Annotated in this window: 52 protein-coding genes, 1 pseudogene and 1 riboswitch; of the genes and pseudogenes, 42 read left to right on the top strand and 11 right to left on the bottom strand. The window is 35.6% G+C overall.

Annotation, left to right across the window (positions count from 1 at the left end; genetic code table 11):
* Positions 1-381 precede the first annotated feature (381 nt).
* The 12 genes and pseudogenes from ACTNDN_RS15090 to ACTNDN_RS15145 all read left to right on the top strand — a co-directional run bounded on the left by ACTNDN_RS15090 (position 382) and on the right by ACTNDN_RS15145 (position 17383).
* Positions 382-1917, top strand: a pseudogene (locus tag ACTNDN_RS15090) (YifB family Mg chelatase-like AAA ATPase).
* Entirely contained in the window at positions 1917-2462 is a 546-nt protein-coding gene (locus ACTNDN_RS15095) for a transposase (RefSeq protein ID WP_441131382.1), read from the top strand. The pseudogene ACTNDN_RS15090 and the gene ACTNDN_RS15095 overlap by 1 nt, the downstream one beginning before the upstream one ends.
* A gap of 1159 nt (positions 2463-3621) precedes the next feature.
* Positions 3622-9465, top strand: coding sequence for a DNRLRE domain-containing protein (locus ACTNDN_RS15100; RefSeq protein WP_441131383.1), 5844 nt, complete (start codon positions 3622-3624; stop codon positions 9463-9465).
* Between the two features lie 315 nt (positions 9466-9780).
* Positions 9781-10437 (top strand): hypothetical protein, encoded by a 657-nt coding sequence (locus tag ACTNDN_RS15105; protein ID WP_235252627.1) that lies wholly within the window; start codon positions 9781-9783, stop codon positions 10435-10437.
* A 222-nt stretch (positions 10438-10659) separates the two neighbouring features.
* Positions 10660-10872, top strand: a complete 213-nt coding sequence (locus ACTNDN_RS15110; RefSeq protein ID WP_441131384.1) for a DUF2716 domain-containing protein — start codon at positions 10660-10662, stop codon at positions 10870-10872.
* The gene (locus ACTNDN_RS15115) at positions 10839-11078 is read left to right on the top strand and encodes a DUF2716 domain-containing protein (RefSeq protein ID WP_441131385.1); all 240 of its coding nucleotides are present in this window, start codon (positions 10839-10841) and stop codon (positions 11076-11078) included. The genes ACTNDN_RS15110 and ACTNDN_RS15115 overlap by 34 nt, the downstream gene beginning before the upstream one ends.
* 950 nt (positions 11079-12028) lie before the next feature.
* Positions 12029-12763, top strand: a complete 735-nt coding sequence (locus ACTNDN_RS15120; RefSeq protein ID WP_441131386.1) for a GntR family transcriptional regulator — start codon at positions 12029-12031, stop codon at positions 12761-12763.
* Between the two features lie 23 nt (positions 12764-12786).
* On the top strand, positions 12787-13620 hold the full coding sequence (locus ACTNDN_RS15125; RefSeq protein ID WP_441131387.1) for a class II aldolase: 834 nt from the start codon (positions 12787-12789) through the stop codon (positions 13618-13620).
* Between the two features lie 12 nt (positions 13621-13632).
* Complete coding sequence (locus ACTNDN_RS15130; RefSeq protein WP_441131388.1) at positions 13633-14082, top strand: PTS sugar transporter subunit IIA; 450 nt, start codon at positions 13633-13635, stop codon at positions 14080-14082.
* Between the two features lie 120 nt (positions 14083-14202).
* Positions 14203-14490 carry a PTS sugar transporter subunit IIB gene (locus ACTNDN_RS15135; RefSeq protein ID WP_441131389.1) on the top strand — a complete coding sequence of 96 codons (288 nt, stop codon included), beginning with the start codon at positions 14203-14205 and terminating at the stop codon, positions 14488-14490.
* Between the two features lies 1 nt (position 14491).
* Positions 14492-15844, top strand: a complete 1353-nt coding sequence (locus ACTNDN_RS15140; RefSeq protein ID WP_441131390.1) for a PTS galactitol transporter subunit IIC — start codon at positions 14492-14494, stop codon at positions 15842-15844.
* A gap of 51 nt (positions 15845-15895) precedes the next feature.
* Entirely contained in the window at positions 15896-17383 is a 1488-nt protein-coding gene (locus tag ACTNDN_RS15145) for an FGGY-family carbohydrate kinase (RefSeq protein ID WP_441131405.1), read from the top strand.
* A gap of 583 nt (positions 17384-17966) precedes the next feature.
* A riboswitch (cyclic di-GMP riboswitch) is annotated at positions 17967-18049 on the top strand.
* Between the two features lie 1147 nt (positions 18050-19196).
* Here the strand turns inward: ACTNDN_RS15145 and ACTNDN_RS15150 are convergent.
* On the bottom strand, positions 19197-20042 hold the full coding sequence (locus ACTNDN_RS15150; RefSeq protein ID WP_441131391.1) for a YiiX/YebB-like N1pC/P60 family cysteine hydrolase: 846 nt from the start codon (positions 20040-20042) through the stop codon (positions 19197-19199).
* A gap of 86 nt (positions 20043-20128) precedes the next feature.
* Here ACTNDN_RS15150 and ACTNDN_RS15155 point away from each other — a divergent pair, with 86 nt between their 5' ends.
* Positions 20129-20428 carry a DUF3139 domain-containing protein gene (locus ACTNDN_RS15155; RefSeq protein ID WP_268817958.1) on the top strand — a complete coding sequence of 100 codons (300 nt, stop codon included), beginning with the start codon at positions 20129-20131 and terminating at the stop codon, positions 20426-20428.
* 14 nt (positions 20429-20442) lie between these two features.
* The gene (locus ACTNDN_RS15160) at positions 20443-20613 is read left to right on the top strand and encodes a hypothetical protein (RefSeq protein ID WP_441131392.1); all 171 of its coding nucleotides are present in this window, start codon (positions 20443-20445) and stop codon (positions 20611-20613) included.
* A 706-nt stretch (positions 20614-21319) separates the two neighbouring features.
* Here the strand turns inward: ACTNDN_RS15160 and ACTNDN_RS15165 are convergent.
* Entirely contained in the window at positions 21320-21541 is a 222-nt protein-coding gene (locus ACTNDN_RS15165) for a hypothetical protein (RefSeq protein ID WP_016205457.1), read from the bottom strand.
* Positions 21542-21545: 4 nt separating this feature from the next.
* Entirely contained in the window at positions 21546-22658 is a 1113-nt protein-coding gene (locus tag ACTNDN_RS15170; protein WP_109769442.1) for a hypothetical protein, read from the bottom strand.
* 1145 nt (positions 22659-23803) lie between these two features.
* Here ACTNDN_RS15170 and ACTNDN_RS15175 point away from each other — a divergent pair.
* Entirely contained in the window at positions 23804-24070 is a 267-nt protein-coding gene (locus tag ACTNDN_RS15175; protein ID WP_051641024.1) for an AbrB/MazE/SpoVT family DNA-binding domain-containing protein, read from the top strand.
* Positions 24071-24074: 4 nt separating this feature from the next.
* Complete coding sequence (locus ACTNDN_RS15180; protein WP_048717670.1) at positions 24075-24473, top strand: type II toxin-antitoxin system death-on-curing family toxin; 399 nt, start codon at positions 24075-24077, stop codon at positions 24471-24473.
* A gap of 305 nt (positions 24474-24778) precedes the next feature.
* On the opposite strand, the gene hepT is transcribed toward ACTNDN_RS15180, so the two are convergent.
* The 4 genes from hepT to ACTNDN_RS15200 all read right to left on the bottom strand — a co-directional run bounded on the left by hepT (position 24779) and on the right by ACTNDN_RS15200 (position 26430).
* Positions 24779-25192 (bottom strand): type VII toxin-antitoxin system HepT family RNase toxin, encoded by a 414-nt coding sequence (hepT, locus tag ACTNDN_RS15185; RefSeq protein WP_251629089.1) that lies wholly within the window; start codon positions 25190-25192, stop codon positions 24779-24781.
* On the bottom strand, positions 25185-25595 hold the full coding sequence (gene mntA, locus ACTNDN_RS15190) for a type VII toxin-antitoxin system MntA family adenylyltransferase antitoxin (RefSeq protein ID WP_349205339.1): 411 nt from the start codon (positions 25593-25595) through the stop codon (positions 25185-25187). The genes hepT and mntA overlap by 8 nt, the downstream gene beginning before the upstream one ends.
* Before the next feature lie 187 nt (positions 25596-25782).
* Positions 25783-25959, bottom strand: a complete 177-nt coding sequence (locus tag ACTNDN_RS15195; protein WP_441131393.1) for a hypothetical protein — start codon at positions 25957-25959, stop codon at positions 25783-25785.
* Between the two features lie 15 nt (positions 25960-25974).
* On the bottom strand, positions 25975-26430 hold the full coding sequence (locus ACTNDN_RS15200; RefSeq protein WP_441131394.1) for an HNH endonuclease signature motif containing protein: 456 nt from the start codon (positions 26428-26430) through the stop codon (positions 25975-25977).
* Positions 26431-26449: 19 nt separating this feature from the next.
* Here ACTNDN_RS15200 and ACTNDN_RS15205 point away from each other — a divergent pair, with 19 nt between their 5' ends.
* The 4 genes from ACTNDN_RS15205 (at position 26450) to ACTNDN_RS15220 (ending at position 27652) form a co-directional block, all read left to right on the top strand.
* A complete protein-coding gene (locus ACTNDN_RS15205) occupies positions 26450-26596 on the top strand; it encodes a hypothetical protein (RefSeq protein ID WP_441131406.1) in 147 nt (48 codons plus the stop codon).
* Positions 26597-26685: 89 nt separating this feature from the next.
* A complete protein-coding gene (locus tag ACTNDN_RS15210; protein WP_441131395.1) occupies positions 26686-26961 on the top strand; it encodes a hypothetical protein in 276 nt (91 codons plus the stop codon).
* A 128-nt stretch (positions 26962-27089) separates the two neighbouring features.
* Positions 27090-27494, top strand: a complete 405-nt coding sequence (locus ACTNDN_RS15215) for a hypothetical protein (RefSeq protein WP_441131396.1) — start codon at positions 27090-27092, stop codon at positions 27492-27494.
* A gap of 20 nt (positions 27495-27514) precedes the next feature.
* Positions 27515-27652, top strand: a complete 138-nt coding sequence (locus ACTNDN_RS15220) for a hypothetical protein (RefSeq protein WP_441131397.1) — start codon at positions 27515-27517, stop codon at positions 27650-27652.
* 671 nt (positions 27653-28323) lie between these two features.
* On the opposite strand, the gene ACTNDN_RS15225 is transcribed toward ACTNDN_RS15220, so the two are convergent.
* Positions 28324-28905 carry a hypothetical protein gene (locus ACTNDN_RS15225; RefSeq protein WP_441131398.1) on the bottom strand — a complete coding sequence of 194 codons (582 nt, stop codon included), beginning with the start codon at positions 28903-28905 and terminating at the stop codon, positions 28324-28326.
* Between the two features lie 114 nt (positions 28906-29019).
* Here ACTNDN_RS15225 and ACTNDN_RS15230 point away from each other — a divergent pair, with 114 nt between their 5' ends.
* The 7 genes from ACTNDN_RS15230 to ACTNDN_RS15260 all read left to right on the top strand — a co-directional run bounded on the left by ACTNDN_RS15230 (position 29020) and on the right by ACTNDN_RS15260 (position 34470).
* Positions 29020-29370 carry a DUF3139 domain-containing protein gene (locus ACTNDN_RS15230; RefSeq protein WP_441131407.1) on the top strand — a complete coding sequence of 117 codons (351 nt, stop codon included), beginning with the start codon at positions 29020-29022 and terminating at the stop codon, positions 29368-29370.
* A 171-nt stretch (positions 29371-29541) separates the two neighbouring features.
* Entirely contained in the window at positions 29542-29688 is a 147-nt protein-coding gene (locus ACTNDN_RS15235) for a hypothetical protein (protein WP_251629087.1), read from the top strand.
* Between the two features lie 1006 nt (positions 29689-30694).
* Positions 30695-30982 carry a hypothetical protein gene (locus tag ACTNDN_RS15240; RefSeq protein WP_031540315.1) on the top strand — a complete coding sequence of 96 codons (288 nt, stop codon included), beginning with the start codon at positions 30695-30697 and terminating at the stop codon, positions 30980-30982.
* A gap of 231 nt (positions 30983-31213) precedes the next feature.
* Complete coding sequence (locus ACTNDN_RS15245; protein ID WP_441131399.1) at positions 31214-31636, top strand: hypothetical protein; 423 nt, start codon at positions 31214-31216, stop codon at positions 31634-31636.
* A complete protein-coding gene (locus ACTNDN_RS15250; RefSeq protein WP_441131400.1) occupies positions 31623-32006 on the top strand; it encodes a hypothetical protein in 384 nt (127 codons plus the stop codon). The genes ACTNDN_RS15245 and ACTNDN_RS15250 overlap by 14 nt, the downstream gene beginning before the upstream one ends.
* Positions 32007-32725: 719 nt before the next feature.
* Positions 32726-33475 carry a L,D-transpeptidase family protein gene (locus tag ACTNDN_RS15255; protein ID WP_065429048.1) on the top strand — a complete coding sequence of 250 codons (750 nt, stop codon included), beginning with the start codon at positions 32726-32728 and terminating at the stop codon, positions 33473-33475.
* A gap of 338 nt (positions 33476-33813) precedes the next feature.
* On the top strand, positions 33814-34470 hold the full coding sequence (locus ACTNDN_RS15260) for a Type 1 glutamine amidotransferase-like domain-containing protein (RefSeq protein WP_031538583.1): 657 nt from the start codon (positions 33814-33816) through the stop codon (positions 34468-34470).
* A gap of 241 nt (positions 34471-34711) precedes the next feature.
* Here the strand turns inward: ACTNDN_RS15260 and ACTNDN_RS15265 are convergent, their stop codons facing one another.
* Positions 34712-34987 carry a helix-turn-helix domain-containing protein gene (locus tag ACTNDN_RS15265; protein WP_031538585.1) on the bottom strand — a complete coding sequence of 92 codons (276 nt, stop codon included), beginning with the start codon at positions 34985-34987 and terminating at the stop codon, positions 34712-34714.
* 151 nt (positions 34988-35138) lie between these two features.
* The gene (locus tag ACTNDN_RS15270; protein ID WP_031538587.1) at positions 35139-35597 is read right to left on the bottom strand and encodes a competence protein ComK; all 459 of its coding nucleotides are present in this window, start codon (positions 35595-35597) and stop codon (positions 35139-35141) included.
* 389 nt (positions 35598-35986) lie between these two features.
* Here ACTNDN_RS15270 and ACTNDN_RS15275 point away from each other — a divergent pair, with 389 nt between their 5' ends.
* The 15 genes from ACTNDN_RS15275 (at position 35987) to ACTNDN_RS15345 (ending at position 51954) form a co-directional block, all read left to right on the top strand.
* Positions 35987-37126: a hypothetical protein gene (locus ACTNDN_RS15275; protein WP_048716973.1), complete on the top strand. Its 1140-nt coding sequence runs from the start codon at positions 35987-35989 to the stop codon at positions 37124-37126.
* 117 nt (positions 37127-37243) lie between these two features.
* Positions 37244-38404, top strand: a complete 1161-nt coding sequence (locus ACTNDN_RS15280; protein ID WP_048716977.1) for an SEC-C metal-binding domain-containing protein — start codon at positions 37244-37246, stop codon at positions 38402-38404.
* 177 nt (positions 38405-38581) lie between these two features.
* On the top strand, positions 38582-40225 hold the full coding sequence (locus tag ACTNDN_RS15285; protein WP_235251940.1) for a PTS transporter subunit IIBC: 1644 nt from the start codon (positions 38582-38584) through the stop codon (positions 40223-40225).
* Positions 40222-41061 carry an endonuclease/exonuclease/phosphatase family protein gene (locus tag ACTNDN_RS15290; RefSeq protein ID WP_441131401.1) on the top strand — a complete coding sequence of 280 codons (840 nt, stop codon included), beginning with the start codon at positions 40222-40224 and terminating at the stop codon, positions 41059-41061. Before ACTNDN_RS15285 ends, ACTNDN_RS15290 begins: the two co-directional genes overlap by 4 nt.
* 279 nt (positions 41062-41340) lie before the next feature.
* Positions 41341-41901, top strand: coding sequence for a transposase (locus ACTNDN_RS15295; protein WP_441131402.1), 561 nt, complete (start codon positions 41341-41343; stop codon positions 41899-41901).
* A 145-nt stretch (positions 41902-42046) separates the two neighbouring features.
* Positions 42047-43183, top strand: coding sequence for an SEC-C metal-binding domain-containing protein (locus ACTNDN_RS15300; RefSeq protein ID WP_251629072.1), 1137 nt, complete (start codon positions 42047-42049; stop codon positions 43181-43183).
* An 80-nt stretch (positions 43184-43263) separates the two neighbouring features.
* A complete protein-coding gene (locus tag ACTNDN_RS15305) occupies positions 43264-43998 on the top strand; it encodes an RQC-minor-1 family DNA-binding protein (RefSeq protein ID WP_441131403.1) in 735 nt (244 codons plus the stop codon).
* Positions 43999-44594: 596 nt separating this feature from the next.
* On the top strand, positions 44595-45824 hold the full coding sequence (locus ACTNDN_RS15310; RefSeq protein WP_349205247.1) for an MFS transporter: 1230 nt from the start codon (positions 44595-44597) through the stop codon (positions 45822-45824).
* Positions 45825-45959: 135 nt separating this feature from the next.
* On the top strand, positions 45960-46733 hold the full coding sequence (locus ACTNDN_RS15315) for an IclR family transcriptional regulator (RefSeq protein ID WP_235251936.1): 774 nt from the start codon (positions 45960-45962) through the stop codon (positions 46731-46733).
* An 18-nt stretch (positions 46734-46751) separates the two neighbouring features.
* The gene (locus ACTNDN_RS15320) at positions 46752-48011 is read left to right on the top strand and encodes a M20 family metallo-hydrolase (RefSeq protein WP_235251935.1); all 1260 of its coding nucleotides are present in this window, start codon (positions 46752-46754) and stop codon (positions 48009-48011) included.
* A 20-nt stretch (positions 48012-48031) separates the two neighbouring features.
* Positions 48032-48817: a dihydroorotate dehydrogenase electron transfer subunit gene (locus tag ACTNDN_RS15325; RefSeq protein ID WP_284561602.1), complete on the top strand. Its 786-nt coding sequence runs from the start codon at positions 48032-48034 to the stop codon at positions 48815-48817.
* Complete coding sequence (locus tag ACTNDN_RS15330; RefSeq protein WP_349205242.1) at positions 48814-49725, top strand: dihydroorotate dehydrogenase; 912 nt, start codon at positions 48814-48816, stop codon at positions 49723-49725. The genes ACTNDN_RS15325 and ACTNDN_RS15330 overlap by 4 nt, the downstream gene beginning before the upstream one ends.
* A gap of 124 nt (positions 49726-49849) precedes the next feature.
* Entirely contained in the window at positions 49850-51295 is a 1446-nt protein-coding gene (locus ACTNDN_RS15335) for a dihydroorotase (protein ID WP_441131404.1), read from the top strand.
* A gap of 83 nt (positions 51296-51378) precedes the next feature.
* Positions 51379-51564: a hypothetical protein gene (locus ACTNDN_RS15340; protein WP_235251931.1), complete on the top strand. Its 186-nt coding sequence runs from the start codon at positions 51379-51381 to the stop codon at positions 51562-51564.
* 216 nt (positions 51565-51780) lie between these two features.
* Positions 51781-51954 carry a YjfB family protein gene (locus ACTNDN_RS15345; RefSeq protein WP_235251930.1) on the top strand — a complete coding sequence of 58 codons (174 nt, stop codon included), beginning with the start codon at positions 51781-51783 and terminating at the stop codon, positions 51952-51954.
* A 352-nt stretch (positions 51955-52306) separates the two neighbouring features.
* Here the strand turns inward: ACTNDN_RS15345 and ACTNDN_RS15350 are convergent, their stop codons facing one another.
* Entirely contained in the window at positions 52307-52750 is a 444-nt protein-coding gene (locus ACTNDN_RS15350; RefSeq protein ID WP_235251929.1) for a flavoprotein, read from the bottom strand.
* Between the last annotated feature and the right edge of the window lie 286 nt (positions 52751-53036).

Below are 53036 nucleotides of genomic sequence, written 5' to 3' on the forward strand. Positions count from 1 at the left end.
ATATATAAATCTAGGTTGACTCAATGACTATTGTAGAAAAGTTTAGGTCACAGTGAAATCCCGAATAATCTTGTTTCACAGGAAAGTTTTAAAAAATGTTTTGTGGGATTGCCGATGGAATTTGTCAAAGAGAAGTACAGCAGTTATATTGTTGTCTTCTTTCTTTTTATTTTCATTTTTGGCAGGAAATTTGATTATTTTGTAGAATATTGAAGTGGTAGATTATATCTTTCCCTCTGTTAGTTGTTCTTGTTCTAAAAAGAATTCCTTCTATTTTAACCTCGATTGATTTATCTTCCTATTTTATTCTTTCTTGAATTGTTTCTTTCTCAATTATTTTCATTCATCGACTATAAAACGAAATAGTTTGGAGGGTTTTGTATGACCGTAAAGGTTTCAAGTATTGGTTTGAAAGGATTAGAGGGGTACCGTGTTCAGGTGGAGGTGCGGATATCGCAGGACACGGAGTCTATGGTGATTGTTGGGTTGCCTGATGCTTCTGTTAAGGAGTCTCGAGAGAGGGTGTTGGCGTCGATTGCTCATTTTGATTTGGATGTGACGGATAAGAAGGTGGTTGTGAATCTATCTCCGTCCGATCAAAAGAAAAATGGTTCGCTGTATGATCTGGCAATTGCAATTGCAGCTTTGAAGGAACTGGGGGAGGTGAAGCGTAAGATTCCCACAGATACGGCGTTCATTGGGGCATTATCCCTTGATGGTTCGGTTGTAAGTGGAGAAGGGATACTACCTGCAGTTATTGCGGCCAAGGGACTTGGTATCAAAGAAGTGTATTTACCTTATGATCCGGTGCTGCCACTTCATATGCTACAGGATATTGAATGTATAGTTGTGTCTCATATCGAGGAAGTCGTTCAGCATTTGGAAGGGCAAGAAAGCATGTTGTCTCAACCTTCTTTTTCTTCAGAGAATCATCTAACACCAGAGATTGCCACACATCAAAAGGATTTCTGTCATGTGATTGGACAGGAGAAAGCGAAAAGAGCATTAGAAATCGCTGCTGCCGGTGAGCATAATTTGCTGATGAATGGTCCCCCTGGTTGTGGAAAGAGCTTATTAGCTGAATCCTTTCCCTCCATCCTACCTTCATTAACAAATCAAGCACAGCTTGAAGTGATGAGTTTGTATCAGCTTGCTCGTGAAAAACGTATCCATAATCAATTTGTTCCTTTCAGGCATCCACACCATTCTGCTTCTGCTGTCGCCATTATTGGTGGTGGGTCGAACCCGTGACCAGGTGAAATTTCGATGGCTCATCATGGGATTCTTTTTCTCGATGAGATTGCAGAATTCTCCAAAAAAACGCTTGATATGCTCCGTCAACCACTCGAAACAGGTGAAGTAACCATTAGTCGAGCGCATTCTACTGTGACATATCCAGCTTCTTTTATCCTAATAGGTGCTATGAACCCTTGCCCATGTGGATACCTCGGTTCTCTTCAGCATTATTGCACCTGTTCCCAAAAACAAATTCAAGCCTACCGAAATCGGTTGTCAGGTCCTATCTATGACCGAATGGATATCCTTTTATCCTTACAGTCAGTAAATGTTAACGGGTCCCCAACGACGCAAGAATCCTCTAATGATATTCGTAAAAGAGTGGAAAAAGCGCGCGTGCGGCAGTATGAACGGTATCAACAAGAAGTATCCAATGCGAAGGTTCCGTTTGAAATTTTGGTGGAAACGAGTGCCTTGACAACAGAACAGAAAAAGACACTCACCCAAATTTCTTCTAAGCAAAACTGGAGCAATCGTGTTCAGATTAAAATTATCAGACTTGCAAGGACCATTTCTGATTTAGCGGGAGAGGAAAGAATAGCTGACCAGGCCATTTGGGAAGCGATGACCTTAAGACGCTGGGGACAGAATAAACAAATGACGATTGCGAGGGAGAAATAATGCCCTATAAGAAACGAGTGTATACACCAGAGCAATTTTATCATATTGTTTCCAGAGGAAATCGACGTGACCCTTTGTTTCGGAATGCCAGTGATTTTCAAGCATTTCTTCATATCCTAACACAACTCTACGAAAAGTACCCCTTTGAAATCGCCTCCTATTGCCTTATGAATAATCATTTCCATTTACAATTACGTTCTAGGGAAGTACCCATTTCAAAGCTAATGGCACTAATCAATAAACGTTATGCCAATTACTATAACACCAAATACCGTTTAACTGGCCATGTCTTTGAAAAACGGTTTTATGGCAAAATTATTGAGGATAAAGAAGGTATGTTAGAAGTTAGTCGTTATATACACCTTAACCCAGTTGAGGCGAGGATGGTTAAGCTCGCAGAATACTATCCTTGGAGTAGCTATCAATATTATAAGAAGAATTCTACAGTGCCTTGTTTTATGAATGTGAATTTTTTACTAGATTATTATGAAGGGACATTGACACAGAAACGGGAAAAGTATTGTAGTAGCGTAACCTTTAAATGATATAGATTCGTTGTGAATACCACCACCAAAACTCTTGGTCAAACTCTTGGTCACAGTGACACCTCGAAATTTGTCGAAGATTGAGAGGGAGTTAGAATGTGTGAATGTGATAAATTGAAATAGCAACTGAATATTGTAAGTAAGGGTGGTTGTTTGTTGCGTTTGATTACGGAACCCGATTTCACCCTCCCTTCCATGTTTATACTATAAGCTCGAATTATAAAAAAATTGTAGAGAAAGTACCATTTTCTCTACAATTTTTTTATTTAAATACAACTGCTGGTCACAGTGACGCCCCGATGTCGTTATTGTTTGTTGAACTATGAATAATTTTGGATAAGAAGAACAAGGCGTTCATAAATATAAAAATAACTAATGATTGTCTTTTTGTATGATTATTTTTGTTCATGTAGATGCTTTTCATTAAATACTATCTATCCTTCTTCTATTTAGCTAGTAATAGAGGGGGAATACAAGGTACAATAACTTCACTCATGTATAAAATATGGTGCGGTATCCAGGAATCATTACAAAAAGTATTAGTAGGTAGGACCAACGCCTAAACCCATATCATATGTACTGCCAGATTGCTAGGAACCAGTTAGTCTTCTAAATATTACGATTGGTTTATCGTATATTGATTGCTGTACATCATGTTCTGTCAAAGATACAGGATTCATTGAGTGTATTCCTAAAAATTATAACCTCAATTAAGAACAACAGCATCGTTTTTATAAAACTTCTCTTTATTCCATATAAATCCAAATATATCTTTCAGCAAGAAAATAAAAATTATAAATATCTGTAAACATCCTTCTCTAATTGAAGGATTTTTTTATAAAATTATAAGTTTGCAAATAAAATAAATGCTTGTTATAGGTACTTTTTATTGGATATTTTGCCATTATAACCCATATTAACACGAGAATATTCGACTTATTTCGACGATAGTTAATAGAGCTGCGACAATGATTACCCATTAAAAATATCCAAATATATGGAAAGCAAATCTTTACATGACTAATTATATAGTTTTAAAGAATAATCTAGTGGTGAAATTATTGATTTTTTGGTCGTTATATGTCGAAATACTTTTCTATCTGTTTAAATTCTATCAGGCTATAATTAATTGAATTTTAATATATTAGGGGGAATTCTATTGCTTAAGAAGATTATATCTTTAATTCTTTGTATTACTCTATTAATCTCTATAATGCCAGCTTTTGCATCGGCAGAAGTAGGAGATGATGTCGAGAAAAGTCAGGTTGATATAGAGAATACAGAGACCATGACTTTAGATAACTTAGATGAGGTAGAAAGTGAAAGAGATGCCTATTCTAAAACTTATGTGGACGAACAAGGTCAATTTACAAAGGAAATTTATGCAGACCCTATTCATACAGAAGTAGATGGTGAGTGGGAGGAAATTTCCACCGATCTAAGTTTAAATAAACAAGATGGTCAATTAGAAACAGAAACTACAGAATTACAGGCTGCGTACCCTTCAAAAATATCTTCAAATCAAGAAATTACTTATACATTTGGAGATCATAGTTTAGAATTTACTAACATAACAGGATCTAATGGGACAGAGGAATATGAATTTAAAAAGGATGCTACAACTACATACGAAGATAATAAAATTACGTATGAAGGCGTACTACCAGGTATTGATTTACGTCATATATCGTTAAACAGTGAAGTTAAAGAAGATTGGATTATTAATGATTATCAAGGGATTAATCAATTCAATTACGTAATAAATACAGATCTATTTGCGAAGTTAGAAGAAGATGGTTCCGTTAGTTTCTACGAAAAGGAAAATTCGAAAAAGAAAATATTTTCTCTTCCTACTCCAATGATGGAAGATTCCAATTTTAATAGTGGTCTAGGAAATGGTGAAAAGTCTGATGCTTTAGCCTATGAACTCGAGAAAACAAGTGAAGATCAATATTCAATTAAGCTCGTAGTTGAAAAGACATGGTTAGAGTCCGAAGATCGAGTATTTCCTGTTTATGTTGATCCATCTGTTACGATTAACATGTTAGGAGATACATTCATTTCTAGTGCATATCCTACAACTAATTATAATAAAGAATGGGATTCATCACAGGGAGAATACGTCCTAAAAGTAGGGAAATACGATAGTACTACAGGAACAAACTATGCGTTTATTAAATTTGCAATAGTTGGAGATTTAAAAGGGGCAATTATAGATTCTGCGGATTTGAAAGTATATCTTACCCATTCTTACTACGCAACGCAAAAAACAGGATTATGGGTAGATAAAGCTAATGCTTATTGGAATGCAGATCAGTTAACATGGAATAACAAACCAAGCTCTACTAATATTGCTAGTACTACTGTAGCAAGAGATCAATGGGCTAGCTTTAATGTTAAGCAAACCGTTCAGGATTGGGTAGATACAAAGTATGCTAATGAGGGATTCAAGTTTCATACGAATGGGAATGGTCAATCGTATTGGAAAAAGATCACTGCTGGAGAAAGTTCAAACAAAGCCAAAATAGTAATTAGTTATCACTATCCAACGATGAAGAATCCAATTGTTAAAGCTACTCAAACAGCAACAGGTTCAACAACTGGATATGTAAATGTATCATGGCCATCTGTATACGGTGCAACTGAAGGATATGAACTTCAGATGTTTAATGGAAAGAGTTTCGAAACAGTGTATTCTGGTACAGGTACCTCCTGGACTTCAAAAGATAAAAAGATGTTCCCTAAAACCCCATACTCAACGAGCAGCACTTTTAAAACGGATAACAGCGGAGTAGAGTTACCGGTTGATCCAAGTGCATACTATTCTACCAAAAGTGGTACCTCTACAACAAGAAAAGAATACGGATTTAGAGTAATCGCTAAATATAGTAGTGGGAATAGTCCTGCATCTTCTGAAGTGAAAAAAGCAATACCAGCTAATTTAGTGGAAACACCAGATATTCCTGAAGTAAAAGGTTATGCATATGCCGAAACAGATGCGACCAACAAAGGTAGAGGATGGCTTGACATTTCATGGGATCCTGTACCGAATGCAACAAACTATAGAGTTTTAATTCTAAATGGGAAAAACTATGAGGAATTTTCAGTGGGTAATGTAACAAAGTGGTCAACTAAGGGGCAAAAACTATGGCCAACTGACGCCGAAATAGCAGCTGGTAAATTTGCTCTTCATCATGACAAAACAGGGGTAGAATTAGCAGTAAACCCAAATCCTGTTTACCTTAACTCAGGTGGTTATGGAATCTTTAAGCGTTATTCGATACGTATAAAGGCAGAATCAAGTTTAGGAGTAACTCCATATTCCGATTCACAATATGGATATTTACCATTAGAGAAACCTAAAAATGTAAAAGTTTCTAGCACAGAAATAGTAGACGATGTGAATAACTTAGGAGCTTTAAACATTCAATGGGATACTGTGAAAGATGCAGGAGGATATATAGTAAATATCTTTAATGGAGAAGATTTTGATAGTTACGATGTAGGTAATGTAACTCAGTGGAGTACAAAAGGTATTGAGTTATTTGAAAGTATTGGAGAAAATCTGCCAGTAGATCCAACTAATATATATCAAAAATTGGGAACTACCAACACAAATGTATTGAATAAAAAAGCATATTTGGTCAATGTACAGGCTTATTACCATAACGACGCTGGTTCTCCCGACAATGTAGAAAAAGAGAAATTAGTAGGACCGAGGGGTTTAAGTGCAAAGTCTTCAGATGTTTATGCAACCATTTCTACTAATGGTTCCTTAGTTGGTTTAGAAGATTATTTCACTTATGGAACTCATTTAATCGGAACGACAGAAGTGTCTGTTAACGTCACAACTGGTAATTTAACTCTTAGTCAAACAGATCATTCTTTATTTACAAAGGGAGATTTAGGGTTTGATTTTACTAGATATTATAATTCTAAATCAACTCAAGCTTCTGTACTAGGAAAAGGATGGTCCTTTGAGGGGAGCGAATATTTAATCAAATCCCCAACTAATAATAACTTTTACCTATGGGATGAAGATGGAACTAGGCATGAATTTGTTTATAATTCCACTACTAATACCTTTACTTCACCTAAAGGAAAGTATTTAACATTACAGGATACGACTTTAAATAATCGAGCGGCATTCGCTTTAACCGACAAATCAGGATTTATAAAAGTATTTGAAACAGATCCTACTACTGCTAATAAGTATCGATTATATTCATATCGAGATGGAAATAACAATCAAATACTATTTAAGTATGCAGATAATCAATTAAGAGAGATAGCTGAAGTTGATAGTAATAATACTACTATACGTAGATCTATTAGTTTGGTTTATAAAAATGGAATGCTATTTCAAACTAATTACGTAGATAGAACAGTTGAGTATCTGTATAACGAAGAAAATCAACTTAGTGATACGATTATTAAGGCAACTGGTACTACAAAAACAATCACTAATTCATTGGGATATGATGGGGTATCTGGATTGTTGACGGAATACATTGATGCCAAAGATAATGAAAATTCAATAAGCTATTCAACAAATGAAATTAATATTTTAACACCTCAAGCAGATGGAAAAGAGTCTGTTGAAACAACGTACCAATTTAATAATGACAAAAATGAATATACTGTATTAGATACTTCAGGAAAAGAAACAACTTACAAAAGGGATATCTCGAACAAAACTTTTGCTGTAACAGACACCATAAATAGTGATGGTACTTCCAGTAAGAGTACTTATGATAGTAACTATAATGAGTTAACAGTAACAGATGAAAACGGAAAAACAGAAAGTACTGCTTATTATGAAAATGGTAATGTCAAATATGAAATAGAAAAAGACGGAAAGCAAACTCAGTATGTAAAATACGATGATAAGAACCAACTACTTGAAAAAGTCGATCCTGATGGTATAAAAACGGTAAATGTATATAACGGATACAATTTAACAAGTACAACTGTTGGTGAGGAAGTTACGTCCTATGAGTACGATGGCATTGGTAGAGTTACAAAAGTAACAAATCCTAATAACACATACACTCAAACTGTATATGACGAAGCGAATAAACGTATTACTGTTACCGATGCTAAGGGTGTTACAAGTAGTTCCTATTATAATGATTATGGACAAGTAGTGAAGGATGTAGACGGTGAAAATAGAAGTCAGAGTTATACATTTGATGTATTATATCCAGATTTAAAGACATCGGTTACGGATGGTAACGGAAGTAAAACTACTTATGAGTATGATGATAACGGTAATATGACTTCTTTGATAGATGCTTTAGGTCGTAAGAAAACATATACCTATAATGGAAATGATGAATTACTAACATCTAGTTTTCCGAAAAAAGGAACTAGCAAAATAAATATTAGTAGTGAATATGATGAAAATGGAAATGTACAAAAAGTAACGCAACATTCAGGGATTACGGAGAGTTATCAATATGACGAAGTTGATTTACTGAAACAGGTGACTGTAAAAAATAAGAACGGTATCTCAACCTTTGAGTGGAACCAAACTTATGATGATGCGGGACAATTAGAAACATTAACATTTAAAGATATAGCAGGAAACAGATCCATTACAAAAAGTTATGGATATACAGCAGATAACTTAGTGAAAACTTATACTCAAGGAAAATATGTTATAGATTATGTATATGATTCTTTGAATAGAGTAGATAATCAAACATTAAAGTATAATGAAAGTATAGATCCTATCAGTATAAAACAAGATTACGATTATACTGATGAAGGGAAAATGAAGAAAGTTGTTTCTGAAATGGATTCTGAATCCAATAAAATGTCCCTGGATTATACGTATAACTTGAAACAGAATAAAGCAGCTGTGAGTTATCATAACGGATTAATGAATAGTGATTACCAATATGATGGCAGTAACAACTTAACCAAGATAGCGTATCTAAAGAACTCTCAATCTTTCTTGTCGTATTCTTATAGCTATGATAAATCTGGTAATGTTAAATCAGAAACCAATAAAGATGGTACATCAACTTATGCCTATGATGGAAATAACCAACTAGTAAAAGAAGTTTTGGCTAATGGTGCTGTAAACGAATATAGTTATGATAAAGTAGGAAATAGAGTAAGCTTTAAACAAAATGGACAAGAAATAAGTAGTTATACTTATAATGAAGCGAACCAGGTGGAGACTAAGAATAATTCTATAGCTTTTACTTATGACGGGGATGGCAATTTAACAAAAGATGACAGTTATACTTATATGTATAATGATATGAGCGTCTTATCTAGTATTTCCACGGTGTCAGGTAGTTTAGTGGCAAAATATGAATATGACGAAGAAGGGCTAAGAACTAAGAAAGTTGTTGGTTCTAAAACGTACGAATACTATTATGATGGTGAAGAAGATAATCTAACTCTAGAAGTTATTAGTGTGAATAACCAGATACAGCAATATCGTTATTATCAATGGGATACTTTCGGTAAAGCGGTAGGAATGACCATTAAGCAGAAAGCTCAAGACGGAACTTGGAAAACAGCTGTTTATTATTTCTTAACGAATCAACGTGGCGATGTAAGTAGCATAGTAGATACTACGGGAGTAGAAGTAGGATCCTATTCGTATGATGCCTATGGAAATTTGTTAAGTGAAACAGGAACAATTGCGAAAGAAAATAATATCCGTTATGCTAGTTACTATTATGATCAAGAGACAAAACATTATTATTTAAAAGCTAGATATTATGATCCAGTGAATGGAATTTTCCAAGCGTTAGATCCACATCCTGGGGATGAAGATGATCCAGTTTCTCAGAATGGATATACTTATGGGGGCAACAATCCAGTAATAAATGTTGATCCAGACGGTGACTTTTTTTGGATGGCAGTTAATGTAGGATTTGCAGCATATGATGGTTATAAAGCATATAAAGCTGGTGGAAGTGCGGGAAAAATTGCAGGTGCTGCTGCTTTAGGTTTTGTTGGTGGATCAAAATTCAAGGCCTAAAAAAAGGCTAGTCATGCTGTATATACCCTAAATAAAGGGGGGAAGGTTGTTTATGTAGGAAGGACTAAAAATATTAAGGCTAGAGCAAAATCACATAGCAAAGTTCATTCCGATGCTACTTTTAATATAGAAAAAAAAGGCTTAACGTATGCCCAAGCAAGAGGATTAGAACATAGGTTATACTTGAAAAATGGTGGAAAGAAGAATTTGAGAAATAAGATTAGACCTATTAGTCAGAAGAATAAAAAATATAAACAGTATATGTCTGTATCAAGAAGTGTTTATAGATAAGCATTAATGAAAAAGGAGGAAGAGATGGATAAAGAAGCAATTGTTGAATATCTTAAAGACAGGGGTATATCTAATAATACTGAGGATAAACTAACTGACATACAAAATTTGTTACTTGAGATACTAAATTATGATTTTCGATTACTTGAAGGCATAGTATCGGACTTGAAAATAAAGCAACCTAAAAAAACAAAGTATTTTAAAATAATAGAAACCGGGCAAGTTTTTGAAATCTTCCTTGAGAGCATTCAAAAATATAATTATGGGATAGTTATTAGTGGAAATCTAGTTGTCGACAAAAACGACGATATTATCTTAGGATATTTAGATGTTTTCTCCGACAATCCTCTGAAAGTATCTGAAATATATTCATATATTAGTGAACATAAGTTTTTAATGATTGCTAATACTGGATATGCATCAATAATGAACTATGACTGGAAGTTAACAAGTCAATATAACAAAGTTATTTTTACTGAAGAAGAACTAAGAGAGATTGAATATGTTACTTTTACAAGAGGGAAATATTTTAAAAGCATAGGATTAAGTAATAGAGAAATTATGGAATGTGAAGTAATTGAAGAGAAAGAGGCTAGAAAAATACCTAATCCATTGGGGATAGTTGGAGATCTAGCAATCTTAGAAATGTTAACTGATAAATATAAGGATAATTATAGTTAAATGTAGAATAAAGAGCTATTCATGATAGAGATGGATAGCTCTTTTTTAACTTCAATCGATAACATGATTGAACCCCTTATTTATTCCAGTATTCTTTAACTTATTGCTATCGCCTCTAGCAATGCTACCACGTTAATTCAATAAGGAAAAACATTGGTAGCAGAGCTTATTACACTAAAAACCATTATAGAACATTTAAAGAATTAGATTGAAGGTGATGATATGAGGAATTGGCAAATGTTAAGTAGTACCGAAAATGATTTAATATGGGAAGAAATATATAAAACATTTAAATTTAAGCCATATTCAAAAATTCTACCTTCTTATAAGATTCCAGCATCGTATTTTACAGTTGATATATCTATATTATACAGAGATGAATATAAAGTTGAGGAGCGAGAATGGTTAAAGAAAGATTTGAAAAAAATACAATAATAGCTTTTAAAAAATCTATTATTATAGGCGAAAAAGTATATGCATTGGATTGGATGCATAATGGATATTTATTTGATCCAACTTTAAATTTTGAAACGGATGAATTTGGAGACTGGTTGATACCTATTATACCAAACGGAGACCATTTCTTTCTACAAAGGGATTTTAAATGGGGAATAATTGGTCACCTTGGAAAAAAACAGTGATTATTTTTGATGAACAGCTAATTAGTCAATTTAATACACTAAATCCAAAGTTATTATCCATAAACAGTCATAAAAAAAGTAAGGTGAAAAATTTTGGGTGTGACCAATCATAATTTATAAATTATGATTAAGGAAATGAAAAAAAGGTGATTGATTTAAAGTTTTTTGCTTATTTTCCTTTTAAATATGTCCGAATTATAAATATAAGTGCACCTTTTTTGGTATGCACGACGAATGACCAGCTATTTGAATTTTTTTCGGATAGCTGGTATTTTGCGAATGTAATCTGGAGATTTTAGACCAAGGCATGTAGTTATGTGAAATTTCAGGTTGTTGATGCATCGCTAAATTGGGCAGTTCTGTCATCAGCTTCACCATATATTGATAAAAGTCGATGCTGTAGCTATTGCTGTTTTAGCCGTTAATACTTGGTCACAGTGACTTCCCGAGTTTTCTTGTTTCACAGTAATGTTTCACGTCGATTAATCATTTTGATTGGCCTTGACGGATAAGAAGGTGGTTGTGAATCTATCTCCATCCGATCAAAAGAAAAAAGGTGTCAGGCACCTTAAAAAGACAAGGCTATCCAAATATAATCAATCTGACTTTCGAATAACCAATTATAGGTAATTGGTAAGCAGTTTAGCTTATTTCTAAAAATAGCATAAAAATAAGCAGACTAAAACACATCATTTTAGTCTGCTTATGGTTATCGAGAGTAATAGTAGAGATAGTAAAGAAAAAGGAAGCATGGGGATAGTCCCTATGCTTCCTTTATTTTTGCTTTTTACTTATTTTTCACTACCTAAGTAAATGACCAATGAGAAATTTGTCACAACTCTTTCTAACCCTCCCAGGAATATTTCTCCCACCACGCTAATAGTTATAGATATATACAGTTGACTATAGACAACTATAGACAATTGAATGGTGGATAAGGAGAGGAGTGTATGAAAGATATTGATAAGTTGAATTCGACGCCTTTATATAGCCAAGTTGCAGATTGGATTCGAGAGAGAATTTATTCAAAAGAATGGGAGGCAGATCAGCAAATACCTACAGAGCATGTGTTGATGAAACAATTGGATGTAAGCAGGGGGACTCTGAAAAAAGGGATTTCCGTTTTAATCAAGGAAGGCTTATTAATTCAAATACAAGGAAAGGGTACTTTTGTTGCTTCTTCTACCGTCTCTCATTCTTTTAATAAAGGCTTAGTTTCCTTTGCAGAGTCTCTTTATCAACAAGGTTTGGAATTCGAAACTAAAGTGATTGCCCATCGAATAGAACCGGCTGTTAAATCTGTTCGAGAGAAGCTGTCACTGCCGGAAGAAGCTTCTATTCTGTATTTAGAACGTGTCCGGTATGTGGATAAGGAACCAATTATGGTAATAGAGAACAGAATTAATATGGATGCATGTAAAGGGATTGAAACAATTGATTTTGAACGTCACACTTTGTTTTCCAAAATGGAAGAACTTTCCGGGAAGCAAATCAAGTATGCTCAGTCTCGTTTTGCTGCAAGAGTAATCGGAAAAGAGCGAGCAAAGTTTTTTGAAACGAATGAAAATGCTCCTGTTCTGCATTTAGAGCAAATCGTTTACTTGGAGAACGATATAGCGGTCGAATGGGGAAATGTCTGGCTGAAATCAAATCGTTATATGGTTGGCTCTATTCTGCAAAGATGACACAAAAGAGGATGTGAAAAGCAATGCCAATTGTAGGGATGAGGGATTTGCTGAATGTGGTGCAAGCAAGAAAAACTATCGCTCCTGCCTTTAATACAACTAATTTAGAGACAACACTTGCCATTATGGATGGGATTGAACAAAGCAAGTATCCGGGCATTATCCAGATTGCTCCAACCAATGTGAAGTTATCTGGATACAGCTATATTAGTGAAATTGTGAAACGATCGAGCAATATTTATGAAACTCCCATGAGTCTCCATTTAGATCATGGGAAGGGATTTGAGGATATCAAAATGGCAGTAGAAGCAGGCTTCGATTCTGTCATGATTGATGGGGCAGAGTTGGATTTCGAAGATAATATCAAGCTAACGCGTAGATGTGTTGAGTATTGCCGTTTCTTTAACATTCCGGTTGAGGCAGAACTCGGAGCACTTGCTGGTAAAGAAGATGATCAAGTGAATGAAGAGGATATCAAAACAGATCCTACTCTAGTCAAGGAATTTGTGAAAGAAAGCGGCTGTGATTTATTAGCTGTGTCTATTGGAAATGTCCATGGTTTGGGGAGTGAGCCCTCCATTGATTTCGAACTGCTAGAAAAGATCAAAGAAGAAAGCCCTGTTCCTCTTGTTCTGCATGGTGGTTCTGGAATTCCGAACAGTCTGCTTAGAGAAATGCCTAAGTATAATGTCGTCAAAATCAATATTGCGAGTGATCTGAGAAGAACGTTTATTCAAACGATCGGAAGATTCTACGAGAAAAATAACAATGAGCATAATCTGATTAAAGTGCTAATGGCTGCAAAGGAATCAGTTACAAGCTCTGTTGCGGCAAAAACAAGAGAGATCAATGATTAGGAGGTGATCGATTTGAAAATAGGAAGGGATGCTGTTCAGAATAATTTGCAGGTAGATTCTATTAAGGAACTTTTTGAAGCATTGTCTGCTCCGCTATTAGAAAATAATTATGTCCGTCCAGAATTTGCGGAAAATGTGTACCAGCGGGAACTTCAATTTCCAACAGGCATACCAACTAGTTCTATCGGTGTCGCCATGCCGCATACAGATGCTATTCATGTAATTGAAAACGCTATCAGTATAGGGGTGTTAAAACAGCCCGTTTCATTCAAAATGATGGGAAACCCAGAGGAAGAGGTGCAGGTTCAACTTGTGTTCTTGTTGGCCTTGAATCAAGCAGAGAAGCATTTAAGCATTCTCCAAAAACTAATGAGTGTCTTTCGAAACGAGAAGGTATTGCAAAGTATGTTGGCCAGTGATAAAGAGGAACTTTATCATATCGTCAACGAACTGTTTCAATAACAATCTGCCTGGGAAGCGATTGAAAGGCAACACCTTCTCTTTCCTATATTAACCATATTTTATCAAAAGATAAAGAAATAACCTTCACAAAAAAACGAAAATAGTAGGAGGAAAATATAGATGGCAAAAAATGTCTTGTTTGTGTGTGCTACTGGGATTGCTACATCCACTGCAGTAACAGAAAAGGTGGTAGAGCATTGTTCTGAAAATGGGATAACCTTTCACTATCAGCAAATTAATGTAGCTTCCGTGCCTTCTTTTGCAAAAGATGCCGACCTAATTATTTCTACAACCAATGTGCCATATGAGCTTGATGTCCCTGTTATTTATGGATTGCCGTTAATTACAGGGATTGGTGAAGACGAGGTGCTAGAGAAAATCGTGACAATCTTAAAGGGATGTGAATGAGATGGGGGAAAAGCTGCTAGAAGCTGTTCAATATGTATTGGACTTTGGGCCAACTGTTATGCTGCCAATTGTTGCTTTTATTCTTGCCCTGTGTTTTCGCGTCAAATTTACAAAGGCGCTTAGATCTTCTTTAACAATTGGGATAGGTTTTGTCGGGATTTATGCTATTTTTAACATATTAACAGGCAATGTTGGCCCTGCTGCACAAGCAATGGTTGAAAATGCAGGAATTGATTTACCAGTAGTAGATCTTGGGTGGCCGCCGCTTGCAGCAATTACATGGGCATCGCCAATTGCACCATTTGTTATTCCGTTGACTATCTTGATTAATATTGGCTTGCTTGCCATCAATAAGACGAAAACAGTGGATATCGATTTATGGAATTATTGGCATTTTGCACTAGCTGGAACATTAGTATACTATGCAACAGGCAGTTTCTTATTGGGATTAGTTGGTGCAGGTATTGCTTGTATTATAATTTTGAAACTAGCAGACTGGTCTGCTCCAATGGTACAGAAGCATTTGAATCTGCAAGGCATTTCATTGCCCACTCTTTCTTCGGTTATATTTTTTCCAATTGGACTATTAGCAGACAAAATTATCGACAAAGTTCCATTTATAAATAAGATAAATATCAGTCCAGAGAAGATTCAGAAACGATTCGGCGTATTCGGAGAACCAATGATGGTTGGTATTATATTAGGTATTCTTTTGGGGATTATTGCTAGATATGAATTCAAGGACATTCTGACATTGGGGATTAATATCGGAGCTGTTATGTTTATTCTCCCTAGAATGGTACGCATTCTTATGGAAGGGCTGCTTCCTATATCAGATGCTGTAAAGAAATTCTTGAATAATAAATACCCTGGAAGAAAGGACCTTTATATCGGGCTAGATATAGCAGTAGCAGTGGGCAACCCAGCAATCATTTCTTCAGCACTAGTATTAACGCCTATAGCTGTTATTCTGGCGTTTATTCTGCCAGGGAATAAGACATTGCCTCTAGGTGATTTAGCCAATATTGCCGTTATGATTTCCATGGTCGTACTCGCTACGAGAGGAAATGTATTTAGATCTGTATTAATTGGGATTCCCATTATCATTGGTGATTTATTGGTAGCTTCTGCATTGGCACCAAGGATTACTAATCTAGCGAAAGATGTTAACTTCTCATTTCCAGAAGGTGCATCTGGTCTAGTATCAAGTTTCTTGGACGGAGGAAATCCATTCCGCTATTGGCTGATGAAGATTTCAGAGCTTAATCTATTTGCCCTCCTTCTTGTTCCGATTATAGCTGGCATTCTTTACTGGCTATATAAAACAACCAAAGATAAAGTCTATCATTCTTAAAAACAATAAGTACGGCTTTAGAAGGAGGTAAGGAAAATCTATATTATTGGCATAGATCTTGGAACCACTAACTGTAAGGTAGCATTATTTGAATTACCTTCCTTAACACTTACACACCTATATAGAGCACCAACTCCTAAAATAGTATCAGATACGGATGAAACAGATTTTGATACAAAGGCAATTTGGAGCTTGATTCAAACTGGGATAAATAATGTAACAAGTAATTTATGGAATAAAGAGCTAGTTAAGGGAATCTCGATAGCGAGTGTTGGAGAATCCGGAGTGCTTGTTAATAATGAAGGAAAAGTGATTGGACCTTCCATCGCTTGGTTTGATAAAAGGGGAGAAGAATTTCTTCAGCCCCTTTTACTTAAGGACCTTGCATATGAAACGTACAGGATTACAGGAATCCCTCCCCATACTAATTATAGTCTCGCGAAGATCTTGTATATCAAAAATAAATATAAGGAAGCAAATGATAAAGAAGTCCAATGGCTAAGTTTAGCTAACTATTTCGGTTTTCTACTAACGGGAAATAGAGGGATGGAGGCTTCTCTTGCTTCTAGGACACTTGCTTACAATATTCAAAGAAAAGAATGGTCAAAAGAAATCCTATCAACCTTTCATGTAGATCCTGCTATTTTTCCCGAAGTGCATGAATCTGGGGACATTATTGGGCAATTAACTGAGGAGGCTGCAATTGATTTAGGGTTAGATCAAAGCACGGTAGTTACCGTTGCAGGGCATGACCATATGGTAGGCTCCCTTGCTGTTGATTTAAAAGAGTCATCGGAACTATTAAATTCGACTGGAACAACAGAAGGATTATTATTTACACATAAGAATCCCATTCTTTCTGACGAGTCCTTTCAATACAAGATAAGTAATGGCCATTATGTGCAGAACCCTTTGTATAGTTATTTTTCCTCTTTACCTGCTGCTGGGTATGCGATTGAATGGTTAAGGAAAATAGTGAAGATGGAAGAAGAAAACGAATTTACCGGAATGCTTTCTGACTTGGAGGAAACCTATCGAAATCATTTTCAAACATTGCCGTTCCTTCTTTTTATCCCTCATTTAAGAGGAAGCGGTCCGCCAGTCCGCTCCTCTTTATCTAAAGGATTAGTGTATGGAATAACCGACAAAACAACAAGCCAAGACTTATTCTATGGATTGTTCATTGGGCTCTGTTTCGAATTGAAGAATCTTTTACACCATTTTAGAGTGTTAGTCGAAATAGAATCACCAGTTATGAAAGTGATTGGCCCAGCTGCCCATAATCCCTTATGGCTCCAGTTAAAGGCAGATATATTGGGTTGTGAAATTCAGGCATATCCAATTAAAGAAGCCGTGGTGAAAGGTGCAGCATTTTCATTAGCTAGCAGGCAGGGATGGGTTACGGAGAATTCCTTTGAGGAGAAAGTAGTATATACTCCAAATAAAGAAAAGCATGCATTTTTTCAAGGGAAGTTCGAGGAGTATTATTGGCCAATTTTTGATTGGAAGAGGGAGTTGGAAGAAGAGGGAAAGAATTGATTAATGCTCATTTAGAATTGGAAAGTGATCCAGCCTTTGTTGGAGTATTTTTAGAAATTTGAGCAACTCCAAACAGATGCAGTACAGTGGGAGTTTGACTAAATAATAAAAAGGGAACGGTTCTTGAAGCACATGAACCGTCCCTTTTTCATTAATATTTTTCATCTAAAATATCCTGATCTTCTTGTAGAGAACTAAATAAATCTAGTAATAGTTTAATCATTGTTTTCTCCATCCTTTTCTTCCAAATTTGTTCTATATATTTATTAACATGATGTTTTTCAGAGCAGTAAGTAATTGTTTATGTATGGAATATATCAAGGCCAGCTTAATTTTTCTTTAAGAACCACATCTAATCTAGGTGTCAGGCACCACAAAAGGACAAAGAAAATAAATGGTGTTTCTGAGACGAACAAAGGAAGAAATAAACCATTCATTTTATGGATTCTAAGTGAAGCTGCTGCTATTTACTTTATACAATACAGATTATCTTAATCATGTAGTTTGGGAATATTGTAAAATAATGTCGAACTATTCATCTTTCCCTGTTGGACAAATGTTTAGTAAAATATAGATAGTGGATTTTCAGTAAAGGTAAACCATTCAAAAGGATGGGACACAAAGCAACAGATCTAAGGTGTAAACTATGATGGCTGTGCTGCCTGAAATATTTTTATATTTTAGGGGGAATGGGAAATGCTAAAATCACTATTTTGCTTTTTTAAAAAACATCATAAATACAGTTATTACGAAGATCATTGTGTTAGATGTGGTAAAAAGAAACCGCATATCCAGGTGTCAGGCACCGTAAAAGGACAAAGAACATAAATGGTGTTTCTGAGACGAACAAAGGAAGAAATAAACCATTTTATGGATTTCATGTTCAAAAGAAATAGTATATCGTCATATCGGAAATTATAATTAAATAAATGATAAGGAGGTATGTTTATGCTAGATCCAGGTAATGTGGTCAGACCGTGAATTTGAGTTCAAACCTCATAATAATACAAAGTTATGATTTATTTCTCTGTGAAGGGAATAAGTAGAGAGGATAATTATAGCTCTTTTTTGGGATTTGGTGTAATAAAGAAGGAATTATTGATGTAAGTATGGTTATATCTCTAATTTTACTTTTATTTCTAGCTCGTATTCGACTTTTCTAACAATATCTTGCCAATTCCCTTTTTCTTTTATTTCTTATCTTAGTTTTGAGAATGCATTTAATGATACCTAAGAAATGAGTTTAGTAAACTAATCATATGATTACTAATGTCAAAGTTAGAAAATAAACTCTAGGTCACAGTGACGCCCCGAAATTTGTCGAAGATTGATAGAAAATTAGATTGTGTGAGTGATAAACTGAAATAGTAGTTTGTATTTGGCAATCAAAAAATGGTTCTTACGAAGGTCTGGTGACCAAGTATTTTGGATATTAGATTCATTCTCGCTGCACAGTGACGCCCACCGAAAAATCTTGATTCACAGGAAGGTTTCACAAGAGTGTTTTGTGGGATTGTACTAGGGTGATTATTGCAGATGAAATGAGCCACTCTATAGTTAAACGATTAGTCTTAAATATAAATTCATGAAGGCTTCTTGTATAATTTGTTGTATGCGTTCAAGCATAACACTAATATATAGGAGGTTGGAGTCTCTGAAGAAGATACGAATAGTGATTTTGATTTTTAGGATAAATCGAGTTTGATATATTTCTTATTGAAAAACTGTCGTCGAATATATATATAGTTATAAATGAAAATAAGCAAGTAATACACCCTTGTAGATATACTTGCTTCTTTTCGTTTAAACATTCTTACAAATTACTGCTTGTATTCGCCCCGAAATTACTTCCAATTAACGCAACTCTTTTTGGAGTAACTCCTTTATAGTAACCTTTATATAGTAGATTATAAGGAACCTTTATACCAACACTACGGTTGTCAAAAACTCCAGTCCCACCTAAGACATAAGCTTGCCAAACAATTTTCGAACAATATGTTGGGTCTAAGCCTTTCAAATTAGTTGTAATTGAATAGCTAGCATTCGCATGATTTCTCACATAACTAGTAGCCCAGTTTGCTGCCGTTTTTGCTTTAGTAGAGCTATTTATACGAACTACTTTAGTATTTTTATATTTACTAAACCAATCTTTTAAACTCAAATTTCTTGGGTTTGCTTTAGTATTTGCGATTGATGAAAACATTATACCGTTGGATGTAACAATTCCCGCATGTCCTGAAAATCCACTTGAACTTGTACTGTTTGTAACTAAGATATCTCCTGCTTTTGCTATAACCTTAGTACCAGGATATGTATATGTAGCAGCTGCCATAGTACCAAAAGAACCAGGTGACTGGGCAGGAACAGATATTACTTCTACTTCTTCTGTTGTAGTTAACCCATATTCACTAAGTTCTTCATCGTCATTTACATCAACTTCTTCTAGAGTACCTAAATTGCTATCAATACTACCTACAAACTCTTCGTAAGATAGATTGGGATCTATTACTCCTTCTTCTTGAAGACTATCAAACTTTTCGATTGAAATAACGTCATTATTTTCTTCCGTTTCAGACGCCTCAGCTTTTCCATTAAAACTAAACGAAACTATTAGAAGAAAAGCCAAAAAAGAAAATAAAATAAATTTACACTTTTTCATTACTAAATTTCCCTTTTATGTAGTATTATAATACTAGATTAATATAACACAAAAAGTATAAAGGAGGAATAATAATTAGTAAAAAAATGTTTATAATTTCATTTATTTGTATAATTTTAGTGTTATTTGGAGGTTTCAAGATTAATGAATTCTTTAATGGGAATAAATCAAAATTAGAAGAGGCTAAAAAAGATGTATATGATTATTTGATTGAAAAAGAAGGTTATAAGGAAGATGACATCTTAGAAATTGAACCGTCATATAGTTTTGTTGAAGCTCCTGAAAATGCTTATTTTGCATTCGTGAGATTTAAGGACAATCCTAGCGAGAAAGTTTACTATTCTCGCACTGTAAGAGATGATGAGACTATTATTAGTAGAAATTAATATATTGTGGGGAGGTGAAGCGTGAGATTCCAATAGAACCGGCGTTTATTGGGGCGCTATCCCTTGTTCGGTTGCGAGTGGGGGAATGGATACTACCTGCTGTTATTGCGGCAAGGGTACTTGGGATCAAACGAGTGTATTTACCTTATAAAGTATGGTCACAGGGACGCCTCGAAAAATCTTGATTCACTTTGACTTGTCGATTGATATTCATTTGGAAATGAATATCAATCGACAGAGAGGTGATAGTCGGACTGTACTTTCGCTGTTTTCCATTTAGACGTTTTGTAAGGTTGGGATGGTAGAGGGGAAAATGCGAATTTCTCCTCATCCTCTGGTGTAGAACTAACTCATGGTCACAGTGACGACCCGAAATTTGTCGAAGATTGATAGGGAATTAGATTGTGTGAATGATAAACTTAAATAGCGATGATTATTGCAGATGAAATGAGCCACTTATGAGGAGTTTTGAGCCAGTCATTGCGGAGAAAAGAGCCGCCCTTTGCGGAAATTGCGAGCCATCACTTTAGGTCACGGTGACGCCCCGTTTCGTTCGCAATTTGTGTGCTGATTGCATTCATAACTATATCCTTCCTCTCCATTTGACATCCATTATTTCTGAAGTTGATTCTCCATTGATTTTGCCAGTTCATTTGGCTCTACTATTCTACTACATCAGCCAATAAAGTAATGTTTACAGCGACTGAAAATTAATTCCACTCACTTTTGCTGTTTCTGTTAAATCTACTAAAATACCATCTGCAATAGCATCTTCTCTTCTCATAGATATGATATTATCTAAAAAATATTTTCTAATTCAATTTTTCAGCCTTTCCATTAAATAAAAAAGCCACCTCTAATTAATTAGAAAGGTAGCTCTATATTTTAATACTATTTTAACTTAGTAACTTGAATTAAAATACCTGCTAAAACAAGTAAAAATCCTATTGTTATTGGTATTAATGAGAATATTACCAAGTTTCCTGCAAAAACAGCCGGGTCACCAGCTTCAGAATACATAGTGAATTCCATTCCAATCTTCTGACTCAGCAAAATCAATAATAAGCCAAGTATTTCTAATACAACACTAAAAACACTAATTTTTTTTCTCATTTTTTCACCACTTTAAACGTAATTGTGCATAAGCTTTGAATTGTGTATCGAAACTCTTTTTAACTTCGGGAGCTTTAAAGGATATTTCTAAACTTCCATCAACACCGCTTGTTCCACCAGTAGCTCCAATAGAGAAAGAATCAACGCCAAAGCTTACATTCTTCGTTTGATGCATATAAACGGCTCCGGCATTTAACCATTTTGTATTCCAAGTTGTGTCTTTTTCTAATTTCACCTGCATTGTTTGAACAATATCTTGTACTTCATATACATCCCAATCATCTTTTAAATTCTGGACTAAACTAATTCCTGTTTTATTAACATCCCATAGGTTAGCTTCATTCACTCTATCATACGTATATGTAATTACTTTTTTCTTACCATTCCATGGATTTACTCCAGTTGCTACTTGTGTTCCATATAGTGACGACAAAATATAATTGTAATCATCTGTTGAATCCCAAGCTACAGATATAATATCTTTTAGTCTATTTGCAGGAACCTTTTTCCAATCCATTTTAGCAGTTAGTAAGAAAGTATTGCTTGTTAATTTTTTTATAGTGATAGTTAACTTTTTATAGTTACTGTTACTATTAGTGCCTGTTGTACTGGAAGCCAATCCTCCATCATCTGCAACTGCAAACAGTGAAACAGAATCATTACTTAAAGCTTTTTGTTTAATTGATTGGGCAGCTTTACTATCATCTTCTAATATTTCTTGAGTATTTTCTTTCAATTCAGATACTTCTTCATTAAACTCTGCTTGTGTTAAAATTTCTTGTTCCGTATCAATAACTTCAGGGTTTTCTTCGTTAACCCAATTTTCATCCTCAAAGTATTCAGTCGTTTTTATGAATTCTGTGACAACCTGTGTGTCTAAAACGGCTTCTTCTTTTGTGGCATTATATTGTTCTTCCGTCATGTTATTAATATAATCATCTATATATCCTAACTCTTTTAATCTGTTTCTCTCTGTATCTGAAATAACGACACCATCACTAACACCATTTACATTACCTTCTTTTTGTGTTTCGTTTGTTTCTGCTTTTACTAGATTATTACTAGAAACAATAATTAAAAAAACGACTGCACAAATTAATAGTTTTTTTAAAAACATTTTTGTAATATATTACCTCCTAATTATGATAGATTAAATATATGACAGAAATTGCAAAAAGTAAACAAAGTTCTAAAAATTGCAACTTTTTTATGAAACGAATTTTTCGTTTACTTAAAAAACACCACTACAGGTTTGGTCACAGGGACGCTCCGAAATTTGTCGAAGATTAATAGAGAGTTAGATTGTGTGAGTGTGATGAACTGAAATAGCAACTGAATGGTGTAAGGGTGGTTGGTTGTTGAGCTTTCTTCCTTTTAGGAAAGGAAGAGATGATCATAGAAACATTTCTTAAATTTCTTCATGAAGTTCAGAAGGTGATTACAGCCACATAATTTCACCACTCTTGCCCATGCTTTTTACAAGGTAAGCGTCAATAAACTAGGCCCCACCTATTAATTTAGATGGAGCCTAGTTTAGTTGGCAAGCAAAAATTTTTATCACTTGCCAACTGTTCTTGTAGGATAACTTTAGTAATTCACTGAAAACCTAAGAGCCTTTCTTAAATGTAATATGGAGGGGGGCATTCAAAATATGTACCTCCTTTAATGGTGTTGCTTGCTGCTTTGTTTGGGCAATATATTCAAGTGGGACCGAAAATTATTTCATTTTATTATTTACAATTTTTTTATATACTACTTTGTATATTCAAATCGTACTAGAAAAATCAAGAAACTGCTGTTTATTTTAAAAGCTTATTTATTCAAATTAAAGAATCAAAAAAAGAAGATAAGCACCGAACCAAAAAATGCTCTAAATAAAGGTATGGTTACTTTTCCCCGAATTTATACATGTGTACTAATAGGGGCTCGCTGCACAGGGACGCCCCGAAATATGTCGAAGATTGATAGAGAATAAGATTGTGTGAATGATAAATTTTGGAGGGTGTTGGCGTTTTGCCTTTTCCAATGGCGAACCAAGATTTAAAAAGTAGACAATTGTAACCGTCAAGTAGAAATGGTTCTTACGCTAATTAGATGAAGTGCACCAAACAAATAAAGGTACACGTTTATGTTTACTTAAAACAATGAGTAAACAACTCACTATACATGTACTTTCAATTAGTATATTATTACGTTATAACAGTATTACGTAATAATTGTATAAACGGTAAGATGCTTGCATATAATAAGGAGGAGAACAAAATGGCGGTGACTAATGTGGAACGTAAAATTGTACGTATCGGCAATAGCCTTGGTATCACATTACCACAAGAAGTGCTTGATCATCTGAAGGTGAAACAGGGCGATGAAATCAAGCTACAGCTTGAGAAGGATGGTACCGTATCCTTTAAACGACAAAAGAAACTGAATTACGATGCGTTAGATGGTATTGACCAGGATTTCCTTGATGGTATGCAGGAGTTATTCGAAAACTACGATCAGACGCTCAAGAATTTGGTGGATCGTTAAATAAATGGTCAGGTATTTACATCAAAAAGAACTCATCCTCATCAATGCTATGTTAATTAAAAGATACAGTCCTGGAGAGCAAATGGGGGTTAAGGACACAGCACTATTGGATAGTGCCATCAACCGGCCAAAACAAAGTGCTTTCGGTGAAGAAGCTTATCCTACCATCTGGTTAAAAGCTGCCGCATTATACAGCAGCATTGCCCAAAACCATGCTTTTCATAATGCAAACAAAAGAACTGCGTTTGCTGCAATGAAGCAATTTTTATGGGTCAACAGCTATCAGTTCGTTGCCCCTCAGAAAGAAGCAGAGGACTTTACTGTAGAATTGGTGGCAACAAAACCACCGATGGATATTCAGGAAGTTGCTAAATGGATTGAGAAACATACAAAAGAAAGATAAAAGGTATATGTAAATGTTTATGTTTGCGTATACCTTTTATCTTAATTACTCAACTTTCGCACCTTGAATAAAGATCCTGTTTCTTGAGGTCACAGGAACGCCCCGAAAAATCTTGTTTCACAGGTATGTTTCACTTTGATTTGTCGATTGATATTCATTTGGAACGGAATATCAATCGACAGAGAGGTGATAGTCGGACCGTACTTTCGCTGTTTTCCATTTAGACATTTTGCAAGGTTGAGATGGTAGAGGGGAAAGTGCGAATTTCTCCTCATCCTCTGGTGTAGTCACTGTGTGACCATGAATTAATGATTCTCCTCCAATTGTAAAATCACTTTCGTAAAAACTATAAAATCATTAATGTGTTTTTCTAGAATCGCCTCTAATATATCTAGCTCTAACGTCTGGTAGTCATGTACAGCAATATTTCGGAATCCGACCATATTCATCAATGTATTTGCTAAGCTTTTTTCAATTAATCCAGCATTTAGTAGCAATTTAAATGCTTCACGACTCGCTTTTGGTACTCCAAGCTTGCGTTTACTGACAATATGCATCGCTAAATCGATGCTCGCCTCACAAGCACGTTGAATATTTAAAATGATACTATCCTGTTTTGTAAAGTCCGTTAAGTTTGCAGGATTGTCCTCGTACACTTCATGAATACGTTTAACACAACGTTCAATTGTCGTCGCTTTATTTAAAATAACATCATTCATTGCCGAATACACTCCCTCTTTCTTTGATCGCACTAATAATTGTAGCACGCTGCTCACTTAACGTAGCATACATGCTATAAGCACGCATTTTTTGGCGTGTAAATTCGTTCTCGTCATGTATATAAATCGGATTACCTTGCTCAAAAATCTGCATTGTAAATACTGTATCGATTTGTTTAATGTCGACTAAATCGACTTCCCGACCGGCAATTGCAGCAAGCTCAGAAGCGAGCATAAAACGTTCATAAGATGATAGCTTCTTGTCACTGAAATAAGCAAGATCGATATCACTTGCATCATGTGTCGTGCCTTTAGCGAATGAACCAAATAGAATGACGAAGGCTGGGTTTGTTTCTAGAATGATTTTATCAACTAACTTCTTTTGTATTTTTTCTTTTAGCATGCTTATCACCGTCCTTTCTCATATTATAAAGCTTATAAGGATAAACCGCACATATAGGGATAGGGACATGGGGTCAGGTTCCTTGTCCCAAACTCTAGAGATACACCGAAAAATCCTGTTCACACTCACAGGAAGATATCTGTGGGATTGCAGATGGAAAAATATACGATACCAAAAAGGTAATAGATTAGGAGCTTAGTTCTTGGTCACAGTGGCGTCCCAAAATAGATAAATTTTCTTTTTCTAATCTAGGGTTAAATGAACAACTAACTGTTTGAATTTCCCCTTGTCCAGCAATAAGATTGGTAATCCCTTTTTCACTTAGGCATCTTTTTAAGGTATTTAATGTTTTTTGAATTATCATATTTATCCTCCAATGTTAATAGCTAGACCACCAAGAATTAACAACTTGTTGATGAATTTCTCTTGGTAATGGAAAGAGGTTATTAAAGGTATTTTTACCACCATACTCTCTAGGAGTAACATGATGAATATCATAATTAAACCAATTCCATTTTGGATTACCATACTTATCAATATAGGCCTTAATATATTTGTTTCTTTGTGTACTACTATCCCAAGTTACTCGTTTGTTAATAGGTACAACAGACATATTAGCCTTTGGTGGTCTAGGCATATATTTTTTATTGTGCTTATTTTGAATGGTTGGATATATGGCTGCTTTTTTATTGGCTAAGACTGGTTTTAATTGACCTGTTGTAGTTTTTGGATAGGAGCCTAACCATGCAGCGGTTGTAACACTTCTAGATATCCAAAATCTGTATTGATGATTTCGCTCTGAAAAAGAGAAAAAGTTACGGTACGACCTATACAATGGTAGAGTCATTGACATAATACAATCAAGAGACAAAGATGACGTTGTCGCTTGGCTCGCTGAATTTCCAAATTTGAAATATGTTTCAAGAGATGGATTTCATACATATGCTTCTGCTATTCGAGAATCTCATCCAAAAAGCACATCAGTAATCGATTTCATTTAGTGAAAAACTTGACGGATGCGATCACGCAATGCATTTATAAATTTTTATCCGCACGAATTGCCATTCCTTTGACAAAGGAAAAGAAGGTGATGAACGAATTACTGAGTAGTAAACCTTCGCAACGTGATAAAATTCTACTGGTTAAGTCCTTGGCTTCTCAAGGACGAACGGCACAAGAAATCAGATTTCTAACGAAATACAGTCTTCAAACAATTCGAAAATATATTAGAATGACCGAAGAAGAAATCCCCCAAAATTCAGATGATCGACGTGACCGTAATCATAAGGAAGCTATTCAAAAGATCATGGGTAGAGTCGAAGAAGTAAGGGCCTTACAGAAAAAGGGATATAGTATAAGAAAATAGTAGATAAGACAGGCCATACAAAGAAAACAATAAAAAATTATTTATCTCCCGACTTCAACCCTATCCATGGTCAATATGGTGTACGGCGTCCGGGAAAACTGTCTCCATTTAGAAATGAAGTCATTTCATTGCGCTCGAAAGGAACACCTTATAAAGACATCTATACAACCCTTTGTAAAAAAGTATATACAGGTTCTATAGCTGCCATTAGGCAATTCATAGCGAAGGAAAAAAGGCTACAAAGAGATTTAAAAGACTATGATGCCATCAGTTCTACTGAAATCATAGAAAGAATATGGCTATTAAAGTTACTCTATAGGCCGCTAGAAAAAGTGAAAGCACTCACCCATGAACAAGTAAAGAACGTTGTTCAGAAGTATCCTTTATTGGGCAAATTGCATCATTTAGTTTGGTATTTTAAAGAGATTCTTCTTTCAAGGAAGGAAGATTCCTTACAGGCATGGATAACAGAAGCTGAAAGCCTCGAACTAAGTGAATTAACTAGTTTCTTGAACGGAATAAAAAGGATATAGATGCAGTAAAAAATGCATTTATGCTTCCCTATAATAATGGATTAGCTGAAGGAAGTGTCAATAAGTTAAAAACTATCAAACGCATCATGTATGGTAGAAACAGTTTTGAACTTCTAAGTAATAAATTATTACTGCTTGAATCACGCAAATTCAACTAACCTTGGAAAGAACCTATTTGACGCTTACCTTAATCTGCAATAATCATTGCTATTTAAGTTTATCATTCACTCAATCTAATTCCCTATCAATCTTCGACAAATTTCGGATCGTCACTGTGACCATGAGTTTAAGTTCCCTCCAAAGTTTATTAATATCATTCAACAGTGCTTTATAATGATCCTCCTAAAATACTTTTTAACTAGCCTCCCAATTGTGTAAGTACCTCTTCTCACAAACTATTTACACTCTAACATTAAATGGTAAAATCTCTTTGTTTCTCACACAATAGACTCAAAATAATATCCTATTCCGATACGATGACAACAGCTATTTTAAGTTGCTATTCATGAGGCGTCGCTGTGATCTAGAATTTAACACATCAACCTTTCAATAAAGGTAAAAAGGGATAGGTACATTTCACTAAGTAAGAAATGTACCTATCCCTTTTTCTATTTACATACAAAACTATCAATATTATAATACTAGTATCGCTAGAGTGATTAATTGGTTACTCAGTATACCCAATACCTAGTAATCCTTACAAAGTGTTGGCGCACCTTGTAAGACTACTACGATATTTTATTTATACTTCTTGATTCTCACTAGACTACTGTCAAATGCTTGTTTAAATTCCAGAACTCGCTTACTTAATTTATGTTTGATAACATCATTATAATTTAGCGTTTACAATAAATTTACTACTATCAATAATATAGGTCGGAGAAACATAAGTTTGATTATTATCCCCTAAATCAAATTTGTATTTTGCACCAAAATAATATGACTGAAATACGAATTTTGAGCAATAATTCACATCAATTTTATGTGTTGCAGAAGTTATAGAATAGCTTTTTACTTTATTTAAGTTATTTTTAGCCCAAGTTCCTGCCAAAAAACGATTTCCTGATGAGGTGTTTGGTCTATAAACACCAACAGTATTATTGTTGAACCGGTCAACAAAGTTACTAATTGAATTTACTTGAGTAACATCAGACCATTTTACAACATCATAGACTTTATAATCTGGCCCTACAATACCAACATGTCCAACATAATATGTATCCCATCCTGAAAACATTTTTGTCCCAATTATATCACCTACTTGCACAGTTGTGCTTGTACCTGGATACTTAGGAGCTCCACTACCTGTATTACTATCAGCAAAAGTACTAAAATCATCCGCATAAGAAGAGAATGGAAAAAGTAATATAATTATAAAAGCAAAAAAGAATCCTAGAAATATTTTTTTCATTAATAACCTCCTATTATATTATTATAGTATCTTTAATATAAATACTATTATATAATTAGAATTGCATTAAATCCCATTAATTGGAATATATCAGGAGGCTATTTTTTGAAAAATATGAAAAAAACAACTATTTTTACTATATTAATTTCTTTTATTGTAATTCTCTTAGTCTCTCTATATTTTTTCAACAGTTTCTCAAACAAAAAAAATCAGGTTAGACTCTCTCTAGAAGATCATTTATATGAAAATATGGATTATTCCAAGGATGATATTAAAAGCATTGATATTAATAACGCTATGTTCGGTTTTCATGCAGTTGTAATTTTCAATGATGAAAGTGATATAGCATATACATACATGTATAGACCTGAAAATAAGACCGTTTATCAACATTCTGTAAATAAAACTAATGGAGATGATGCTTCTGATACCGAGCTTAAACATTTAGAAGAGGAACCAAAATAAAATAATTTTAAACCCTTGGTGCATACTCTTGGTCACAGTGACGGCCCGAAATTTGTCGAAGATTGATAGAGAGTTAGATTGTGTGAATGTGATAAACTGAAATAGCAACTGAATATTGTGAGGGTGGTTGGTTGTTGTGCTTCTTTCCGTTTAGGAAAGGAGGTGATAATCATGGAAACATTTCTTGAATTTCTTCGTGAAGTTCTGAAGGGGATTGTGCGTGAGATAAGCGCCTATTTCTTTCGGAAGAACATATTAGAAAACAAGAAAACCACCCTACGCCGTCGCAAGCAAAAGGGTGGTTCTCGACCAAAATAATATTTAATTGACAACCACACCCTGACGGTAGAGGTTGCAGGGAGAAGTGTTCGCGCACTTCTCTTTTTCATTATATACGTTTATTATATAGCTTATAACAATTGCTTTCAACTATGTGTCAAAATTTAGGTCACAAGCAAGAAAGCCAGCAATGCCTAGTATACCTACAACCATTACGATGAAAATGCTCATTCTCATTAAACCTCCATTCCTATTGCTAGTATATGAATATTTATCACGACAACGCGGAATTAACGTAGAATTCTGAAATGACTGACTGTTATAATTATAACAAATTTATGGAAACAGAGATGCCATAAAAAATTATGTTTCATGGGAGGGGGATAGTGTGATGCATTTTGAATTTGAACAGATTAAGTACAGTTTGTTTCTCTGAAGGCTGTCTAGAATATAAATTTAATTTCTAAAATAACAATCCAATTCATTATTTATTCGAGAAAAGCATAGAGGAAGTTTTGCGTTATCTTGGTAGTGAAATAATGAATGGCCACGTGATTATTATCGTCTTCTAAATATTTTTCGAAGTAAGAAAAATATTAGTATAGTTAAAAGGAATGCTAGTCTGAAATACCCAGGTATTAAGCCGATAATCCATATACTTGTTGTGATAGTTGCAAATGATAAATATTCTATATACTTAACATGTTGCCATTTCTTCTTGTTTAGTAGAATGATCATATATGCAATGATAGGTGCTACTATTGATATAAAGTATATAAATTTTTCTTTTGTGTACCATGGATTTCTTTTCATTTTTATACCCATTCTTTCTTTTATTTTATAAAAATAAGGCTTATAACAGTTAAAAACTTATGCTTGTAGAATCTAAATATATTAATGTAGTATAAATACTATTACTTTTGCTCCAATTCCTGCTAAATAAAACATAAGACTGATAGTGGATTGAAGATATGTCCCTTTGCTCTTGGTTTCTTTCGGAAAACTTTATATTAGTAACAATATGTCTTTTTAAGGAGATGATCGGATGCTTAGTGAAATAGTAGAAACTTTAATCATTCTGTGGGCAGGAAAAGATATTAGTTATTATCCGACCGAGGAACAAAAGAATCAGAATCTAAAATTACTTAGAAACGAACAATGGTTTAAAGATTTATTTTCAGAGCATACAGAGCTGTTTTTGAAGAATAAAAAGCTCCGTCATTTTATTGGAGCAGTTAACCCCCAAATAATCTTAGCTAATCCAAAAAAGAAAAAAAGGTTTGAAGAAGATCTAATCTATCTTATAAAGATTATAGAAAAACATCAAAAATAAGATTGAGTGAAGGAAGCGGATTTAAAAGAGTCACAAAAATACGAAATATGCGCGGCCTTTGGGCTGCTTTATGTTGTTATTTAAGCCTTTCACAGCATGTATTGACTAAAAAATAACAGAATAGAACATAATAAACACATGTAATTTAATACATAGAATAATACACATTTAAATACACATTATAATACACAATTTCATATTTATAGTATATAATGGGAGGTGAAAACAATTATGAAAGAAAAGGAGATGAGTAAATTGTCTGCCAAAGCAATCGAAGAAGTACAAAAAATCCGTCATGGTTTCCAAATGGGGAGCAGAGTAGGAGTCACACAGCTAGGTCGATCCACACAATGGCGTGAAGATTTGGACCGATTAGCTGCAATGGAGGTTGTGGATCGTAACGAAACAAAAGCAATTTTACTCAAGCCGGAAGTGTATCAAGCGATGATCGAGTATATGTCCTTATTAGAACGTAAAAAAGAAGAATTAGAAGTAGAAATCGAAACAGCAGAAGTGGAACAGCTATATGGATATCGTTTAAAACGCAAAGAAGCAGAGTATGTTAGGGGTGGAAAAGAAGCTGCAGAAGATGCGGTTACCCTTTTCTTATCTAATCCAGAAAAGTTTAGGTCTCCACTAGATGATGATAAGTAATGCCAAGATAGCTGAAACGATTGCTCAAATTACTACCATATCGGGCATTCAACATGTACCGACAGATGTTATTACCGACGTTATAAATTTAGCAAATGCTTTTCCGAACGATTTCGATTTCGATTCCGCCGCTGACAATGTTATTCGATCGATTATTCAAATTAAAAGAAACCCCCATATCGGAGGACTGCTCCGAGATAATTATGTGGGTTATCGTTCTTTTCATTATCAAAGTAAAAGAGTAAACAAGCACCCAGCCGATATGCGTACCATATATCGATATCGTGAAGATAATGGAGTTATCTATCTTCATGGATTTGGTCACTGTCATAATCCGGATAGTGTCTATAAAAGATTTCAGGGCAGATAACAATCCTTTACGGGACTGTCAAATGAGGCTGGGACATAAGTATTTCAATCAAAAACAAACACGAACTATAATGTAATTAAATTACATTATAGTTCGTGTTTGTTTTTTAGAAAAAGGTTTAAAAACGAAGTGAAATGGAGCGGAGGACGCTCGACTCCTGTGGGAAATAGAGGAAAGGCTGAGACCCCGCAGCGCAGCGAGGAGGCTTAGCTTCCTCCCCGGCGCATCGTGCGTCCGTAGCGCAATGGAACGACTTAGTTTTTACACTTATCTAGATTTAAAAACATAGATAACCATCATGAGAAAGTAGCCTTATTTAAGAGATAAATTAAAGATTGTTCGTCTTTAAAGATTAGTTATTTAGTTTTGTCCCACCTTCTTTTTTATATGGGACAAGATGCCGGATTCCTTGTCCCATATAATTACTTGGAAGAAAAACGATTGAATTATCATAGGTTTATTCCATAAACAGTATTATAATGGATGGTATATCCAGTTAATGGATTGTATTGTTGGATATTTATGAAATTTGTATTAGTTCTTATTATTTATTATGAAGAGAATTGAAGGGATGGTTTTACTGCATCCTTGTCTTTATAAGATATAATAGGAAAAATCATAGTTGTTAAAATGTAATCAAGGATAGAGGAAAGATTATCTATTAAAGAATTCAAACTACAGTAATCGAAACAAGTTCTAATGGATGGAGTAAAGTAAAGGTGAATAATAAAACAGGATGGGTTTCTAGTAAATATCTATCTACCAAAAAACCAGTCGTTACAGAAAGTACTTCTCCTAAAGAAACTTCAACTTCTGATTCTAAAAAGCCCACTACACCTACTCAAAGCACGCCTGCATCTAGTGGTAACGTAGCGGATCAACTGAAAACGATTGATGCAAACCAACAACTAATTCTCGTTACAACAAATGGATCGAGTACAAGTTCCGCAACCATTCGTACATTTGAAAAGGATTCAAAGGGAAAATGGACCCAGTTACTTAACATTGCAGGCTATATTGGTAAAAAAGGATTCGCTACTCCTTCCGCTATGAGTGAAGGCGGGAAGAAGGCTCCAATCGGAAAATATACAATTGGGACAGCATTCGGGCGTTATGATAACCCTGGTACTAAATTACCTTATCGGAAAATTACGAGTGATGATGTCTGGATAGATGATCCTAACTCAGAGCTATACAACACTTGGCAATCAAAAAGCAAAACCCAAGACCAGTGGAACAGTGCCGAAAACATGAATATTGCAGCTTACAATTACGGATTTGTGATTAATTACAATACAGCACGAACTCCAAATAAAGGGAGTGCGATTTTCTTCCATGTTAGCAGTAGTTACACTCTCGGTTGCACCGGTACATCTCAAGCAAACGTAATAAGCATCTTAAAATGGCTAGATCCAGGAAAAAATCCTGTAATTATCCAAACCCCTGTTTCAGGATTAGGAAACTACTAATAAAGGGATGGTTTCAGCAACTCCTCGCATATCATGTTTCACGAGAATTTTAGACTTTTCCTGTCTAAGTTTAAAAAAATCCTGATTATAAAATTGGGATTTTTTTAATTATAGAAGATGGAAGACGGTTTTCTTATAGTGTCATTTATTAAAATCATTAGTTTGATTTTGAATGTCTATCCCAATAAAATTTAACGCACAAAAAATAGCGACTGAACTATTGCTGGTTGGCTGTTTTGCTTTTGAATATTAGAAAATAAGAAAAAGCTCACGGAGTTTATGTTGGTTACAATAACACAGAATATGGATATCATTCACACTTTACTACGGGGGAACTTATGAAAATTCATTATTATTTAGGCTGGTTTAATAATTTTTTCCCAGCGAAGTTGAGCAGGGTATTACAGGAGGATATAACCGATAGAAAATCACTTGTGATGATTAGCTCAGATCCATTTTTTTATGAAATGGATGGTGCTACGGAGCGTTCGTGGTTTGACCAGGCTGGCATTATGTTTGATGAATATCATTTAATAAATTATCGAGTACAGAAGGAAGAGGCCAATAGCATCATTCAAAATGCCTCCGTTATTTTCTTATTGGGCGGAGATACGATTAAACAAAATGAGTTTTTAAGGGATTATGAATTGTCTGTTGCTATTAAAAAAAGCAGAGCTGTTGTAATGGGAGCGAGCGCTGGTGCAATTAACATGTCTGCTAAGTGGTTATGCTCGAAAAGCTTTGGCTATAACATTGAAACCAGTTCTGTTTACGAAGGAATCGGTCTGGACGATTTTTCCGTCCTGTCTCATTTTGATCTTGAAAATAATCTTCCATTGGTTCAAGACGAACTATCTCACTTATCGGAAGAAATGAATATTTACGCATCGAACAAAGATTGCGCAGTACGTGTAAAGGACGATAAAGTCGACATTTTAGGCAATGTCTATTTAATTTCCCGCTCAATGATTCAAAAACTAGATGAGACGCTCTGAATTTTTGATTATAGGGATGAGCTGAATAATCTTGTTTTACAGGAATATTTCGCGGCTGTAACCCACTGCAAGAATAGTCAAACTAGTAAAATACTATCCTCAGAGTAGCCATCAATAGAAGAAGCAAAGGGAAGAAAGTTAGCTTATTGCAAACTTCTAGGGGCAATGGTAACGCCCCTAGAAGAAAAAGCCTCTATTAGCTATTCGTATGATATTTCATTTACCTACATAAGGTTACTGCTTATTGTTCTTCCTCTTCCTGAAACAACATGTCCACCTCGTCCCTCACTTCCATAAGAAACGATGTTGCATCAATCTGCAATACATCACAAATGGCATGAAATAGTCCTGTGGCTGGATGGGAATGGCCAAGCTCGACATTGTTGACATGGTTGATACTAAAGCCTGTATCTTCTGCAAGTTTCTGTATGCTTACATCACGTATTTTTCTTCTATTTCGAATATGTCTACCTAATACGGTCATGTAAGTTTTGCTTTTATAAAGCTCATTAGACACGGTTATCCCTCTTTTTTCCTCATTATCTAAAGAGAAAAAAGTAATGACCATAAAGGATAATGTGTGTTTTTCTATATTTTTACATATTCAACAAGAAAATTTTCAAATAAAATGTTTTCTGAATAAATAATTGTATTCCTTACAAGACAATCTACTCATTAAGTGCCTTCTTGCATAACCAAGTTCGATACATTTGCTTTTCTAATATATGTAAGGATTCATTCATCTTTATTTCTCTGCCATTTTTAAATTGGATAATAGAACGATAGTTGCCTTTAGTTGGTTTAATTTCGTCGACATGATGGAAGAATATCCAACTGCAATGAGCTTGGTTTGGGGAGGTAGTTGGAAATGCATAGATGTTTTTTTGTGGATTAATGGGAATCGGAATTTTCTTATGAATGCCTGTCAAATAAGTCATTGAAGTCCTCCTGCCATTATACTCAGCGCCCCCTCGCTTTGCCGCTAGCTTAATTAATTCCAATGGCGTTTGTTTCACAAATAATTCTCGCTTTCCCTCCAGTACGATAGTCTGATAGTCTAGCTGAAAAGCAGGTGTTAGTGCATTTGTTTCTTCATTCACATTGTACGTAGTAAGAATTTCTTTCATTTTGGATACTCCTTTTTAAGTGGATTTTTTCATGGAGTAGGGAGGCGTGTCCCGTTATCTTAGGTGGGGATGGAGGAATTTCATTAGCAGAGATAAAGTATGTGTAATGGTGAGCAATTAATCCTATATGAAATTATAGAAAAAAGGTGAAAGTACTAGCTCTATTTTCTCACTAACAATATTAACCCTCCTTTTCTCCTATTATCTATAAAAAATAGGAATTGAAAACCAAGTATAATGGGTATTTATGTAATTTTCTGATTTTTTATATAAATATACTTCGTTTAGTGTTCCTTTTCACTAACTCGTATTTCATTTTAAAGTAATTTTTGTTAATCTAACTAAAGTAAGGAATATTATTAGTAAAATAGTTAGATAGGAATGAGGACATGAGTGATTTAATCGTTGCAGTGGGGAAAGTATTGTTTAAGGTTGTCGAGTGGCTGTTAGATCAGCTGTTGGGGGATACTTACACTCATTTTAAAACTAGAATTAGTAAATGGCTACAAAGGAAAATAAAGGGGAAGTCCAAAAGGTATCAAACCATTCAACAAGACGATGGGGTACTTTGGATAGCAGGCCGAAAAACAAATTTTGTCGTTAGCGGTGGTTCTGGAGAATTTGCTTATGATCGAAATTATATCCAGACAAGGTATGATGATGAGTATTTCGAATTGCCTCAAGAATTGAAAGAGCTGCGAGACAAGATTGAAGCAAGAGAACAAATGAAAAAAGAGCAAGGCCTAAAGCATATGTACAATACATATCAGGTAGCCTTAACCAATGCTTTTCAAACAAACACGGATATTATTGAAAAACCATATCCAGTTTTACATTTCAAAAGATCTGATTATTATAACTTTCAAGCAACGGTGGCAAGCCTAGACAATTACCAATTAAGCAGTGGAGAAACGATTAGAGAAAAATATATCGATCAAGCCATACAGGATTTACATGTGCCTTCCGATGTCTTGTCCCAAGGGATTGGAATCGTCTTAACAGTCGTAACCGCAGACGAAAAAATTGTTCTTACAAGAAGAAGAGCAGATACAGGCATTCGTCCAAATGAATTGGATGTTAGTGTAGTAGAAGCAATTGATCCATATCAAGATGCAGTAGAAAATTCCAACGGAGAGCAAAATTCCCGTAAAACCATCGATCTCTACAAAGTAGCTATTAGGGGATTAAAGCAAGAATTAGGGATTGTAGCTAGTCCAGATCAAATCCATCTCCTCGGATTTGGTGTAGATTTAGAATACTACCAATGGAACATCATAGGCACGGTAAAAACAGAACTTACCTCCAGCCAAATTATCGAATTAAAGTCATCCGGCATTCATGGCATTAACGAATTATCCAAGATAGAATTCATCCACCATGACCATATCAAGGTTGCAGAAGTCCTCCGTGATCAGCCATTATGGAGTACCGCTCAAATTGCTCTGTATTGGACGATGGTATATGACATGGGGAATCCTAATAAGGTTTTTGCGGATAGGACTTTTAAGTCGGTTTTTGGGAGAACGTAGGGTGATAGATTTACTTTAGGGGAAGGTGTGTACATCCTCTGAAGTTACATCTGATTGATCTTTTTATTAAGGAAAAGCAGCAATCTCTATACTATGTGTTAGAAAGGAACAAGATAAATGGCTTTTTTAGAAAAAATACAACCACACTTACTCAGTCCAGATTTATTAATCCAGGAAACGATTTTATACGCAATTAATGATTATCCTGCCCTTCCTGCTGATTGGACGGTTCATTTATTGCAGGAGGCTTTTTCAAATAAAGATAAGCTATCTTCTATTTTAATTCATATAGAAAATCAGCCAATAACGGAAGAAGCATTACAAATTTTGATGGAAAAGGTACCGACAATGGACCGAACAAAGGTTCATCTGGCTTTGAAATTATTAAACAATGTGGAACCAGCACTAGCGATGAAATATAAAGAGGCCTTAAAAGGGTTTATTCCCGAAGATAATTGGTCCTTATTTGAACTATTAGTAGGCGGAGAAGAAGAGGAAGTTTATGAGAAATATGGAGAAGTTATAAATGCTATGGAGACAGCAAGTACATTCCCGTATCTTCTATTTAAGCAAGCTAAATATATCGCGAATTGTATAGTGAAAAAAGGCTGGATTACAGAAGAAGAAATAGATATGGTTTTCGCTGAAGAAATAGAGAACCAGTGGTTTTCTTTCAATGGTATCCTAAATGTCTATATGGTTGGTTTGCTAAAAATAGAAAAGTATATTCCCCTTTTAGCAAGCTTGCTAGAACGAGAAGAAGACTCATTATTAGAAGAAGTTTCCACAGCCCTTATTAGCTTTCAATCTGACAAAGTGGTGACTGCTGTAGAACCTTATGTGAAGAAGTCTGAATCCGTTATTTATGCCGCATCTATAGTTGAAAATATTAAAACAGATTTGGCAGTTAAGGTGTTAAGAGAAGCTTATTCCACATTCAACGATTTGGAAAATCAAGACACAGTAATAGAAGCTCTTTGTCATCAATTTTCAGAAGATGGACTTCCGGAAATAAGCAAATATATGAAGAAGGAATACTTTTCCTCTTTTATTGATATGGAACATACTGCCTACAGTTATTATTCCATTTTGGGTTTCGACCATCCAGAATTAGGGGATTGGAAAAAGGCTGCGCTGCAAAGAGAGCTAGCACATCAAGCAAATTTAAACCAAAATAGAAGTGATAAAGAGCCTATTCGTAAAGAAAATAAGGTAGGAAGAAATGATCCTTGTCCATGTGGAAGCGGAAAAAAGTATAAGAAATGTTGTGGGAAATAAATTAAAGAGAGAAGGAAGCGATTTCCGTTGCTTCTTTCTTTAAAATGCAAACGTTTGCGTTATTTTTGCATTAAATACTAAAATTTTGAATTTTTTTCTTGTAAAATGGTAGATATATTACTATAATCAAAGATAAGTTTAGTGCAAACGTTTTAATTGGAAATGGGAGGTAATAAAATGAAAAAGATGTTTTCATTTGAATTTTGGCAAAAATTCGGAAAGGCACTAATGGTAGTGGTAGCTGTTATGCCGGCAGCTGGTATTATGATTAGTTTAGGAAAGTTAATTGCAATGATTGATGCTTCTGTTTTTATTACAATTGGAAGTGTTGTAGAGAACATTGGTTGGGGAATTATTGGTAATTTACATATTTTATTCGCATTAGCAATTGGTGGTTCATGGGCTAAGGAAAAAGCAGGTGGAGCATTTGCTGCTGGGATTGCCTTCTTATTAATTAATAGAATTACAGGATCTATCTTTGGTGTAACAAATGATATGCTTTCCCAAGAGGGAGCTTTTACGCATACTTTATTTGGAACGAAGATTTTAATAGATGGATATTTTACAAGTGTATTGGAAGCGCCCGCACTTAATATGGGTGTTTTCGTGGGGATTATATCCGGGTTTATCGGAGCAATTGTCTATAATAAATATTATAATTTCAGAAAGCTGCCTGATGCACTTGCTTTCTTTAATGGAAAACGATTTGTACCGTTTGTAGTTATTCTGTGGTCTGTTATCGTATCTTTAATGCTTGCAGTGATTTGGCCAACTATCCAAACAGGAATTAATCAATTTGGATTATGGATTGCTACCTCAAGTGAAAGCGCTCCAATCCTAGCGCCTTTTATCTATGGTACGGCAGAACGCCTTCTCATTCCATTCGGTCTACATCATATGTTAACGATTCCAATCAACTATACATCATTGGGTGGAACCTATACGATTATGTCTGGTGTGATGGCTGGTAAAGAAGTATTTGGACAAGATCCACTTTGGTTAGCATGGGCAAGTGATTTAGTGAATCTACAAAATGCAGGGGACACTGCTGCATATAACCAATTGCTATCATCTGTTACTCCAGCACGTTTCAAAGTAGGGCAAATGATTGGTGCTACTGCTATTTTAATGGGTGTGGCTGTTGCGATATACCGAAATGTTGATATGGATAAAAAGAAAAAATATAAGTCGATGATTTTTTCAGCAGCGATAGCTGTATTCTTAACAGGAGTTACAGAGCCTCTAGAATTCATGTTTATGTTTGCAGCACCATTACTTTATGTTGTTTATGCTATTTTACAAGGATTAGCTTTTGCCTCTGCCGATATTGTAGATTTACGCTTGCATTCCTTTGGGAATCTAGAGCTAATCACACGCTTACCAATTGCTTTTAAAGCAGGCTTGGGCGGCGATGTTCTAAACTTTGTGATTGTGTGTATTGTCTTTTTTATAGTGAGCTATTTCATTGCGAATTTCATGATTAAGAAATTTAATTTTTCAACACCAGGTCGTAATGGTAACTATGAAAGTGATGCAGATTCTAACAATACAGAGACTGGGAATGCTGGGCCTACTAACAGCCAAGTTTTAGAGATTGTAGCATTATTAGGTGGAAAAGCTAATATTACGGATGTGGATGCATGTATGACAAGATTGCGTGTATCCGTAAAAGAAATCGATAAAGTTGGCGACGAATCTTCCTGGAAAGCGGCTGGCGCAATGGGCTTAATTAAAAAGGATGGCGGTGTTCAGGCAATCTATGGTCCAAAGGCGGATATTCTGAAATCAGACATTAATGATTATTTGGAGCAAGGGGAATGAAATTATTAACGTTAAATACCCATAGCTGGATAGAAGAAAAGCCTTTGGAAAAACTCGAGGCGATCAAGGAGCAATTGCTGGCTGATCCATATGATGTAATTTCCTTGCAGGAGGTAAATCAGTCGATGGATGCAGAGGAAGCGGAGGTAGATTCTTTTTTCAATGCCCCGAATCAAGGTACGGTGATTAAAAAAGATAACTTTGCTTTTCTTCTCCAGCAGGAGCTGAAGAAAAACGGGCTCGAATATTATTGGAGCTGGGTTCCTAGTCATATTGGTTACGACCAATATGATGAAGGAATCGCCATTCTCACTCGATTTAAAGTAATAAATACAAGAGGGATATTGCTGTCACGCAAAGATGATTATACAGACTATCATACAAGAAAAGCATTGGAAGTTCGTTTTCAAGCAAATGATAGAAACTATTTTGTGTACGGATTGCATCTATCTTGGTGGCAGGATGAGACAGAAAGCTATCCTTTCTTGTATGAATGGAACAAGCTAGTAGAAGCCTGGGAAACGGAAGCGCAGAAAGGTGGATGTATCTTGTTGATGGGCGATTTTAATAACCCTGCCCATATCGAGAAGGAAGGCTATAGCGTTGTTTCCAAGCATCCGCTTTTAAAGGATGCTTATCTGGACGCCACCGTTAAAAACGGCAGCCATACAGTTGAGAAGAAAATTGATGGTTGGGAGAACAATAGTGATCTTCTTCGCATTGATTATATCTTCGTTTCTGCTAATCTATCTGTAGACTCATATGAAACGGTTTTTGATGGAAGAAAGACCCCGGTTGTGTCTGATCATTTTGGGGTGGGGGTTAGGTTAGAGTGACAGGCACCATAAAAAGACAAAAAGCATTATTTTGTCTTTCTGTGAAGGACAATGGGAAAGGAATCATTTTTTTGGTTCTTTTCCTATTTTTTTGTCTGGAAATGCAGGGATTTTGATTGTTAGGTAGAATGTTGTAATTTAATGTTCGTTCTTTCTATCTTCGTATTCTTTCTATTTATTTAATGAAGCATTGATAACCCTCCCCTTTTGCTTTTACAAATCTATCCATTTTATCCTTCATCGTAGTAATCAAATTTCATAAAAAAAGGAGGTAGTTAGTTGGCTAGAAAAAGGCGCATTTGGTATCCTGGTGCTAGTTATCATATTACGAGTCGAGGTATTCGTCGAACTTCTTTATTTTGGGACAAGGAAGATCGAGATGAATATTTGCGATTGTTGGCAGAAGCAATGGAAAAAAGGCCTTTTATTCTGCAAACCTATTGTTTGATGACAAATCACATTCATCTTCAAATAAAAACCCTTCAACATTCCCCAAGTGATATTATAAGAATTCTCCATTTTAATTACGCAATCTATGTTAATAAGAAATACGATTTTACAGGACATGTGTTTGAAAGTCGTTATGGATCTGAGTTGATTACGTCTGCTCAATATGAATTAGAGGTAAATCGGTATATTCATCTGAATCCAATTCGAGCCGGTATGGTAGATAGCTTAGAAGAATATCATTGGAGTAGTTATTTCGACTATATAGAGGCAAAGGAAGGAAGTCTGGTAAATTCAGAACGGATTCTTGCTTACTTTCCTGAGCCTAAAATCGAGCAATATCTCCAATTTTTACATGCAAGAGGGAAAGAATCGGATCAATATCCAGTCTGAGTTTTGATAGAACCGCTTTTAGGACAGTTGTATATGTGTTAGAGGTTATAAATGATACAGTGGAGTGGTACAATGAAAATTATATAAATAGTAGAAAATTTATAAGAAGTCATATATGGACCGATGTGGATGAAAGGGGTATGGAATGAAAATAGATAAAAGAAAGAATCAAAAAGAGAAAGTTAAGGGATTGGCTACATTAAAAGAAGGGCTAACTGTATATAAAGTGGCAGACCTTCGAGAGATTGGTAAAAAACTAGGAATCAAAAATTTAAGCTCTTTAAAAAAGGCAGAATTAATTTCCTATTTAGCGGAGGAAATTCCTAATTATCTTAGAACGATAATTAGTGAGTATGATGAGCGACGAATTTTTTTACTAAAGAGGATTATTGCTAATAATGGAATAATAAGTGAAGAGGATGTAGAAATAGAGGAGATGGAGTATTTCCCGAAGACGGGATTTATGTTTATCGTCTATCATAATCGAAACCCATTCGTAACGATTCCTGTAGAAATATTGCCTTCTTTAGAAGAAATTGTTCAAGATAGTGCAATTCTTACCGATGTGAAGCGAAATACAGAATGGATTAAGATAACGCGCGGATTAGTCTATTATTATGGAACTATACCTGCAAACCAATTAATAGAGTTGGTGGAAAAATATATACCGATCCATCCAAACGTTCCTGCGTTTAATCGTGTTATTTTGGATGCAATGGAATATTACCAAGAAGTTCATTATGACAGGTACGGTTATTCTTACTGGGAAGTCCTAGAACCTGCAGAGATTTTGGCAGAACAAGCGTTGAGAAAAAATATTGCTTATTATCCTTTTACGAAGAAACAGCTCCTTGAAGCTGGTGAAACGAACTATTTGGAGCGTCCAAAGGGTTATTCTCAACTTATGGAACTATTTACAGAGGTGTATCAGATTCCAAAGGACGAAGCGAAGGCAATAATTGATGACTGTATCATACATGTGAAATTAAACGAACACCCTAGTCAGATTCTTCAATATTTACAGTTGGAATTACCACTCGAAAGCTTAGAAGAAGTAAAAAGGCTAATGGACATCATTGTTGTTTTTATGAATAATACAAGACAATGGTATTTAAAAGGATATACACCAGTAGAGTTATCAGGACGTGATAAGCAGGCATCACCGCCTTTATCGAGTCAAAAAGGAGAAGTTATTAGCTTTCAAACTCGTGAAAAAATTGGCAGGAACGATCCATGTCCTTGCGGTAGTGGGAAAAAGTATAAGAAATGTTGTGGGAAGTAGTTAGGGGTAGTTATAAATATTAAATAGGAAAGAAAATGAGATTTCTATCATCGTTGGGTAGATGAGGAGGATTTACCAGTATGATAAATGCTAAGACGAATCGATTATCTGAAGAAGAAATAAAAGCCATATTGAGAGCAGCGGATATGGTCATTGACAGTGGAGGAAGAACGCTTCTTGCGAAAATTCTAAAGGGCTCACGGGAGAAGAAGGTATTACAACTGGAGCTGGATAAGTGTCCGGCTTATGGTTATTTTAAAAAAGAGAAACTAGAAGAGATTATGAAGAAAATTGATTGGATGATTGATTATGATTTTCTAGATATTCAGTATTCTGGAAAACTCCCGATGATTATTTTTACAGAGCGAGGATGGGACATTGAATCTGATCAATATACGGATGAGCTGTTAAATGAATGGAAGGAATGGATCGAGCAAGGGAAGCAAGATCCAGATATGAGCTATTTAAAGGATCGAAACAGAAGCATGATTCTCTTGCTACTAGAGAAAGTGAGAGAATCTGGGGATCAATCATTTATCCCTTATTTAGAATTATGGGAGAAAGTGGATTATAAAAAAGTAAAAGAAGAGATTCGCACAACGATAAATGCATTAACCAGTGATGAGCCGATTGATAGCTCGATTGCAAAGGAAAGAAAGGAATATATCAAAAAAGCACTAAAAGGTGTGGAGCCGCAAGATATTCTTTTAAAATGCTGGGAATGTGGAGACCGGTTTACTTTTACATTAGGAGAGCAGCAGTTTTATAAGATGAAGGGGTTATCTTATCCTAAGCGGTGTAAAGAGTGTCGCTAATATAGGTGACAGGCACCATAAAAAGACAGTTGTTAGATTTTGTCCATATCAGAAGGACAAAACTTATGATTGGATGGCGATAGCTGGTATCATGAGAGTTTCCAAACTTTTGGGAGCTCTTTTTTTGCTTTTGGACTTCTATAGAAGCTGGAATACTGGTGAAAACAACTTAGGGATGAGCCTAAGATTAATAGTTAATAGACATTTTTAAGCAAATTGGGCAAGAGAACTAAACCAACTATTAAATCAAACATAATTATCTATGGAATTACTTATAGCTAAGTAAGACAATACCTTCTCTTATCTCCATACCAGATGAGGTTATTTCGTATGATGTACTTCGAAAATAAATATCAGAATAAAAAAATATTGTCATATATTCTGACAACAATATAGATTTCCAAAAAAGTTAGTAGTATCATTCATGTATGTTATTTAATTTTGAAACATCGTTCCGTTCAGTGAAACGACTGGCGGTAGAAAGACATAAAAGATAATTTTGGGGAGAGGAGAAGGGAAGTAGTTAGTGGTTCTTTGATAGAAAGATAGAACTTTTTTTCATTATTTTTGGTAAGGGGAGGATTTTTTCAGTGAATATGAAAGTACATGAAACTTCAGAGGTACCGGAGAAGAAGATAACGGGTTATCAGTGGAAAACACTATGGTCTTCAACGATTGGGTATGCCATGGATGGATTGGATATGATGATTTTGGCATATACGTTGCCGCTTATTATAGCTTTTTTTGGCATTAATCAAGCACAGGCGGGAAGTCTTTCTACGATTACTTTGCTTGGGGCTGTAATTGGCGGAATTGTGTTTGGAGTAATGGCCGATAAATTTGGGCGAGTACGTGTGTTTACTTGGACTATTTTAATTTTTTCTGTTTTTACAGGTTTGTGTGCTTTAGCTCCTAATTTAGAAACATTTGCTATCTTCCGCTTTTTAGCTGGTTTAGGGCTTGGGGGAGAATTTGGAATTGGGATGACGCTTGTCAGTGAGACTTGGCCGAAAAAGTATCGATCTCGTGCTACATCTGTTGTAGCGGTCGGCTTTCAAATAGGAATTGTTCTTGCTACTTTAACAGTATTATTTGTTGCACCGAAATTTGGATGGCACGGTGTATTCCTTGCAGGGGTTGTACCAGCTATTTTTGCATTTTGGTCCCGCAAAAATTTAAAGGAACCTGAGATTTGGACAAAGCTAAAAGAAGAAAATAAAAATAAGATAGCAATTGGACAATTATTTGCTTCTAAGGACACAACGAAGATAACAATTGGCTTAATCATTGCTACAAGCGTTCAAAATTTCGGCTTTTATGGCATTATGACTTGGATGCCCACAATGCTTGCTTCAGAACTAGGCTATGATTTTAATAAAACAACGTTATGGACAGTAACGACGATTATCGGCATGATTTTAGGGATTTTAATCTTTGGTTATTTGGCAGATAAAATTGGACGCAGACCATCTTATATTACCTTCTTGATTGCAGCAGCAATTATTGTTTGGGTTTATTTCCAAGTGACATCTACGGTAGCGTTATTGCTTCTTGGCGGAGTATTAGGATTCTTTGTAAATGGGATGATGGGTGGCTATGGAGCACTTCTAGCGGAACATTATAATACAGAAGTTCGTTCCACTGCGGAAAATATAATTTTTAATGTAGGACGAGCGATTGCTGGATTTGCGCCATTTATTATTGGCTATATCTCTCTTAATCATTCTTTAAGCTATGCACTTAGCTTACTATCAGGTGTTTATATTTTATCTGCATTAGCGTTTATCTTTTTAATTCCTGAATCGAAGGATAAAGAGATTGTTTAACAATTAAGGTTAGATGCAGTTTCACTATATCTATATTTTAAAAGAGAGGGGTGTTTAAATGACACCTTCTCTTATTCTAAAAAAATGGAACAATGTTCCGCTTAGAGAAACTCATTTTCAAAGGAGAGAAAAGGCTTGGAATGGTTAAATCGATTTACACTTGTAATGGACTGCATCTCTTCTAATGCTAATATGGGGATGGGAGTCAGCGAACTTGCGCGAGAGACTAATTTAAGTAAGGGTACTATTCATCGAATGCTCACAAGTATGTGTGAACAACAGCTTGTTATTCAGGATAAAACCACTAAACAATATTATTTAGGACCGAAAACGATGCTGTGGGGAAGTCAGTTTTTAAGATTGCAGGATCCGATTAAACTATTGGGACGATATGGGGAAAAATTATCTAATGAAACGAACCTCTATACATTCATTTGTCGCTATCATGGCGGTGATGTCTACTGTGTTTATACCCATCAGCCATCCGATTTGCGCAACAAGTATTTTGTCCATGTGGGACAAAGGATGCCGATACATAGTGCAGCGGCAGCAAAGGTAATTGTAGCATACCAAGAGGAAGCGATGGTTGAGAAAATTGTGCAAGAGACACCATTTGAAGCTACCACGCCTTACACCAAAACGAATCCTCTTGATATAAAAAAGGAATTAAAAGAAATTTATCATTCTCAGCTTGCTTTTTGCATCGAAGAATTGGAAATAGGGGTATCTGCTATTTCCGCGCCAATATTTTATGACGACAAAAAAACAAATGTCAGCATCAGCATTGTTGGAGAAAGTGATTATATAATGAGGCAGCAAGAAACATTAGTGAAGCAAATAAACGAAGTGGCCAAAGAGGCAAGTGAACATATGAAATCTATGCATCTATTAAGTTCTATTCGCTTATAAAGAGAAGGGCGGAGCTCCATGGCCCATAATCAAGGAGATAGAAAGATGGATCGAAAAAGAAGATACGAAGAGCTTTTGAATAATATGAATCAATATAATTCAGGAAGTGAAGGAATTACAAGAGTTGCCTTTACGAATGAGGAGCAGGCATGCAGTCATGCTTTTATGCGTTTATGCAAAAATGAGGGACTAGAAATTAGGATGGACTATTGCGGCAATATTATTGCCAGACGAGAAGGAAAGAAGAATCTGCCGCCAGTGGTGATAGGGTCCCATCTCGATACCGTTTATCAAGGCGGTAAGTACGATGGCGTGGTAGGAGTTACAGCAGGATTAGAAGTGATAAAGCGCCTAAATGAACAAAATCTGGAAACGGAACATCCGATTGAAATTATTTCATTCGCTTGTGAAGAATCGTCTAGGTTCGGTGTATCTACGGTTGGAAGCAAGGCAATGGTAGGAACGCTGCAAAAAGAGAAATATCAACACCTCAAGGATAAGGATGGAATTACCTTTGAAAAAGCTCTTTCACTTTGTGCCTTGCGATTTGATCAATTAGATTTGGCCAGCAGAGAGACAGAACGATTTCAGGCTTTCTTTGAATTACATATTGAGCAAGGTCCGATTCTGATGAATACCAATAAGAAAATTGGGATTGTAACAGGAATTGCCGCACCTGTTCGTTTGATTATTGAAGTAAAAGGTGCTGCTTCCCACTCTGGTACAACACCTATGAATATGCGTAAGGATGCATTACTTGGGGCAAGTGAATTAGCACTCGCGTTAGAAGAAGCAGCGAAAAAGGAACAGCATAACGGAACCGTCGCCACAATAGGAGTACTTTCGATTCCAATGGGAGCGATGAATGTCGTACCAGGTACAGTAGAAATGAAAGTAGATATTCGCTCCACTTCGATTGCCTCAAGAAATAAGGTACTTGACGTCCTTTATAAAAAAATGGAGGACATACAGGAAAGACGAGGATTGGAGATATTTTCACAGGAGATAAGTAAAGAAGAGCCAGTACAGTTATCAAAAGAACTTTCACTCGAAGTTGAAAAAATTTGTCTGGAAAAAAATCTTCCTTATCAATGGATGCAAAGTGGAGCTGGGCATGACGCCATGAATATGACTTCTTTAGGACCAGTGGGATTAATCTTTATTCCATCTTTAAATGGAATTAGTCATCATCCAGATGAGCATACCGATTTAGACGATATATTAATCGGAATTGATGTTCTAGAGGCAGCCGTATTACAGCAGGCAAGAGGGATATAAAAAGAAAGGGGAGAAAAAGGATGGCAGTGAAGACAGAAATTTTATTCAATAAGCAAATAAGCAAGCGCTATTTTCATCTAAAAGTAAAAGTCCCCAATAAACAGCTATTCCCAGTTCAAGCAGGTCAATTTTTCCATATTAAATGCAGTGATGGTTCAAAACCTTTGCTGCGCAGACCACTCAGTATATTTCGCATAAATGAAGCGGAAAGTACGCTGGAGTTTCTTTATCTAGTAAAAGGTGTCGGGACAATGGCATTAGCAGAGCGAAAGAAAGAAGAGAGGCTAGATATATTAGGTCCGTTAGGCAAGGGGTTTAGCGTAGCGGAAGGAAGCGAAAATATTCTTGTTGTTGCTAGAGGTGTTGGAATTGCCACCCTTTCTGCCCTTGCTTTTAAGATGAAAAGGATGAATATTTCGTGTTTTGCCATTGTTAGTGCTAGAACAAAAGAGGACTATTTAATGGAAGCAGAGTTAAAGGCAGCTGGTGTGGAAGCGGTTTTTGTAAATGATGAGGACGGAACGAGTGATCCTCATCATGTAAAATTTTTAGCAGAAACGCTAGTAAGCGAAAAAAAGATAGATGGGATCTATACATGTGGGTCAAGAAGGCTATCAATATTAATGAAGGAATTAGCTTGTGAACATCAGCTGTTTGCGGAAATTGCCTTGGAAGAAAATATGGGGTGTGGGATTGGCTCTTGCTATGGATGTGTTTGTCAGATAGAAGAAGAGGAGAGCATAAGGCCTGTTCGAATTTGCATGGAAGGACCAGTCTTCCCATTAGAAAAGGTGGTTTTTGCATGAGTGGATTGGAAGTATCATTAGGCAAGCTACATTTGAAAAATCCTATTATGCCAGCATCTGGAACATTTGCGGAACAAATGACGAATTATATCGATATAAATGAGATCGGGGCTGTTATTCCAAAAAGCATTACGAAGAATCGCCGCACAGGCAACCCAACTCCGCGTATTTGTGAAACAAAGGCAGGTGGCATGATTAATTCGATTGGGATTCAAAGTGAGGGATTAACGTATTTTAAGGAAAAGACAATCCCCTTTTATGCCAATTTTTCCACCCCATTTATTCCTAGTGTTTCAGCAGATAGTATCGAAGAATTTGTGGAGGTTTGTGAAGAGCTTGGTGCTATAGATGAGGTGGACGCCATTGAATTAAATATTTCCTGTCCGAATTTGAAAAATAATGGTCTGGCTTTTGGCATGGATCCATCCATCTCGCATGAATTAGTAAGCCAGGTTCGAAAGACGACAAATAAACCGCTTATTCCGAAGCTGTCTCCTAATGTAACGAGTATTGTGGAGATTGCGAAAGCATGTGAAGCATCCGGCGCCGATATTTTAACGGTTTCCAATACTTTTTTGGCTATGTCTATTGATGTTCATACAAGAAAACCGAAGATCAGCAATGTGATGGGCGGCTATTCCGGCCCAGCCATTTTGCCACTTGTTGTCCGAATGGTTTACCAAGTATACCAAGCAACTTCTCTCCCCATTATAGGATGCGGTGGTGTCATGAATGGAGAAGATGCTATCGAGTTAATGCTCGCAGGAGCGTCCGCTGTACAAATTGGGACGGCTTCCTTCATTGATCCAGAAGCAATGATAACAATACGAGACGAAATCGAAGCGTATATGAAGGTACATGGAATAAAGGATATACAAGAAATCATTGGTGGGGTGGTGGTTCGGTAGTCGTTGGGATGGGAGATTGGCAGAAAAGAATGTGATTTTGGCTGATAAACCCCAAAGTATGGCTGATATCCTCACCGTATTGGTTGATATATAAATTTTTCGTATAAAAAAAGGAGTGGAGAGTATGTTGTGGGATCATGTTATTAAAAACGGCTATTTATATACCGGAAATGGGTTTGAAAAAGGGCATCTCTATATAAAAGATGGAAAGATTGCGGCCATCTCCAAAGAGGAGTTAGCGGGAGAAGCTTTGGAAGCAACAGATGGAGAAGGCTTATATGTTTGCCCGGGCTTTATGGATACCCATATTCATTCAAGGGATCCAGGTCCAACGTATAAAGAGGATTTTTATTATAGCACCCAAGCAGCAGCGGCTGGCGGTATCACGACTGTTTTTGAAATGCCGAACACCAATCCTCCTATTAATAATGTTGGGAATTTTGAAAAGCAAAAGGAAAACCTTTCGGCAAAAGCACATGTGGATTTCGCGATATGGGGAATTTGCTTAGGGGATGTCAATCGAGAAGATATTGTTCCGCTTCATCATGCTGGGGTTATTGGCTTTAAGTTTTTCTGGGGATATGCCATTAATAAAGAGACTTATCAGTTGATGTATAACTACAAGGATGGAGATGAAGGGGTCATTCCACCGCTTTCAGATGGAGAGGTCTATAGTATCTTCCGAGAAGTGCAAAAAACAGGGCAAATTCTAGCTATTCATGCGGAAAATAATCAAATAATCCAACGGCTAACAGAGGAAGTAGAAGCTTCTGGGAAAAGAGATTACGAAGCGCTTCTCCAAGGACGACCGAACTTAGCGGAAGAAATGACGATTCAATCTGGTATTGCCTTGGCGAAAAATCTCGGAACTAGACTGCATATTCTTCATGTAAGTACAGGAGAAGGTGTGAAGTTAATAAGGCAAGCCCAAGCAGATGGCTATACAAATATTACATCTGAAACATGTCCACACTATCTCTTTTTATCCAATGAGGATTATGAAAGAGTTGGCCCGCAGATGAAGGTATATCCGCCTATTAAATATAAAAAGGATCAGGAGGAGCTTTGGAGGGGGATTCGAGATGGCACGGTAACAGTAGTTTGCTCCGACCATGCTCCCCATACGGAGGAAGAAAAGGATGGTAGCTTGTGGGATATCCCAGCTGGAATGTGCGGTGTTGAAACACTGGCACCACTAGTCTTAAACGCAGTGAGTGAAGAGAAAATCTCTTTAGTCGATGCCTGTAAACTCCTTTCTGAAAATCCAGCAAAACAATATGGAATCTATCCACAAAAAGGATCCTTACAAATAGGAACCGATGCAGATATCACCATAGTGGATATGAATAAAAAACACACCATAACAAGAGAACAGCTCCACAGCAAAAGCAAAGTAACCGCATATGACCAAACACCAATTACAGGAATGCCAGTCGCCACCATAGTCCGTGGAACAAAAGTAATGGAAAACGGCCAAATCATAAGCAAACCAATCGGAAGAATCGTGGTTCCAGGAGGGAATGAGAGAGACGGTTCTCCTTTCCAGCTTAAGAGCATAGGTGATTTGTGATAGCTGGCTTCCATTCAAGATAAGGACAGTTTCTGGTTTAGTAGATAAAATATCTGTTCCAAAAACAGGAGGAGAGAGGATAAATGAATAAAAAAGAAAAGCTAGATTCTTTTATAAAACTATACCACCTAATCAACTTTTACTACGAAAACCGCGACCGCCCAGCAGATAAGGAATTCGATTTCTTTGAAGAAGTAAAAACCAACTGCGAAATACTAGAGATTGATTATGATTTGTTTATTCAAGAATTACGGCTGCAGCGGTTGTGAGGAGGAAAGCGGGGGAAAGATTCTCCCGCTTTCTTTTTTAATTAATTGTATAGAAGAGTAGGGTAAACTAGCTTCAATTAAGAAGCTTTCAATCATTCTCATAATAATTTTTGATGGATACGTACTGAGCTCTAAGTAATATATTGGTAAAAAGATTTGAAGATTTGTTTATAGTTCTGCCTGATAACCGATAACAAGAATAGGTGGTGAGAAAAAATGGATATTGCAGCATTATCAATAGGAATGAATCAAGCACGCTTATCTCAAAATGTCGGCATAGCTTTAACAAAAAAGGCAATGAATACAGCTGAGCAGAATAGTGATCAATTACTAAAAATGCTAGAAGCTCCTCATCCCACACTAGGTAAATCAGTTGATATGTCGGTTTGATTGGTATTGTAATCATCTATTAGCTGGAACTTTCAAAAGCTAAAAAGTGGTAAGATTCAGCAAGAGGGACTAGGGAAATGGGCCATTTTCTTGGTTCCTTTTTTCTTTGTAAGTTCATTATATATAGGAAGTCATCTAATACTTAACAATTTTTTTACAAGACTAGTGTATATAGAAAACGTATCAGAAACCACCATGTTGGAAATGAATAAATACACATAGTGTATATATTTATCGAAAAAAGGCTAAATATCATCGCCTAAATAAAGAGTATTTCTAACTAAGAACATGAAATAGAAGATACTTATACACTGATTTGAGAGACTTGTTTCAGCGAATATCTTAGTGGGATTCATTTTTGAGTTTTTTCACTAAAAGATCCGTTAATTAGCATTCTGTTAATATTATCGTTTGGGATTCCTGATTCAATATAACTCCTTATCAACTTCCATCCATAAGAACGATTATTTTTAAAGGTTTGGAAAAATAAATTTGCAGTATCTAAACTCTTACCCTGAATAATCATAGTTGCAGATATTATCACCATTGTTTCATCAGCATTTAATGGGATAGTAGAGAGCACATTTAGTTTCCATTCTGCATTATTTTCTTTAACAAAATTAAATCCTTGTTCCCACCCACGCACGGCTTCTTTCATTCCAAAATCAGCTATCTCACCCTTTGTGATTTCTCTACCTTTGTAATCTTTTGATATTAAATTTCTTAATTCAATCAAAGAGGAAGAATTCCAAACTCTTAAATAAGTATCAAGAAATTCTCTAAATGAATTATCCATATAATAGCCTCCTGTTCTTGTACTGGTATATTCATCTCACTGCTTATTAGTTGAACAAATATTATGATAATTTTACCACTAAAAGTAATACTTTGCCTTTTTGAGCCTGTAGTTTAATAAAATAATTCTGGGACAAGGGGTCAGGTACCTTGTCCCATGATAGATTGCCCGTAGCCAATACTTGGTTGCGGCTTTTTTATAGAAAAGAAAACCCTGGGCTATGCCTAGGGTTCCAAAAAGCTTACAGCGTGGTATTAAAAAAACTTCCTCAAGGTGCTAAAATATT

The sequence above is a fragment of the Niallia sp. HCP3S3_B10 genome, assembly GCF_052064465.1.
GTDB classification, from domain to species: Bacteria; Bacillota; Bacilli; order Bacillales; family Cytobacillaceae; genus Niallia; species Niallia hominis.

Bases quoted from the DNA above. Each gene is read 5' to 3' on its own strand.
- ACTNDN_RS15095 (WP_441131382.1), top strand. From the start codon at position 1,917: ATGCCCTATAAGAAACGAGTGTATACACCAGAGCAATTTTATCATATT.
- ACTNDN_RS15105 (WP_235252627.1), top strand. From the start codon at position 9,781: ATGGATAAAGAAGCAATTGTTGAATATCTTAAAGACAGGGGTATATCT.
- ACTNDN_RS15110 (WP_441131384.1), top strand. From the start codon at position 10,660: ATGAGGAATTGGCAAATGTTAAGTAGTACCGAAAATGATTTAATATGG.
- ACTNDN_RS15115 (WP_441131385.1), top strand. From the start codon at position 10,839: ATGGTTAAAGAAAGATTTGAAAAAAATACAATAATAGCTTTTAAAAAA.
- ACTNDN_RS15120 (WP_441131386.1), top strand. From the start codon at position 12,029: ATGAAAGATATTGATAAGTTGAATTCGACGCCTTTATATAGCCAAGTT.
- ACTNDN_RS15125 (WP_441131387.1), top strand. From the start codon at position 12,787: ATGCCAATTGTAGGGATGAGGGATTTGCTGAATGTGGTGCAAGCAAGA.
- ACTNDN_RS15135 (WP_441131389.1), top strand. From the start codon at position 14,203: ATGGCAAAAAATGTCTTGTTTGTGTGTGCTACTGGGATTGCTACATCC.
- ACTNDN_RS15140 (WP_441131390.1), top strand. From the start codon at position 14,492: ATGGGGGAAAAGCTGCTAGAAGCTGTTCAATATGTATTGGACTTTGGG.
- ACTNDN_RS15150 (WP_441131391.1), bottom strand. From the start codon at position 20,042: ATGAAAAAGTGTAAATTTATTTTATTTTCTTTTTTGGCTTTTCTTCTA.
- ACTNDN_RS15155 (WP_268817958.1), top strand. From the start codon at position 20,129: ATGTTTATAATTTCATTTATTTGTATAATTTTAGTGTTATTTGGAGGT.
- ACTNDN_RS15165 (WP_016205457.1), bottom strand. From the start codon at position 21,541: ATGAGAAAAAAAATTAGTGTTTTTAGTGTTGTATTAGAAATACTTGGC.
- ACTNDN_RS15170 (WP_109769442.1), bottom strand. From the start codon at position 22,658: ATGTTTTTAAAAAAACTATTAATTTGTGCAGTCGTTTTTTTAATTATT.
- ACTNDN_RS15175 (WP_051641024.1), top strand. From the start codon at position 23,804: ATGGCGGTGACTAATGTGGAACGTAAAATTGTACGTATCGGCAATAGC.
- ACTNDN_RS15180 (WP_048717670.1), top strand. From the start codon at position 24,075: ATGGTCAGGTATTTACATCAAAAAGAACTCATCCTCATCAATGCTATG.
- hepT (WP_251629089.1), bottom strand. From the start codon at position 25,192: ATGAATGATGTTATTTTAAATAAAGCGACGACAATTGAACGTTGTGTT.
- mntA (WP_349205339.1), bottom strand. From the start codon at position 25,595: ATGCTAAAAGAAAAAATACAAAAGAAGTTAGTTGATAAAATCATTCTA.
- ACTNDN_RS15195 (WP_441131393.1), bottom strand. From the start codon at position 25,959: ATGATAATTCAAAAAACATTAAATACCTTAAAAAGATGCCTAAGTGAA.
- ACTNDN_RS15210 (WP_441131395.1), top strand. From the start codon at position 26,686: ATGAACGAATTACTGAGTAGTAAACCTTCGCAACGTGATAAAATTCTA.
- ACTNDN_RS15220 (WP_441131397.1), top strand. From the start codon at position 27,515: ATGCTTCCCTATAATAATGGATTAGCTGAAGGAAGTGTCAATAAGTTA.
- ACTNDN_RS15225 (WP_441131398.1), bottom strand. From the start codon at position 28,905: ATGAAAAAAATATTTCTAGGATTCTTTTTTGCTTTTATAATTATATTA.
- ACTNDN_RS15230 (WP_441131407.1), top strand. From the start codon at position 29,020: ATGAAAAAAACAACTATTTTTACTATATTAATTTCTTTTATTGTAATT.
- ACTNDN_RS15235 (WP_251629087.1), top strand. From the start codon at position 29,542: ATGGAAACATTTCTTGAATTTCTTCGTGAAGTTCTGAAGGGGATTGTG.
- ACTNDN_RS15240 (WP_031540315.1), top strand. From the start codon at position 30,695: ATGCTTAGTGAAATAGTAGAAACTTTAATCATTCTGTGGGCAGGAAAA.
- ACTNDN_RS15245 (WP_441131399.1), top strand. From the start codon at position 31,214: ATGAAAGAAAAGGAGATGAGTAAATTGTCTGCCAAAGCAATCGAAGAA.
- ACTNDN_RS15250 (WP_441131400.1), top strand. From the start codon at position 31,623: ATGATGATAAGTAATGCCAAGATAGCTGAAACGATTGCTCAAATTACT.
- ACTNDN_RS15260 (WP_031538583.1), top strand. From the start codon at position 33,814: ATGAAAATTCATTATTATTTAGGCTGGTTTAATAATTTTTTCCCAGCG.
- ACTNDN_RS15270 (WP_031538587.1), bottom strand. From the start codon at position 35,597: ATGAAAGAAATTCTTACTACGTACAATGTGAATGAAGAAACAAATGCA.
- ACTNDN_RS15275 (WP_048716973.1), top strand. From the start codon at position 35,987: ATGAGTGATTTAATCGTTGCAGTGGGGAAAGTATTGTTTAAGGTTGTC.
- ACTNDN_RS15280 (WP_048716977.1), top strand. From the start codon at position 37,244: ATGGCTTTTTTAGAAAAAATACAACCACACTTACTCAGTCCAGATTTA.
- ACTNDN_RS15285 (WP_235251940.1), top strand. From the start codon at position 38,582: ATGAAAAAGATGTTTTCATTTGAATTTTGGCAAAAATTCGGAAAGGCA.
- ACTNDN_RS15290 (WP_441131401.1), top strand. From the start codon at position 40,222: ATGAAATTATTAACGTTAAATACCCATAGCTGGATAGAAGAAAAGCCT.
- ACTNDN_RS15300 (WP_251629072.1), top strand. From the start codon at position 42,047: ATGAAAATAGATAAAAGAAAGAATCAAAAAGAGAAAGTTAAGGGATTG.
- ACTNDN_RS15305 (WP_441131403.1), top strand. From the start codon at position 43,264: ATGATAAATGCTAAGACGAATCGATTATCTGAAGAAGAAATAAAAGCC.
- ACTNDN_RS15310 (WP_349205247.1), top strand. From the start codon at position 44,595: ATGAAAGTACATGAAACTTCAGAGGTACCGGAGAAGAAGATAACGGGT.
- ACTNDN_RS15320 (WP_235251935.1), top strand. From the start codon at position 46,752: ATGGCCCATAATCAAGGAGATAGAAAGATGGATCGAAAAAGAAGATAC.
- ACTNDN_RS15325 (WP_284561602.1), top strand. From the start codon at position 48,032: ATGGCAGTGAAGACAGAAATTTTATTCAATAAGCAAATAAGCAAGCGC.
- ACTNDN_RS15330 (WP_349205242.1), top strand. From the start codon at position 48,814: ATGAGTGGATTGGAAGTATCATTAGGCAAGCTACATTTGAAAAATCCT.
- ACTNDN_RS15335 (WP_441131404.1), top strand. From the start codon at position 49,850: ATGTTGTGGGATCATGTTATTAAAAACGGCTATTTATATACCGGAAAT.
- ACTNDN_RS15340 (WP_235251931.1), top strand. From the start codon at position 51,379: ATGAATAAAAAAGAAAAGCTAGATTCTTTTATAAAACTATACCACCTA.
- ACTNDN_RS15345 (WP_235251930.1), top strand. From the start codon at position 51,781: ATGGATATTGCAGCATTATCAATAGGAATGAATCAAGCACGCTTATCT.
- ACTNDN_RS15350 (WP_235251929.1), bottom strand. From the start codon at position 52,750: ATGGATAATTCATTTAGAGAATTTCTTGATACTTATTTAAGAGTTTGG.